Annotated in this window: 58 protein-coding genes, 1 tRNA gene and 1 pseudogene (2 of these 60 cut by a window edge); 20 read left to right on the top strand and 40 right to left on the bottom strand. The window is 61.6% G+C overall.

Translation table 11 applies throughout. The annotated features are described in order from the left end of the window. The 6 genes from HX786_RS18410 to HX786_RS18385 form a co-directional block, all read right to left on the bottom strand. Positions 1-1,546, bottom strand: the beginning of a protein-coding gene (locus HX786_RS18410) for a hypothetical protein (protein ID WP_256735310.1). Its footprint begins 1,841 nt before the window's first position; only the first 1,546 of its 3,387 coding nucleotides appear in the window; the start codon lies at positions 1,544-1,546; the stop codon falls past the left edge of the window. Between the two features lie 209 nt (positions 1,547-1,755). Next, positions 1,756-2,688, bottom strand: coding sequence for a D-2-hydroxyacid dehydrogenase (locus HX786_RS18405; protein WP_003210668.1), 933 nt, complete (start codon positions 2,686-2,688; stop codon positions 1,756-1,758). A gap of 116 nt (positions 2,689-2,804) precedes the next feature. Beyond that, the gene (locus HX786_RS18400; protein WP_178912432.1) at positions 2,805-3,098 is read right to left on the bottom strand and encodes a YcgL domain-containing protein; all 294 of its coding nucleotides are present in this window, start codon (positions 3,096-3,098) and stop codon (positions 2,805-2,807) included. Continuing rightward, positions 3,095-4,228: a ribonuclease D gene (rnd, locus tag HX786_RS18395; protein WP_178912431.1), complete on the bottom strand. Its 1,134-nt coding sequence runs from the start codon at positions 4,226-4,228 to the stop codon at positions 3,095-3,097. The genes HX786_RS18400 and rnd overlap by 4 nt, the downstream gene beginning before the upstream one ends. Before the next feature lie 122 nt (positions 4,229-4,350). Next, positions 4,351-5,001: a class I SAM-dependent methyltransferase gene (locus HX786_RS18390; RefSeq protein ID WP_003210665.1), complete on the bottom strand. Its 651-nt coding sequence runs from the start codon at positions 4,999-5,001 to the stop codon at positions 4,351-4,353. Between the two features lie 145 nt (positions 5,002-5,146). Further along, positions 5,147-6,520, bottom strand: a complete 1,374-nt coding sequence (locus tag HX786_RS18385) for a glutamine synthetase family protein (RefSeq protein WP_003210664.1) — start codon at positions 6,518-6,520, stop codon at positions 5,147-5,149. 387 nt (positions 6,521-6,907) lie between these two features. On the opposite strand from HX786_RS18385, the gene HX786_RS18380 reads away from it, so the two are divergent. Beyond that, on the top strand, positions 6,908-7,684 hold the full coding sequence (locus HX786_RS18380) for a transporter substrate-binding domain-containing protein (protein WP_008437921.1): 777 nt from the start codon (positions 6,908-6,910) through the stop codon (positions 7,682-7,684). Here the strand turns inward: HX786_RS18380 and cynR are convergent. Further along, positions 7,659-8,525, bottom strand: coding sequence for a transcriptional regulator CynR (gene cynR / locus HX786_RS18375; RefSeq protein WP_178912430.1), 867 nt, complete (start codon positions 8,523-8,525; stop codon positions 7,659-7,661). The two genes, HX786_RS18380 and cynR, sit on opposite strands and share 26 nt — an antisense overlap. Before the next feature lie 112 nt (positions 8,526-8,637). On the opposite strand from cynR, the gene HX786_RS18370 reads away from it, so the two are divergent. Genes HX786_RS18370 through HX786_RS18360 form a run of 3 tightly spaced genes read left to right on the top strand, consistent with a single transcriptional unit; the run spans position 8,638 to position 10,674 of the window. Beyond that, positions 8,638-9,279: a carbonic anhydrase gene (locus HX786_RS18370; RefSeq protein ID WP_177008933.1), complete on the top strand. Its 642-nt coding sequence runs from the start codon at positions 8,638-8,640 to the stop codon at positions 9,277-9,279. Positions 9,280-9,308: 29 nt separating this feature from the next. Continuing rightward, positions 9,309-9,779, top strand: a complete 471-nt coding sequence (gene cynS, locus HX786_RS18365) for a cyanase (protein WP_003210659.1) — start codon at positions 9,309-9,311, stop codon at positions 9,777-9,779. A gap of 55 nt (positions 9,780-9,834) precedes the next feature. Then, positions 9,835-10,674: a cache domain-containing protein gene (locus HX786_RS18360; protein WP_003210658.1), complete on the top strand. Its 840-nt coding sequence runs from the start codon at positions 9,835-9,837 to the stop codon at positions 10,672-10,674. 144 nt (positions 10,675-10,818) lie between these two features. Here the strand turns inward: HX786_RS18360 and HX786_RS18355 are convergent, their stop codons facing one another. Together HX786_RS18355 and pobA are read right to left on the bottom strand one after the other, a co-directional pair. Beyond that, entirely contained in the window at positions 10,819-12,330 is a 1,512-nt protein-coding gene (locus HX786_RS18355) for an MDR family MFS transporter (RefSeq protein WP_178912429.1), read from the bottom strand. 74 nt (positions 12,331-12,404) lie between these two features. Then, positions 12,405-13,589, bottom strand: a complete 1,185-nt coding sequence (gene pobA, locus HX786_RS18350; protein WP_177122690.1) for a 4-hydroxybenzoate 3-monooxygenase — start codon at positions 13,587-13,589, stop codon at positions 12,405-12,407. Positions 13,590-13,778: 189 nt separating this feature from the next. Here pobA and HX786_RS18345 point away from each other — a divergent pair, with 189 nt between their 5' ends. Beyond that, entirely contained in the window at positions 13,779-14,675 is an 897-nt protein-coding gene (locus HX786_RS18345; protein WP_003210655.1) for a helix-turn-helix domain-containing protein, read from the top strand. Here HX786_RS18345 and HX786_RS18340 read toward each other — a convergent pair. Continuing rightward, complete coding sequence (locus HX786_RS18340) at positions 14,659-14,835, bottom strand: hypothetical protein (RefSeq protein WP_162835184.1); 177 nt, start codon at positions 14,833-14,835, stop codon at positions 14,659-14,661. The two genes, HX786_RS18345 and HX786_RS18340, sit on opposite strands and share 17 nt — an antisense overlap. A gap of 100 nt (positions 14,836-14,935) precedes the next feature. Beyond that, complete coding sequence (locus tag HX786_RS18335; protein WP_003210653.1) at positions 14,936-15,841, bottom strand: LysR family transcriptional regulator; 906 nt, start codon at positions 15,839-15,841, stop codon at positions 14,936-14,938. A 104-nt stretch (positions 15,842-15,945) separates the two neighbouring features. Here HX786_RS18335 and HX786_RS18330 point away from each other — a divergent pair, with 104 nt between their 5' ends. After that, positions 15,946-16,818 carry an MBL fold metallo-hydrolase gene (locus HX786_RS18330; RefSeq protein ID WP_102368312.1) on the top strand — a complete coding sequence of 291 codons (873 nt, stop codon included), beginning with the start codon at positions 15,946-15,948 and terminating at the stop codon, positions 16,816-16,818. Between the two features lie 34 nt (positions 16,819-16,852). Next, complete coding sequence (locus HX786_RS18325) at positions 16,853-17,467, top strand: NAD(P)-dependent oxidoreductase (RefSeq protein ID WP_177035889.1); 615 nt, start codon at positions 16,853-16,855, stop codon at positions 17,465-17,467. A gap of 118 nt (positions 17,468-17,585) precedes the next feature. Here the strand turns inward: HX786_RS18325 and HX786_RS18320 are convergent, their stop codons facing one another. Continuing rightward, positions 17,586-18,464: a LysR substrate-binding domain-containing protein gene (locus tag HX786_RS18320; RefSeq protein ID WP_177028549.1), complete on the bottom strand. Its 879-nt coding sequence runs from the start codon at positions 18,462-18,464 to the stop codon at positions 17,586-17,588. Between the two features lie 111 nt (positions 18,465-18,575). Between HX786_RS18320 and HX786_RS18315 the strand changes: the two genes are divergently transcribed. The 4 genes from HX786_RS18315 (at position 18,576) to HX786_RS18300 (ending at position 24,132) form a co-directional block, all read left to right on the top strand. Continuing rightward, complete coding sequence (locus tag HX786_RS18315) at positions 18,576-20,201, top strand: 5-guanidino-2-oxopentanoate decarboxylase (protein ID WP_178912428.1); 1,626 nt, start codon at positions 18,576-18,578, stop codon at positions 20,199-20,201. Then, positions 20,198-21,640, top strand: a complete 1,443-nt coding sequence (locus tag HX786_RS18310) for an aldehyde dehydrogenase family protein (RefSeq protein WP_178912427.1) — start codon at positions 20,198-20,200, stop codon at positions 21,638-21,640. Before HX786_RS18315 ends, HX786_RS18310 begins: the two co-directional genes overlap by 4 nt. Before the next feature lie 231 nt (positions 21,641-21,871). Beyond that, positions 21,872-23,059: a cyanate transporter gene (locus HX786_RS18305; RefSeq protein WP_177008928.1), complete on the top strand. Its 1,188-nt coding sequence runs from the start codon at positions 21,872-21,874 to the stop codon at positions 23,057-23,059. Positions 23,060-23,196: 137 nt separating this feature from the next. Continuing rightward, positions 23,197-24,132, top strand: a complete 936-nt coding sequence (locus HX786_RS18300; protein ID WP_023659100.1) for a LysR family transcriptional regulator — start codon at positions 23,197-23,199, stop codon at positions 24,130-24,132. A 128-nt stretch (positions 24,133-24,260) separates the two neighbouring features. Here the strand turns inward: HX786_RS18300 and HX786_RS18295 are convergent, their stop codons facing one another. The 3 genes from HX786_RS18295 to HX786_RS18285 all read right to left on the bottom strand — a co-directional run bounded on the left by HX786_RS18295 (position 24,261) and on the right by HX786_RS18285 (position 26,843). After that, positions 24,261-24,623, bottom strand: coding sequence for a 5-carboxymethyl-2-hydroxymuconate Delta-isomerase (locus HX786_RS18295; RefSeq protein WP_003211892.1), 363 nt, complete (start codon positions 24,621-24,623; stop codon positions 24,261-24,263). A gap of 70 nt (positions 24,624-24,693) precedes the next feature. Next, a complete protein-coding gene (locus HX786_RS18290) occupies positions 24,694-25,881 on the bottom strand; it encodes a low temperature requirement protein A (protein ID WP_177040328.1) in 1,188 nt (395 codons plus the stop codon). 26 nt (positions 25,882-25,907) lie between these two features. Further along, a complete protein-coding gene (locus HX786_RS18285) occupies positions 25,908-26,843 on the bottom strand; it encodes a LysR substrate-binding domain-containing protein (protein ID WP_003211897.1) in 936 nt (311 codons plus the stop codon). A 61-nt stretch (positions 26,844-26,904) separates the two neighbouring features. Between HX786_RS18285 and HX786_RS18280 the strand changes: the two genes are divergently transcribed. After that, positions 26,905-27,150, top strand: a complete 246-nt coding sequence (locus HX786_RS18280; protein WP_023659101.1) for a hypothetical protein — start codon at positions 26,905-26,907, stop codon at positions 27,148-27,150. On the opposite strand, the gene HX786_RS18275 is transcribed toward HX786_RS18280, so the two are convergent. From HX786_RS18275 to HX786_RS18245, 7 genes are all read right to left on the bottom strand, one after another. Then, entirely contained in the window at positions 27,105-28,436 is a 1,332-nt protein-coding gene (locus HX786_RS18275; protein WP_087692587.1) for an MFS transporter, read from the bottom strand. The two genes, HX786_RS18280 and HX786_RS18275, sit on opposite strands and share 46 nt — an antisense overlap. 59 nt (positions 28,437-28,495) lie before the next feature. Further along, positions 28,496-29,818, bottom strand: coding sequence for an MFS transporter (locus HX786_RS18270; protein ID WP_003211904.1), 1,323 nt, complete (start codon positions 29,816-29,818; stop codon positions 28,496-28,498). 75 nt (positions 29,819-29,893) lie between these two features. Then, entirely contained in the window at positions 29,894-30,772 is an 879-nt protein-coding gene (locus HX786_RS18265) for an SMP-30/gluconolactonase/LRE family protein (RefSeq protein ID WP_003211906.1), read from the bottom strand. Between the two features lie 69 nt (positions 30,773-30,841). Continuing rightward, on the bottom strand, positions 30,842-31,774 hold the full coding sequence (locus tag HX786_RS18260) for a 3-keto-5-aminohexanoate cleavage protein (protein ID WP_008437904.1): 933 nt from the start codon (positions 31,772-31,774) through the stop codon (positions 30,842-30,844). Between the two features lie 82 nt (positions 31,775-31,856). Beyond that, on the bottom strand, positions 31,857-32,645 hold the full coding sequence (locus tag HX786_RS18255) for an SDR family oxidoreductase (RefSeq protein ID WP_178912426.1): 789 nt from the start codon (positions 32,643-32,645) through the stop codon (positions 31,857-31,859). After that, positions 32,642-33,364, bottom strand: coding sequence for a GntR family transcriptional regulator (locus HX786_RS18250; RefSeq protein WP_003211913.1), 723 nt, complete (start codon positions 33,362-33,364; stop codon positions 32,642-32,644). The genes HX786_RS18255 and HX786_RS18250 overlap by 4 nt, the downstream gene beginning before the upstream one ends. A 416-nt stretch (positions 33,365-33,780) precedes the next feature. Beyond that, positions 33,781-33,927 (bottom strand): hypothetical protein, encoded by a 147-nt coding sequence (locus HX786_RS18245; RefSeq protein WP_003211914.1) that lies wholly within the window; start codon positions 33,925-33,927, stop codon positions 33,781-33,783. A 198-nt stretch (positions 33,928-34,125) separates the two neighbouring features. Here HX786_RS18245 and HX786_RS18240 point away from each other — a divergent pair, with 198 nt between their 5' ends. Together HX786_RS18240 and HX786_RS18235 are read left to right on the top strand one after the other, a co-directional pair. After that, entirely contained in the window at positions 34,126-35,418 is a 1,293-nt protein-coding gene (locus HX786_RS18240; RefSeq protein ID WP_003211917.1) for an MFS transporter, read from the top strand. Positions 35,419-35,430: 12 nt separating this feature from the next. After that, positions 35,431-36,189 carry a substrate-binding domain-containing protein gene (locus tag HX786_RS18235; protein ID WP_087692592.1) on the top strand — a complete coding sequence of 253 codons (759 nt, stop codon included), beginning with the start codon at positions 35,431-35,433 and terminating at the stop codon, positions 36,187-36,189. On the opposite strand, the gene HX786_RS18230 is transcribed toward HX786_RS18235, so the two are convergent. Continuing rightward, positions 36,181-37,083, bottom strand: coding sequence for a LysR family transcriptional regulator (locus HX786_RS18230; RefSeq protein WP_008437881.1), 903 nt, complete (start codon positions 37,081-37,083; stop codon positions 36,181-36,183). The genes HX786_RS18235 and HX786_RS18230 overlap by 9 nt on opposite strands. A gap of 665 nt (positions 37,084-37,748) precedes the next feature. Between HX786_RS18230 and HX786_RS18225 the strand changes: the two genes are divergently transcribed. Continuing rightward, positions 37,749-38,600, top strand: coding sequence for a hypothetical protein (locus tag HX786_RS18225; protein WP_178912450.1), 852 nt, complete (start codon positions 37,749-37,751; stop codon positions 38,598-38,600). Here the strand turns inward: HX786_RS18225 and HX786_RS32330 are convergent. The 5 genes and pseudogenes from HX786_RS32330 to HX786_RS18205 form a co-directional block, all read right to left on the bottom strand. Next, complete coding sequence (locus HX786_RS32330; protein ID WP_371316412.1) at positions 38,569-39,378, bottom strand: methyl-accepting chemotaxis protein; 810 nt, start codon at positions 39,376-39,378, stop codon at positions 38,569-38,571. The genes HX786_RS18225 and HX786_RS32330 overlap by 32 nt on opposite strands. A 48-nt stretch (positions 39,379-39,426) precedes the next feature. Beyond that, positions 39,427-40,194 (bottom strand): annotated as a pseudogene (locus tag HX786_RS32325) (MCP four helix bundle domain-containing protein); the annotation flags it as partial. 179 nt (positions 40,195-40,373) lie between these two features. Continuing rightward, a complete protein-coding gene (locus tag HX786_RS18215; RefSeq protein WP_177035881.1) occupies positions 40,374-41,399 on the bottom strand; it encodes a histone deacetylase family protein in 1,026 nt (341 codons plus the stop codon). Positions 41,400-41,567: 168 nt separating this feature from the next. Continuing rightward, positions 41,568-42,797: a Zn-dependent hydrolase gene (locus HX786_RS18210; protein WP_178912424.1), complete on the bottom strand. Its 1,230-nt coding sequence runs from the start codon at positions 42,795-42,797 to the stop codon at positions 41,568-41,570. A 22-nt stretch (positions 42,798-42,819) separates the two neighbouring features. Then, positions 42,820-44,130, bottom strand: coding sequence for an MFS transporter (locus HX786_RS18205; protein ID WP_178912423.1), 1,311 nt, complete (start codon positions 44,128-44,130; stop codon positions 42,820-42,822). 159 nt (positions 44,131-44,289) lie between these two features. Between HX786_RS18205 and HX786_RS18200 the strand changes: the two genes are divergently transcribed. The 3 genes from HX786_RS18200 (at position 44,290) to HX786_RS18190 (ending at position 47,220) form a co-directional block, all read left to right on the top strand. Then, positions 44,290-45,231 (top strand): LysR family transcriptional regulator, encoded by a 942-nt coding sequence (locus HX786_RS18200; protein WP_003211934.1) that lies wholly within the window; start codon positions 44,290-44,292, stop codon positions 45,229-45,231. Positions 45,232-45,343: 112 nt separating this feature from the next. Beyond that, a complete protein-coding gene (locus HX786_RS18195) occupies positions 45,344-46,165 on the top strand; it encodes an SDR family NAD(P)-dependent oxidoreductase (protein WP_008437872.1) in 822 nt (273 codons plus the stop codon). A gap of 26 nt (positions 46,166-46,191) precedes the next feature. Then, positions 46,192-47,220, top strand: a complete 1,029-nt coding sequence (locus HX786_RS18190) for an AraC family transcriptional regulator (protein ID WP_178912422.1) — start codon at positions 46,192-46,194, stop codon at positions 47,218-47,220. A 2-nt stretch (positions 47,221-47,222) separates the two neighbouring features. Here HX786_RS18190 and HX786_RS18185 read toward each other — a convergent pair whose 3' ends face one another. From HX786_RS18185 to dapA, 11 genes are all read right to left on the bottom strand, one after another. After that, a complete protein-coding gene (locus HX786_RS18185) occupies positions 47,223-47,990 on the bottom strand; it encodes an anti-sigma factor (protein ID WP_178912421.1) in 768 nt (255 codons plus the stop codon). Beyond that, complete coding sequence (locus HX786_RS18180; RefSeq protein ID WP_003211943.1) at positions 47,987-48,484, bottom strand: RNA polymerase sigma factor; 498 nt, start codon at positions 48,482-48,484, stop codon at positions 47,987-47,989. Before HX786_RS18180 ends, HX786_RS18185 begins: the two co-directional genes overlap by 4 nt. Positions 48,485-48,543: 59 nt before the next feature. Next, positions 48,544-49,095 carry a tetratricopeptide repeat protein gene (locus tag HX786_RS18175; RefSeq protein WP_017479232.1) on the bottom strand — a complete coding sequence of 184 codons (552 nt, stop codon included), beginning with the start codon at positions 49,093-49,095 and terminating at the stop codon, positions 48,544-48,546. Positions 49,096-49,138: 43 nt separating this feature from the next. Further along, the gene (locus HX786_RS18170) at positions 49,139-49,696 is read right to left on the bottom strand and encodes a cytochrome b (RefSeq protein ID WP_178912420.1); all 558 of its coding nucleotides are present in this window, start codon (positions 49,694-49,696) and stop codon (positions 49,139-49,141) included. A gap of 75 nt (positions 49,697-49,771) precedes the next feature. Continuing rightward, positions 49,772-50,206 (bottom strand): DUF86 domain-containing protein, encoded by a 435-nt coding sequence (locus HX786_RS18165; RefSeq protein ID WP_003211948.1) that lies wholly within the window; start codon positions 50,204-50,206, stop codon positions 49,772-49,774. Further along, positions 50,196-50,591: a nucleotidyltransferase domain-containing protein gene (locus HX786_RS18160; RefSeq protein WP_087692601.1), complete on the bottom strand. Its 396-nt coding sequence runs from the start codon at positions 50,589-50,591 to the stop codon at positions 50,196-50,198. The genes HX786_RS18165 and HX786_RS18160 overlap by 11 nt, the downstream gene beginning before the upstream one ends. 121 nt (positions 50,592-50,712) lie before the next feature. Then, a tRNA-Ser gene (locus HX786_RS18155) sits at positions 50,713-50,802 on the bottom strand. 83 nt (positions 50,803-50,885) lie between these two features. Further along, positions 50,886-51,599 (bottom strand): phosphoribosylaminoimidazolesuccinocarboxamide synthase, encoded by a 714-nt coding sequence (purC, locus tag HX786_RS18150; RefSeq protein WP_003211975.1) that lies wholly within the window; start codon positions 51,597-51,599, stop codon positions 50,886-50,888. A 28-nt stretch (positions 51,600-51,627) separates the two neighbouring features. Next, complete coding sequence (locus tag HX786_RS18145; protein WP_003211977.1) at positions 51,628-52,386, bottom strand: MBL fold metallo-hydrolase; 759 nt, start codon at positions 52,384-52,386, stop codon at positions 51,628-51,630. Positions 52,387-52,390: 4 nt separating this feature from the next. Further along, complete coding sequence (gene bamC, locus HX786_RS18140; protein WP_177080177.1) at positions 52,391-53,506, bottom strand: outer membrane protein assembly factor BamC; 1,116 nt, start codon at positions 53,504-53,506, stop codon at positions 52,391-52,393. A 17-nt stretch (positions 53,507-53,523) separates the two neighbouring features. Beyond that, complete coding sequence (gene dapA, locus HX786_RS18135; protein ID WP_003211981.1) at positions 53,524-54,402, bottom strand: 4-hydroxy-tetrahydrodipicolinate synthase; 879 nt, start codon at positions 54,400-54,402, stop codon at positions 53,524-53,526. A 261-nt stretch (positions 54,403-54,663) separates the two neighbouring features. On the opposite strand from dapA, the gene HX786_RS18130 reads away from it, so the two are divergent. Further along, positions 54,664-55,224: a glycine cleavage system protein R gene (locus tag HX786_RS18130; protein ID WP_003172487.1), complete on the top strand. Its 561-nt coding sequence runs from the start codon at positions 54,664-54,666 to the stop codon at positions 55,222-55,224. Between the two features lie 10 nt (positions 55,225-55,234). Next, positions 55,235-55,708, top strand: a complete 474-nt coding sequence (locus HX786_RS18125) for a peroxiredoxin (protein ID WP_003211984.1) — start codon at positions 55,235-55,237, stop codon at positions 55,706-55,708. A gap of 132 nt (positions 55,709-55,840) precedes the next feature. Here HX786_RS18125 and HX786_RS18120 read toward each other — a convergent pair whose 3' ends face one another. After that, positions 55,841-56,156: the final stretch of an AI-2E family transporter gene (locus HX786_RS18120; RefSeq protein ID WP_003211986.1), read on the bottom strand. Its footprint extends 755 nt past the window's final position; only the last 316 of its 1,071 coding nucleotides appear in the window; the start codon falls outside the window, past its right edge; the stop codon is at positions 55,841-55,843.

Here is a 56,156-nt window from a genome sequence, read left to right as displayed (position 1 = left end):
CAAGGTGCCTGATGACGCTGCGAACCCCTTGCTGGCGAGAAGTGATTGCTTGTTCAAATTCTTCGTTGAAGATTTTGTTCACGCTGAAATCCAGGCTCTTGCCTTTGATTGCCTCGGCAATGCTCGGGTCCCTGGTTTCCCATGGGTATTGGCCAAGTCCGCTCATGGCGATGTCCAACAACGAGAAAAGCCCGCCGGGCGCCCGGTTCGGATCATAAAGTGGTTGGGCTGACGGTTGTTTCGAGTCAACGACCTTCAGTCGTTTCTCTTCAAAAGGTACGTGTTCGCCAAACCGCTCCTTCAAATGGGCCAACGCAATGTCTTTACGGCTTGGAATCTCCGCTTCCAACAAACCGGTAGCCGCAAGCGTCGACTTCAGTTGTGCGTTGAATGCCGTCCTTGCACGGTCTATCTCATCGTCGCTGTAACGATCACCTGGCTGGCATGTGACGATCCCGTTGACCACGGCCCAGTCCACCAATGCCGCCTTTTGTGCATGTTCGGCGGTGGCTCGATTCGTCAGGATCGCGTTTTCCGCGCTGGACATGACTTGGGCAAAGGTCATGTGCGCCACCTTTCCGGGGAACTGCGCCTCTATGGCCGCCGCTGCGACCGCGAGGCTTACCCAGGCCGGGCTGCCGTAGGTCACGCGGTCGGGGATGTCCTTGATCAAAAACTCGGGCGCCTTTCGTGCCAGTAACAAATAGGCGCCGGCCTTGGCCATCTCGGGACTGGTCTTGTGATTTTCGTGCAGGTAAGTGCTCAGGCGCTCGAGCACTGTCGAAGCCGGCTTGCCCCAATGGGCTTGTTGGGCGAGGTCGAAACCCGCCACGCGGTTACGGTGCGGCGCCGTGATGGACTCCGGGTCAAGCAGCAGATGGATCGCACTCAGTGCGTACTCGTTCACGCTGGTCTCGGAGGCGGCGCCCCCAAGCTGGTCCTGTATGGCTTGCCCCAGTGCCTGCCCGCGGGTGGAGCTGACGAGGGTTTCGAGTGCCTTGGCAGGATCAGCCAATGCCTCGCCCGACAACGGCTGGTTCGCGTTCAGATATTCCAGTACACCCACGCTTGCGCCGATGTGCGGTGCATTGGGGTTCTGGCTGCCATGGTCGGTAGCCGCCGCCAGTACCCTGCGTTGTTCAGCGGCGCTCATGGGAACAGGCCAGGACAACCCGCCGCCAAAATTGCCGAGCGGATGCTCCAGTGCCCTGTCACTCACAGCGTGGGCATGACCGGTCAGCTGAAAATGATTGGTGGGCAACCCCAAGCCGATACTTCTGAGAAAGGTCTCTACCGTCGCCGCTTTACCCGCCTGGGTCGGGTAGGACGAGTCGGGGTGTATTTGCATCGGTGTCGTTTGAAGCGCGGCCAGCACCGCTTGAGGGCTGGCATTCACGCCAAGACGGCTGGCGATTTCGTTGAGCTTCTGGCCGAGTGTCCGCAGATTCTCGCGGTCGCCCAACGCCGCGGTGAGACCGGATTGCCGGGGGACTGGGGCGAGGGCCTGCGTATCGCGATCGGCCGTAGCACCCAGAGCAGAGGGCAATAGAGGGAGCTCCGCCGGCTCGGTAGAAAGCAGGGAAAGTTGCGGAGTTACCCGTGGAGGGAGAGACACAGTGCCAGCATTCAACATGAGAATGTACCCATCTGGAGAGGGGTACGAGCCTCACATACGGCCTGCGAAACGAACATCTGATTAGTGTTTGCAGAAATTTGTAAGCGCCCGGCAACACGCGTTGCCGGGCCTTCGCGCTGTCAGTAACCGCGCTCGAAACTCACTTCGCCGCGCAACGTTTCCTGCGCCTGGTACGCGCGCAAATTCTCGACAAATAATTGCACCATCATCCCCGGCGAAGTCGGCGCCGAGCTGTGGCCGGTCAACAGCAAGCCCCAGGCAGTCCAGAACGGATGGCGCTGGGGCAATGGCTCCTGACGGCAAACGTCGATCACCGCGCCGGCCAGATGACCTTCCTTCAACGCTTCCACCAGGTCTGCATCGACCACCGCCACGCCGCGCCCGACGTTGATGAACAACCCGGTCGGCTTGAACTGCTTGAACAGCGCCGCATTGTACAAATCGTGGGTGTTCGGCGTGTTGGGCAGCAGGTTGACCACGTAGTCCACCTCACCCACCAGGCGCGGCAACGCGTCGAGCCCGGCAACTTCGACAAACGGCGCCTGCTCACGGGCCTCACTGGCAATGCCGTACAGCTCAACGCCAAACGGCTGCAGGAATTGCGCAACGCTGCGGCCGATATCACCGGTACCGACGATCAGCACTTTGCGCCCCGCCAGGCTCTGGCCCATGCGGTTATCCCACTTGCGCTCGACCTGGCTGACCAGCCGCGCCAGCACTTCACGCTCATGGCCAAGCATGTAAGTCAGCACGTATTCGGCCATCACCTGGCCAAAAATGCCCACGGCGCGGGTCAGGCGGTAATCCCGCGGCAGGCCGTCGGCCAGCAGCGGCGTAATGCCGGCCCAGGTGGATTGCAGCCATTGTGGCTGGTGCCCCTGGCGCAGCAAGGTGGCCAGAAGATCCGGCTGGCCCAGCCACACCGGGCAATCGGCCGCCAGGCGCGACAATTCGGCGGAGTCGCCGCTGGTCATGACCTCAAGGTCCGGCGCCGCTTCGCGCAGCAGCCGGGCGTACAGCGGGTGATCGTGTTCAGCAATCAGAACGCGCATGGTTCAAACCTTTCAAAAACACTGCAGGCGGCCGCCGGTCCAGTCACCGTACCGTGCGGCCGCCGCCAAAAATTGAATTCCATTGATGAATGTGCCCCGGACGGGGCACTGACCGATCACATCGGGTCATTGCGTCGCAGCAGCTCTTCGGGCAAGTGTTCGATGTACTCGTCCTCGGCCGGCGGCATTTGCAGGTGGTAACCCTGCTTTTCGAGGTTCTCCAGAACCTCGGTGATGTCCTCGCGGGACAGCTTGCGCTCCGGGCTCAGCACCAGGTCGAAGGCGTGGTGCGGCTTGCCGAAGGCGGCCAGCAGACTTTCCGGCACGCGCTCCAGTGCATCGCTTTTCAGCACGTAGAGGTACATCTCGTTTCGTTTGAGGCTGCGATAGATGGAGCAGATACGTTTCAAGGCTGTTCTCCGGCAGTGGCCAGGCTGTCCAGCAGCGCCTGGCCCATCAGTTCGCGGCGCCAGCCACGCAGCGAATCTGGCAATTGGTAAGGCCCCTCGGGATAGCCGCTCTTGATCAGGGCTTCAAGGGTTTTCTTGCGCAGCATCAGTTCCGGCGCCATGTCCAGGCGTTCGGCCTCGGCCTGGCCCAGGGCGCGCAGTTGCTTGATCAGCGTGGCGGCGTCCACCGGCAATGGCTCGGCAACCGCCGGTGGCCACTGGTCCATGGGCACGCTGCCGGCGCGCTTGATCAGGCCCAGCAGGAACTCGCCGTCCTGGCGCACGGTGCGCGGGTGCATGTCTTCGATCTTGCCCAGCGCGGCGAGGTTATCCGGCTGGGATTTGGCCAGGGGCCATAACGAGTGCTCACGGATGATCCGGTTGCGCGGCAGGTCACGGGCACGGGCTTGCTGTTCGCGCCAGGCGCACAGTTCGCGCAATACGGCGAGCTGGGCACGGGAGAGTTTCCAGGCGAGCTTGGCGTCGCGATAAACCTCGTACGGGTCCACTTCGCGGCGCAGGTTGGCCACCAGTTCGGCACCGTCTTCCAGGACCCAGGCGTATTTGTCGTCGGAAAGCTTCGGGCGCAGGCGTGTGTAGACTTCTGCCAGGTGCACCGCGTCTTCGGCGGCGTAGCTGATTTGCGTCTCGGACAATGGCCGCTGCAACCAGTCGGAGCGGGTCTCGCCCTTGGGCAACTCGATATCGAGGACGGCTTGCACCAACCGCGAATAGCCCATGGAGAAACCGAGGTTCAGGTAGGCCGCCGCCAGTTGCGTGTCGAACAACGGCACCGGCAGGCTGCCGGTCAGGCGCAGCAACACTTCCAGGTCTTCGCTGCACGCGTGTACCACCTTGATCACCGCCGGGTTCTCCAGCAAGGCGGCCAGGGGTTGCCAGTCGTCGATGGTCAGGGGGTCGATCAGGTAAGCGCGCACGCCATCACCGATCTGGATCAGCCCGGCAATGGGATAAAAAGTGTCGACCCGCATGAATTCGGTGTCGAGGGCGACGAATGGCAACTGCTGCCATTCGGCGCAGTGCTGGCCGAGGCTATCGTTGTCGCAGATCCAGTGAATATCGATGGCCACACGGCTCTCCCTTGAAGAATGGCGCGCAGTATATATCGCGAAAGGGAGTTGCGAGCATTCGCAGTACAGCATCCGCCATGAAAACTCTTATAGGAGCTGAAGAATAGTCCGACAGTCGGTACTTATCCTCTCTTACGCAGGACATACACCCGCCACATGGCTGAGCCGGGCATGAACTCCTGTTGACCGAGGACCTTGAAACCCGCCAGGCGAAACTCCGCCTCCACTTGCGCCCGGTGGCTGGCAACTGCCGCCGGGCCAGGCTGCAACGCCCGGTAGCCGCTGTCGCTGTTGACCGAAACAATTACCGTGTCGCGGCTTACCCGATGAAACTCACCGAGCAGGGCCAGGCGCCCTTCTGCCGTTGGCACATGGCGAAACAACTCCAGGCAAAAAATGCAGTCCACCGCGTTGGCCGAAAGGCCGATGGAAAATGCCGAGCCCTGAAAGGTCTTGATCCGCTTGAGCAAGCCCGGCGCGTGGTGGGTACGGGCGTGGTCGAGCATGTCCTGGGAATTGTCCGACGCCAGGATCACCCGGTTGCTGTGCTCGGCCAGCACCGGCCAAAAGCGCCCGGAGCCGCACGCCAGGTCGAGAATCAGCCCTGGCTCGCCGGCGATCTTCAGTGCACGGCGCACCAATTGCTCATCGCGCCACAACCCCAGGCGCCGCAACAGCCCCGGCGGACGCGTGTCGGCGCAGACCAGGGCATGCTGCTGGCCAGCGCGTTCGGCAAATTCAATCTCGATGGAAGACGGCGGTTGCGACGGCATCACACGACTCTGTTAATGGATCAGACATTCGCAGCTTAACCACCGTCTCGTGAAAAAAAGGTCGAAGGATTGTTCGCCGTTAATGCAGAACCAGTATCCAGCCCGCTGCCTGTCTGTTAACTGTCTGTGATCAGCGCCTTCATCTTCAGGCCTGGTGCAGATACCAGCGCCAATCCTGCTCGCCCACCTCGCCCATGAACTGACGGTATTCGGCCCGCTTGACCGCCAGGTACACGCCGAGGAATTCGCCGCCGAACGCCTCACGCGCCCAAACCGAGCCTTCAAGCGCACGCAAGGTGGTCAGCCAATCGGTGGGCAGCAACTCCTTGGCCTGGGCATAACCGTTGCCCTCCACCGGCGCGCCGGGGTCGCGCTGTTCGCGGATGCCCCGGTGGATACCGGCCAGAATCGCGGCCGCCGCGAGGTACGGGTTGGCGTCGGCGCCGCAGATACGGTGTTCGATATGCCGGGAAAACGCCGGCCCGCCGGGCACCCGCAGCGTGACGGTGCGGTTGTCCACGCCCCAGGTCGCGGCCAGCGGCGCGTAGCTGTTGGTCTGGAAGCGTCGATAGGAGTTGGCGTTGGGGCAGAACATCAGCAACGAGTCGAGCAAGGTGCTGAGCATGCCGCCCACCGCGTGGCGCAACAGCGGCGTGCCGTCGGGCGCTTCGCTGGCAAACAGGTTATTGCCGTCGCGGTCGGCCAGGCTGACGTGCATGTGCATGCCGGTGCCGGCCAGATCGTCAAACGGCTTGGCCATGAAACACGCGGTCATCCCGTGCTTGTGGGCTACGCCCTTGACCAGGCGCTTGTAACGCACCGCCTCGTCCATGGCTTGCAGGGCATCGCTGCGATGTTCCAGGGTGATTTCCACCTGGCCCGGGGCGTATTCGGAAATCGCCGTGCGCGCCGGGATACCCTGGAGTTTGCAGGCGCTGTAGAGGTCGGCGAGGAACGGTTCGATCTGCTCCAGCTCCCGCAGGCCGTAGACCTGGGTCGAGCGCGGGCGCCCGCCGTCGACATCCCGCGCCGGTTGCGGGCGGCCGTTGCTGTCGGGTTTCTGGTCGAGCAAATAGAACTCCAGCTCCGCCGCCATCACCGGGTAATAGCCGTCGGCCTTGAGGTCGTCAATCACCCTGGCCAGCAGGTGCCGGGGATCGGCCACGGTAGCGGGCATGCCTTCGGTGGGGTGCATGCTGACTTGCACTGCTGCCGTCGGGATCAGGCGCCACGGCATGCGCTGCAAACTGCCGCTGACCGGGTAGGCGCGGCAGTCGATATCACCGACTTCCCAGACCAGCCCGGAGTTCTCCACGTCGTCGCCATTGATGGTCAGGCCGAGGATGGTACTCGGCAGCGGCCGGCCACTTTCATAGACCGCCAGCAGTTCATCGCGGTGCAGCAGTTTGCCGCGAGGCACACCGTTGTTGTCGAGGATGAACAGCTCGAACATCTCGATATCCGGGTTCTGCTCAAGAAAGGACTGGGCTTCGTGCAGGGTGGCAAAGGGCGTGCTCATGGGCATTCTCATACGTTCGCGTCAGGCAGGCGCGCGGGCGCTGCCGGGCAGATGCGCGGGGCATCCATTCGGGCAAATCAACGTAGGAGAAAGGTGTCCGGTGGGCGCGCGTGGCGGCAGTGCCAGAGCGCCCAGAAGGCGAGTTCGGAAGGGAGGGCATCAGCGGTGACTCGACGACGATCCGGACGGCTGGACGCGGTGGCGCCTGGCGATGTCTCAGGGTGTGTGTCGGGGGAACCGTCCATGCGGGATTCACAGTAAAGAGATGCCGGGCAGCCTCACACGCGAGGTTAAGCCGTTAAATCCAGTCTTGATGGAGTTTGGTTGTGCCGTGGCTAAACATTTGCAAATAATGGCGGCCCTGCCCATGCCCAAGGACCCGACCGCATGAAAGCATTGCTGACCCTTTCCCTGCTGGCCGGCCTGTCTGCCCAGGCTCTGGCCGACAGCCCTGCGTCGCGCCTGGATGAAGTGCTCCAGCGCGGCGAAATGAGCGTCTGTACCACCGGCGACTACAAGCCCTACAGCTATTTACGCCCGGACGGCAGCTACGAAGGCATCGACATTTCGATGGCCCAGTCCCTGGCCAAGAGCCTTGGGGTGCAGGTGAAGTGGGTGCCGACCACCTGGAAAACCCTGATGCCGGACTTCCTGGCCCAGCGCTGTGATATTGCGGTGGGTGGTATTTCAGTGTCCCTGGAGCGGCAGAAAAAGGCGTTTTTCAGCCAACCATTGGGCGTCGACGGCAAGATCCCGCTGGTGCGTTGCGCCGATGTGCAGCGCTATCAGACGGTGGAGCAGATCAACCAGCCGCAGGTACGCGTGATCGAGCCTGCGGGCGGCACCAATGAAGTATTTGCGCGGGCGCATTTGGGCAAGGCACAACTGACGCTGTTCCCGGATAACGTGACGATTTTCGAGGAACTGCTGGCGAACAAGGCGGACGTGATGATCACCGACGCCAGCGAGGCGCGGTATCAGCAGAAGCTCAAGCCGGGACTGTGCGCGGTGAATCCCGAGCGGTACATGCAGTACAGCGAAAAAGCGTTCCTGCTGCCCCGCGATGATGTCGCATGGAAGAGTTATGTGGACCAGTGGCTGCACTTGAGCACGGTGACCGGCGTGTACGACGGCATCATCAATCAGTGGCTGGCTGCGCCCTGACCAGCTCGACAAACGCCTTGCACGCCGCACTGCGATAGCCTCCCCTGCGGCTGAGCAACGCCGCCGTGCGTTGCGGCAACGGCGGGCTCAGCGGCACCGCCTGCAACCCCGGCTGCACCTGGGCAATCGCGCTGGGCAGGATGGTCGCCAACTGCGTATTTCGTACGATTTCGATAATCGCGCTGATGGAATTGGCCTCCATGGTAATCAGCGGTTTCACCGCCTGGCTGCGAAAATACTCATCGATATAGCGACGCGTGGCGAAGCCGGCATTCAGCAGCACCAACGGCTGCTGGAGCCACGACTGTCGATCAATGCCGGGATGACCGGCGCTCACCACTACGCTCAACGCCTCGACAAACACCCCTTCACACTCGATATCCGGCAAATGCTCGCCGGTAAAACCGATGCCGATATCCAGCAAATCCTCCGTCAGTGCCGCCTCCATGCGGTCCTGGGTCAGCTCCTCGACACTCACTGTAATCCCCGGATACAGCCCGTTAAATCGCGCCAGCAGCGGCCCGATCAGGTAGGCGGTAAATGTCGGCGTCATCGCCAGGCGCAAGCTGCCACGGCTCAGGTCCTGCACGTCATGCATGGCGCGGGTGCCGGCCTGCAGATCCTGCAAGGCCAGGCGCGCAAACCGCACATAGGCCTCGCCTGCATCGGTCAGGCTGACGCTTCTGCCGGAACGGTCCAGCAGTAGCGCACCGAGAGTGTCTTCCAGTTGCCGGATCTGCTGCGACAAGGTCGGCTGCGACACATGCAGCGCCTCCGCCGCCCGGGTGAAATTACGGTGCTCGGCAACGGCCAGCAGGTAGCGGATATGACGCAGCAACATGGAAGGCGCTCCAACTATAGGCATGACTTATAGAAACCATAATAATCCGGTCTTGGACGCTATAGCTGAAAACTTCCATCCTTGCCCCATCAGCGACGCAAGGAGAACCACCATGCAAGATCTCATCGACGGCTTTCGCAAGTTCCAGGGTGAAGCCTTCACCCAACGCAGCGACCTGTTCAAACACCTGGCTACCACGCAAAACCCCGGCACGTTGTTCGTGTCTTGTTCCGACAGCCGCGTAGTCCCGGAACTGCTGACCCAGCAGGAACCCGGTGACCTGTTTGTGATCCGTAACGCCGGCAACATCGTCCCGTCCTACGGGCCGGAGCCTGGCGGCGTGTCGGCCACCGTCGAATACGCAGTGGCCGTTCTCGGCGTCAGCGACATCGTGATCTGCGGCCACTCCGACTGCGGTGCCATGACCGCGATCTCCACCTGCAAATGCCTCGACCACTTACCCGCCGTGGCCAACTGGCTGCGCCACGCCGAGTCGGCCAAGGTGATCAATGCCGCCCGCACTCACGCATCGGATGCCGACCGGCTGAACTCGCTGGTACGGGAAAACGTGGTCGCCCAACTGGCCAACCTCAAGACCCACCCTTCCGTGGCCCTGGCCCTGGAACAAGGCCGGCTGAGCCTGCACGGCTGGGTCTACGACATCGAAAGCGGCGCCATCGACGCCCTGGATGGCCGCAACGGGCGCTTCATGTCGCTGCTCGACCACCCGGCCACCCGTGCCCACGCCGCCTGAACCTTATTCAAACCCAAGAGGACATCACCATGCTGCAATCCCAATTCGCCCAATCCCCACGCCTGGCCCTGGCCGACACCGTCATCGACATCAAGGCGCGCAAGAACCTGTCATGGCAGGACCTCACCGACGGCACCGGCCTGAGCCTGGCGTTCGTTACCGCCGCCCTGCTCGGCCAGCATCCGCTGCCCAAGGACGCTGCTGATGTGGTCTGCGACAAGCTTGGCCTCGACCAGGACGCCAGCCGCCTGCTGCAAACCGTGCCCCTGCGCGGCAGCTTTCCGGGCGGCGTGCCGACGGACCCGACCATGTACCGTTTCTATGAAATGCTGCAGGTCTACGGTTCGACCCTCAAGGCCCTGGTGCACGAACAATTTGGCGACGGCATCATCAGCGCGATCAACTTCAAGCTGGACATCAAGAAGGTCGAAGACCCGGACGGCGGCTCCCGCGCGGTGATCACCCTGGATGGCAAATACCTGCCGACCAAACCGTTCTGATTTGCCGGCAAACCGTCTACGCTCTTGGCACACCAACAAGATCGAGGGACGGGTAATGAAGGCAATGCTCCGAGCCACCTGGCTGCTGCTGTTATGTGTTGGCCAGGTGCACGCCGCCACCGCTGAGGAGGCGGATGCCCAAGCCGCCAAGGCCTTGCTGGAAAAGGCCTTGGCGTATTACCAGACGAATGGTGACAAGGCTTTTGCGGCGTTCAGCCGCCAGGGTGAATTCGTCGACCAGGACCGTTATGTGTTCGTGGTCAACACCAAGGGCGTGCTGCTGGCGAGTGGCGGGCCCTCTTCCGCGTTGATCGGGCGCAATGTTTCCGAGGTACTGGGGCCGGATCTGAACAAATCGTTCAAGGAGGCGTTGGCGGTGCCGGAAGGCAGTGGCATCCAGCAGGCCGATTACCGGTGGCAGAACTGGAATGACGGCAAGGTGGAGCGCAAGCATGTGTATTACCAGCGCGTCGGGCAGCGGATTTTGGCCGTTGGCTACTACCTGCCGCGGGCGACGCCGGAACATGCCAGAGCGCTGCGAAACAAAGCCGTCAAGGCGCTGGAGAAAGACCCGGTTGGAACGCTCAAGGCGATCAACGCCATGCAGGGTGGTTTTCTACAGGACGATTTGTATGTGTTTGTGGTTGACCTCGACACCCAGCGCTACGTGGCCCATGGCACGACTCCGCGGTTGGTGAATACGGATTTCAGCAAGATCAAGGATCCCGACGGGAAGCCGGTGGGTGAGCCGATCCTGGCGGTCATGGCCGAGCAGGATCAGGGGGAATACAAGTACCGCTGGAAAAATCCGGTGACCGGAAAGGTTGAGAACAAGCATGCGTATTTGCGCAAAACCGGACATTTCATGGTGGCTGTGGGGTATTACAGCCCGTGAAGGTCAGCTATTTAAATGCTGGAACGCAATCGAATGTGGGAGCGGGCTTGCTCGCGAATGCGGTGTATCAGCCAACCTATTTATCAACTGACAGACCGCATTCGCGATCAAGCCCGCTCCCACATTTAATCTTCATTGTTCCAACTATTTGGCCTTGTCTTCCCGACCCCGCAACACGCGATCAGGCATGGCAATCGCCGCCGCCAACCCCAACAACGACACCCCGGCACTGACCATCAGCAAATGCCTGAAGGTAATCAACAACTCCCCCCGCAAGACATCCTGCGCCGGCCCAGGCGCAGCATTCAAGCCATCCAGCAGCACATTCCCCGAACTCCCTTCCGCGACCAGCGCCCCACTGGCCAGGTGCGCAAAACTGGAGTCCTGCAACAACGCCAGCAACAGCGCCGACATGCATGCCACCCCAACCGCACCGCCCAGGGAACGGAACAGGTTGGTGGTGCTGGTCGCCACCCCGATATCCCGCTGCTCCACCGAGTTCTGCGTACCCACCAGGGAAGTCGGAAACTGCATCCCGGCGGCAATCCCGCACAGCAACATAAACAGACTGGTGACCGCCACCGCCTGAGGCGCACTCAACGCCATGCCGAAAATCGCGATCGGGCTCAGGAAGGCGCCAATCAGGATCATCGGTTTATAACGCCCGGTCACCGAGGTCATGCGCCCGGCAAAATACGCCCCCATCGGCAAACCCATCGCCAGCGGCAGCAAATGCAAGGCGGCACTGTCGGCACCGGAACCGGTGACGGTCTGGTAGCGCAGCGGCATCAGCACTGTCAGGGAAATCGCCTGGAAACTGGTAAAGAAAATCGTGCACCAGCACAACACCGCGCTGCGGTTGGCAAACAGGTGCATCGGCAACAAGGGCTCCCGCGCCCGACGCTCGTGCCACACAAACACCGTCAACGCCACCACGGCACAGACCAACAGCCCCAGCACTTCATCGTCGCGCCAATGATGGCCCTGGCCGATTTCGGTGATACCCAGCAACAGCGCCGTCAAACCGACGATCATCAGCACAGTGCCGAGGTAGTCGATCACCGGCTTGCGTTGCGGCACCGGCAGCCCCACCAGCGTGCGATGGGCCACCCACCAGGCGCCCGCGCCCAGCGGCAGGTTGATCAGGAACACCCAGCGCCACGACAGGTACTCGGTCATGTAGCCGCCCAACACCGGGCCGGCCACGCTCGCCACCGCGTACATGCTGCTGAAGTAACCCTGGTAGCGCCCGCGCTCACGGGGCGGAATAATGTCGCCGATAATCGCCTGGCTGACCGAAATCATCCCGCCAGCACCGATGCCCTGGAGGATCCGCGCCAGCACCAGTTGCTCCATGCTCTGGGCCATGCCGCAGAACAGCGAAGCAAGGGTGAACAGGCCCATGCCGATCAGCATCATCGGCCGGCGCCCGTACAGGTCGCCGAGCTTGCCGTAGATCGGCACGGCCACGGTCATTGCCACCATGTAGCCGGAGATCACCCAGGCCAGCAGGTTGACGTCATGGAACTGGGCGGAAATCGCCGGCATGGAGACGGCGACGATGGTCTGGTCCAAAGCCCCGAGAAAGATCGCCATCATCAAGGCGACAAGGACACTGCGCACGGCGGGTGTGGCGGGCTGATTGAGGTTGGTCACGGCAGAACCTGCGAGCAAGGGCCCGCGGGAAAAGGAGGCCCACGGGAATGCTCGTCAGTGTACTAGATAGCTGACTATTCGATAGCCTCGTAAGGAAGTCCGACGTAATTTTCTGCAATGGTTTTACGACCGGCTTCGGAGTCGACGAAGTATTCCAGTTCGCTCTGGGCGATGCGCTGGCTGAAGCCGTCCGCCTCAGGGAATTGGTGCAACATCGAGGTCATCCACCAGGAAAACCGTTCGGCCTTCCAGATCCGCCGCAGGCAAATCTGCGAGTACTTCTCCAGCAATTCCACTCGGCCCTCGCGATACACCTTGAGCAGGATATTGAACAAGGTGCTGACATCGCTGGCCGCCAAGTTCAGGCCCTTGGCGCCGGTGGGCGGCACAATGTGGGCGGCGTCGCCGAGCAGGAACAGGCGGCCGTACTGCATCGGCTCCACCACAAAACTGCGCAGTGGCGCGATGCTCTTTTCGATGGACGGGCCGGTCACCAGTTGCTCGGTGAGTGAGCTGGGCAAACGGGCTTTCAGTTCATCCCAGAAGCGCTCATCGGACCAGTCGTCCACCGACTCATCGGCCGGCACCTGCAGGTAATAACGGCTGCGGGTCGGTGAACGCATGCTGCACAGCGCAAAACCGCGTTCGTGCTTGGCGTACACCAGTTCATCGTGGATCGGCGGGGTGTCGGCGAGGATGCCCAGCCAGCCAAACGGATAGACCCGTTCAAAGACTTTCAATGCCTCGGTGGGAATCGACTGGCGCGCCACACCGTGAAAACCATCGCAGCCAGCGATGTAGTCGCAGTCCAGCCGGTAATGCTCGCCTTTATGTTCGAAGCTCAGCCACGGCTCCGGGCTTTTCAGATCATGGGGCTGCACGTTGCCGGCTTCATACAACGTTGTCGCGCCGCTGGCCTGGCGCGCGGCCATCAGGTCGCGGGTGACTTCGGTTTGCCCGTAGATCATCACCGTCTTGCCGCCGGTCAGCGTCTTGAGGTCGATATGGGTCAGTTGCCCATTCAGCGCCAGCTCAAAGCCCTCATGCACCAGGCCTTCGGCATCCATCCGCGCACTCACGCCGGCCTGGCGCAGCAGGTCGACCATGCCTTGTTCCAGCACCCCGGCACGGATGCGCCCTTGCACGTAATCCGGCGTCTGGCGCTCAAGAATCAGGGTTTCGATCCCGGCGTTGTGCAACAGTTGCCCGAGCAGCAGCCCCGAGGGACCGGCGCCGATGATGGCGACTTGGGTTTTCAGCGTTTTCATTATTTTTATGGCCCGCAAGCTTCATCCGAACGTATCCGGTGAAAGAGTTGTCATTGAAGGTGTTGCTGGCATTTTTCACTTGAGTGCCCGGCATAAGAAGGTGAAAACTGAGCCCAAAGCTGCGCTTTTCGCCAATTGGGGCGATTACCGCACAACTCTCCCGAAGTATCGGATGAAGCCATGACCAAAACTGCCAGTGCCGCGATTCCAGTGTTCAAACTCTACGGTGAGAGCCAGCAATGGCCGACCCCGGATTTGTTGCACTGTGAAACCATCTCCCGGCGCAGCCGTGAGTACCAGTGGGAAATCCAGCCCCACCGGCATGCGGACCTGTGCCAGTTGCTTTACGTGCACAAAGGCCAGGCACAACTGGAGATCGAGGGGCAGCGCAGCACCCTGAATGAATCGACGCTGCAGGTGCTGCCGCCGTTATGCGTGCATGGCTTTCGCTTTTCCGAAGACGTCGAGGGGTTTGTGGTCACGCTGGCCGCGCCGCTGATGGCGCATTTGCAGGGGCAGCTGGGGGCTGCGCTGGATGGCCTGAACGCCTTGGGCAGCTACCCTGCCGGTAACGACAGTGACTACCTCAACAGCCTGTTTGCGCGCCTGCAGGAGGAGTACGCCAGCGACCAACCGGCGCGAGACATGATGATGCACGCCCTGGTCAGCGTGCTGCTGGTGTGGATCAGCCGCCAGGCCATCCAGCGCCGCCATCCACGGGCACCGCGGGGCCGCGAATACTTCCGCCGGTTCACCCAGCTGGTAGAGCAACATTATCGCGAGCACCCGAAAATCGAAGACCTGGCCCACAAGCTCGGGATCTCGGTCTCACACCTGAACGGTACGTGTCGGGAGTTGGGCGGGCAGCCCGCGTTGCAGATCATGCACGACCGCCAGTTGCTGGAAGCCAAGCGCCTGCTGACCTACACCAGCATGACCATCAATGAAATGTCGGAGGTGTTGGGCTTTTCCGACCCGACCAACTTCTCACGGCTGTTTCGCCGACGCGTCGGGTTCTCCCCGAAGGCGTTTCGGGAGCAGTTGAAAGCCGACCAGGACGCTAGCGAAGCGAACTGAAGGCAGCCATGTGGCCAACGCATTGACCGTGATTGCAGCTGGAGGCGAACCCCGGCTGCATGCGGGTCTGTTCGACGCGGTAGGCGGCAGTGCCATAGAGCGCGGTGGCGGCGGCGCACAGGGTGAAAATCATCAGGTACTTTCTTGTTTTGATCGACATGATGCTGACCTCTGATCCGATCAAGAAGGTGCTTTGATAAGCATAGGTCAGCTGGGGCAAGTCGCCATTATCGGGCGACATTCAACCTGTTTATGTCGGCTTAGAGACCGACGTCCCACACCGGCTCTTCCGGAAACCTCAATACCAGGAAATCCAGCAGGCTGCGCAGCGCCGCCGGCATATGCTTGCGCGAGGCGTACACCGCGTAGATGTTCATCTGCTGCGGCTCGGCCTCGGGCAACAAGCGGATCAACTCGCCACTGCGGATGTAGTCGCCCGCCTGATAACTCGGCAGCCGCGACACCCCTGCTCCCGCCAGCGTCACCCGCAATAAGGTACTGGCCTCGTTGGCGCTGATATTGCCCTGCACCGGCACCGACACCGGCTCGCCGTTCTCCATGAAGTGCCACAGGCTTTTGCCGAAGTAGGAGTGGGTCAGGCAATTGTGCCGGGCCAGGTCCTGTACCTGCCGCGGCTGCGGATGCTCCAGCAGGTAAGCGGGCGATGCGCAGATCACCGAACGGCACAGCGTGAGGCGGCGGGCGATCAGGTTGGGGTCCAGCTCGAAGCTGGTGCGGATCGCCAGGTCGATGCGCTCATCCACCAGGTTCACCGTGCGATCAAGCATCTGCATATCGATGTTGACCAGCGGATAGCGCTTGACGTATTCGGCCATGGCATCGGCCAGCTGTGCCTGGCCGAACGAGGTGCTGACACTCAGGCGCAGCAGGCCTCGAGGCGCTTCGTCGGGTTCGCTGACGGCGGCCTGCATGTCGCTGCACAACTCCAGCATCTGTCGGCAACGGGGCAGGGTTTCGCTGCCGGCGGCGGTCAGGCTGAGCTTGCGGGTGGTGCGGTGCATCAGGCGCGCGCCGACCCAGTCTTCCAGCTCCGCCAGGTAGCGCGACACCACCGGGCGCGACAGGTCCAGATGGTCGGCTGCCGCCGACTGGCTGCCCAAGTCCACCACCGCGACAAACACCCGCATTGCTTGAAGACGATCCATGATTTGCCCGCTTTTAGAAACAAACTATGTCCAAGCATCGCATTTTTTGTAGCGTTTGGTGCAACTAAGCTCTGTCCACACCTTACCGATGACTGGAGCTGCACATGTTTGGATTCTCCCCGCTCAAGCGCGTGGCCCTGGCCGCCGCCTCCCTGGCCTTCGCCGCGCACGCCATGGCGGCCGACCTGACCCTGGACGCCTACAACCCGGGCGAAACCGCGATGATGCCGGTCACCTCGGTACTGGTCAGCGGCGACAAAGATGCGATCCTGGTGGACGCCCAATTCGGCAAGACCCAGGCCGAGCAACTGGTGCAAAAAATCCGCGCCAGCGGCAAGCGCCTGACTACCATCTACATCAGCCACGGCGACCCGGACTACTACTTCGGCCTCGATACCCTGACCGCCGCCTTCCCCCAGGCCAAAGTCCTGGCACCGCAGCCGGTGGTGGACCATATCAAGGCCACCGTTGAACACAAACTGGCGTTCTGGGGCCCGAAACTGGGCGCGGACAAGCCTGGCAAAGCCGTCATTCCCCAGGTGCTTGAGGGCCACAGCCTGACCCTCGAAGGCAAGCAGTTGGAGGTGATCGGCCTCGACGGCGCACAACCGGACCGCACCTTTGTGTGGATCCCGTCGATCAAGGCGGTGGTCGGTGGTGTAGTCGTCGCGGAAAACATTCATGTGTGGATGGCCGATACGCAGACCGCGAAGTCCCACACCGATTGGCTGGCCACCCTGCAACGTATCCAGGACTTGAAACCGCGCACCGTGATTCCGGGTCACTACCTGGGCACGCCGTCGCTCAAATCCGTGGCGTTCACCGCCGACTACATCAAGGCCTTTGACGAAGAAACCGCCAAGGCCAAGGACTCCGCCGCCCTGATTGCGGCGATGCAAAAGCGTTACCCGAACCTGGGTGACGAGAGCACCCTGGAACTGGGCGCCAAAGTCGCCAAGGGCGAAATGCAGTGGTGAGTTGATTCAACCCTTAACCGTACTGGAGAACGTCATGAGCAAGATCGCAATCATTGGTGCCACCGGTCGTGCCGGTAGCCAACTGCTGGAAGAAGCGCTGCGTCGCGGGCACACCGTCACGGCCATCGCACGTAATACCGACAAGATCGGGGCGCGCCCTGGCGTCACCGCCAAGCAAGTCGATGCGCTGGATGCCCAGGCGCTGGAACAGGCCATCCGCGGCAACGACGTGGTGATCAGTGCGGCGCACTTCGCCACCCTGCCTGCGGAAGCAGTGATCGACCCGGTGAAAAAAGCCGGCGTGAAGCGCCTGCTGGTGGTCGGCGGTGCCGGTTCGCTGTTGTTGCCGGGCGGCAGCCGAGTGATCGACAGCCCGGGCTTCCCCGAGGAATACAAAGCCGAAGCCAGCGCCGGCAGTGTTTTCCTCGATACCCTGCGCCAGGAAAAAGACCTGGACTGGACCTTCCTGTCGCCTTCGGCGGAGTTCGTCGAGACCGCACGCACCGGCACATTCCGCCTGGGCCAGGATGAATTGCTGGTGAGCAGTGAAGGCCGCAGCTGGATCAGCTTTGCCGACTTTGCGATTGCGCTGATTGATGAAGTGGAAACACCGAAGCATTCACGCCAGCGGTTTACCGTCGGCTACTAAGGCTGACGCGCACTAAAAATGTGGGAGCGGGCTTGCTCGCGAATGCGGTGTGTCAGTCAACAGATGTATTGGCTGACCCGGCGCCTTCGCGAGCAAGCCCCCTCCCACATTTTGATCTTCATTGTGACGGCGACTGTGCCTGGCTCACCAGCCAATCCATAAGCTGCTCCAACCCCGCCGAGGGCTCAGTGCCCGGCGGGTACACCAGGTAATACCCCATCCCCGTCGGCACCCGTAGTTCAAACGGCGTGGCCAACCGCCCCGCCTTCAGGTCCTCGCCAATCAGCGCGCTGTCGCCAATCGCCACGCCCGAGCCTTGGGACGCCACCGTCATCGCCAGGTCCAGGGTTTCAAAATGATGCCCCTGGGCCAGATTGCTCAAGCGTGTATTCGCCGCTTTCAACCACAACGCCCAATCGCGCTCATCCCGCGTAGGGTGCAACAACACCTGTTGCTGCAAATCGGCGGGCGTGTGCAAGTCACCGAGCAAGGCCGGCGCGCACACCGGTGTCAGGCGCTCATCGAACAGATGCCGGGCCTGGGCCGACTGCTCGGCAATCGGCGCGTAGATCACCGCGGCATCGAACTGCTCGCGGCGAAAGTCGACGGTATAGGCCACGGTGGTGGTCAACTCCACCGGCACATCCGGGCGTTCCTGCTGCCACTGCATCAGGCGCGGCAACAGCCAGCGCATCACGCAGGTGGAGGCCTTGAGCTGCAAGGTCTCGCGGCGGGTGCCGATCTGCTCCACCGCCTCGCCGATCAGGCCGAACACCTGCTGCGCCCGCAGTGACCATTCGCGGCCCTCTTCGGTGAGGCTCAAGCCACGAGCCTGGCGCTGGAACAGCGCATAGCCCAGATGACTTTCCAGCCCGGCGATCTGCCGACTCACCGCGCCCTGGGTGATGTGCAATTGCTCGGCGGCTCGGGTGAAGTTGCAGCACTGGGCCGTGACCCAAAAGGTGTGCAGGGCCGGCAGCGGCGGAAGACGTTTCATAAGGGCGCAGCCATGACGTGAGGACATGGCTAGTATGACTTTTTATCGATTGTTGCCGCTACGGGCCAGCCGTTCCAATACGGGCCTTTATCAACAATAAGAGCGACGACAATGGCGACCTGCGGCGAAGTATTGGTCAACCTGCTGGAAGGCTACGGCGTGGACCAGGTGTTTGGCATCCCCGGCGTGCACACCGTGGAACTCTACCGGGGCCTGGCGCGCTCGAGCATCCGCCACGTCACCCCGCGCCACGAACAGGGCGCCGGCTTCATGGCCGACGGCTATGCGCGCACCAGCGGCAAGCCCGGCGTGTGCTTCATCATCACCGGCCCCGGCATGACCAACATCACCACCGCCATGGGCCAGGCCTACGCCGACTCGATCCCGATGCTGGTGATCTCCAGCGTGCAGTCCCGCAGCCAGCTGGGCGGCGGGCGCGGCAAGCTGCACGAGCTGCCGAACCAGAACGCGATGATCGCGGGCGTGGCGGCGTTCTCCCATACCTTGATGTCGGCGGCCGAGTTGCCCGGTGTACTGGCCCGGGCATTTGCGCTGTTCCAGGCCGGACGACCGCGCCCGGTGCATATCGAAATCCCGCTGGACGTGCTGGTGGAAAACGCCGACGCGTTGCTCGGCAGCGAACCGGTCAGCGTTTCCCGCGCTGGCGCTGCGCCGTCGGCGGTCAAGCAGATGAGCCAGTTGCTCGCAGCGGCGAAACGTCCGCTGATCCTCGCCGGTGGCGGTGCCATCGACGCGGCCGCCGAGTTGACGCAGCTGGCCGAAGCCCTCGGCGCGCCGGTGGCGCTGACCATCAACGCCAAGGGCATGCTGGCCGCCAACCACCCGCTGCTGATCGGCTCGACCCAAACCCTGGTCGCCACCCGCGCGCTGGTGGCCGAGGCAGATGTGGTGCTGGCGATCGGCACCGAGCTGGCGGAAACCGACTACGACGTGACCTTCGCCGGCGGCTTCGACATTCCCGGCGCCCTGCTGCGCATCGACATCGATTCCGACCAGACCGTGCGCAATTACCCGCCGCAAGTCGCGCTGGTAGCCGACGCGCAAATCGCTGCGCAGGCACTGCTTGCCGAGCTGGGCAACAAACCCCTGGCCGCCCGCGACAGCAACTGGGGCGCCCACCGCGTCGCCCGCCTGTGGAGCGAACTGGAACCCACCTGGGACGCCGCCACCCGCGCGCAAACCCTGTTCCTCAACACCGTCCTGGACGAACTGCCCGACGCCGTACTGGTGGGCGACTCCACCCAACCGGTGTACACCGGCAACCTGACCCTGAACCTCGACCAACCGCGCCGCTGGTTCAACTCCTCCACCGGCTACGGCACCCTCGGCTACGCCTTGCCGGCGGCCATCGGTGCGTGGCTGGGGCGCGGCAACGGTGCGCCGGTGGTGTGCCTGATCGGCGACGGCGGCCTGCAATTCACCCTGCCGGAACTGGCCAGCGCCGTGGAAGCGCGCACGCCGGTGATCGTGCTGCTGTGGAATAACCAGGGCTATGAGGAGATCAAGAAATACATGGTCAACCGCGCCATCGAACCGGTGGGCGTGGACATCTACACCCCGGACTTTATCGGCGTGGCCAAGGCCCTCGGCGCTGCTGCCCAGCGCGTCCAGGGTGTTGAGGAATTACGCAGCGCCTTGCGTGCCGCGACTGATCGCCAGGGCCCGACGCTGATTGAAATCGACCAGGGGCTTTGGATGAAGGAGGTGGCGGTATGAGCGCGGTATTGAATGGGCTGTTTATCAATGGCGCGTGGCGTGCCGGCCATGACGTGCTGGACGTGATCAACCCGGCCACCGAGGCCACCCTGGCCCAAGTGAGCGTGGGTGATGCAGGCGCGGTGACTGAGGCCATCGGCGCCGCCAGCGCGGCCTTCCCGGACTGGTCGAAAAGCACCGGCCGCGACCGCGCCGCGCTGTTGCGCAAGATCGCCGAGGGTGTGAGCGCAGAGCGTGAACACCTGATGCAACTGCAATCGAGCAACAACGGCAAGCCGCTGTTTGAAGCCGGCATCGATGTGGATGACGTGATCGCCACCTTTGCCTATTACGCGAACCTGGCCGACGAAATGGACGCCACCCAGGACCGTCCGGTGGTACTGCCCACTGAGGATTTCAGCGCCCGTGTACGCCGTGAACCCTGCGGCGTGGTGGGCCTGATCGTGCCGTGGAATTTCCCGATGGTGACCACCGCCTGGAAACTCGCCCCCGCGCTGGCGGCCGGTTGCTGCGTGGTGCTCAAGCCTTCGGAAGTGACGCCGCTGGCAGAGCTGGAACTGGCCCGGATCATCGCTTCGGTGGGCTTGCCTGTCGGTGTGTTCAACCTGGTCTGCGGCACTGGCCTGGCGGTGGGCGCGCCGATGGCGGCTGACCCACGGATCGCGAAAATCTCCTTCACCGGCAGCAATGCCGTGGGCGTGCAGGTGATGCAGCGCGCCGCCGAAACGGTCAAGGGTGTGAGCCTGGAACTGGGCGGCAAATCCGCGTTGCTGGTGCTGGCGGACGCCGACCTCGACCTGGCCGTGGAACTGGCCTGCGGCGGTGGTTTCTTCAACGCCGGGCAGATGTGTTCCGCCACCAGCCGGGTGTTGGTGGCCGACGAACTGGCGGACGAGTTTCTCACCCGCTTGCAGGCCAGGGCCGAGAGCATTCGCGTGGCGGACCCGTTTGCCGAAGACGTGGAAATGGGCGCATTGGTCAACCGTGCGCAGTACCAGCGGGTGCTGGGGCATATCGAACGTGGCGTGCAAGCCGGCGCGAAGCTGCTGTGTGGCGGCGGGCGCCCGGCGGATTTGCCTCATGGGTATTTCATTCGCCCGACGGTCTTCACTGAAGTGCCGTTGGACAGCGCGTTGTGGAACGAGGAGATCTTCGGCCCGGTGCTGTGCGTGCGCAGTTTTGCCAATGAGGCCGAGGCGGTGGCGCTGGCTAATGACAGTGAGTTTGGTTTGGTGGCCAGCGTGCTGAGTGGCAACCTGGAAGCGGCTGAGCGAGTGGCCAATGCTTTGCAGGTGGGTTTGGTGTGGATCAATGCGCCGCAGGTGATCTTCCCGCAAACGGCGTGGGGTGGTTACAAGCAGAGCAGCATTGGCCGGGAACTGGGGCCGTGGGGGTTGCAGGCGTTTCAGGAGATCAAGCATGTGATCCGGGCGGTGTAGAAACACTCAAGAGCACCACTGTTCCCTGTGGAAGCTGGCTTGCCTGCGATTGCGGTCTATCAGACACAGATGTGTTGCCTGACCCACCGCTATCGCAGGCAAGCCAGCTCCTACCTGTTGATTTGTGCCGTGTCAGCAGATGCATTTTTTCAATAGCGCCAACGACTTTCTCATTTGCCGCCCTCCCCCACGCCCGGCCTAATACTGCCCTTGTCAGTTCAAGGCCTGCCCATGGAAAACGTCCGCGCAAAACCCGCCACCGCCGTTTGGCTGATGATCAGCGTTGTGCTGGTCGCCCTCAACCTGCGCCCGTCGATGGCCGCCGTCGGCCCGTTGTTGTCGTCGATTCGCGCCGATGTGGCCCTGAGTTTCAGCACGGCCTCCCTGCTGACCATGCTGCCGGTCATGGCCATGGGCCTGGCGATGTTTTTTGGCATGGCCGTGGCCAAACGCTTCGGCGAGCATCGCAGCATTGTGCTGTCGCTGGTGGTGATCGGCCTGGCCACCGTCTCCCGGTTGTTCCTGGATTCGGCGGTTGAGCTGATCCTCAGCGCCATTGCCGCCGGCGTAGGCATCGCGATGATCCAGGCGTTGATGCCCGCCTTGATCAAGTCGCGCTTCAGCGACAACGTTTCCCTGTTCATGGGCCTGTACGTCACCGCGATCATGGGCGGCGCGGCCCTCGCCGCTTCGTTCTCGCCGTTTATCCAGGTGCAAACCGGCAGCTGGCGCATCGGCCTGGCCATCTGGGCGGTTCTCGCGGTATTGGCGCTGGTGTTCTGGTACGCCCAACGCTCGGTGCTGCCGCCGCTGCCGCAAGCCGGCGCAGGCCCGCAGGCGTCATTCTTCGGCAATCGCAGGGCCTGGTTGCTGGCGATTTTCTTCGGCCTCGGTACCGCGTCCTACACCTGCGTGCTGGCCTGGCTGGCGCCGTACTACGTGGAACAAGGCTGGAGTGAACAGAACGCCGGCCTGTTGCTGGGCTTTTTGACGGCCATGGAAGTGGTCTCCGGCCTGATTACCCCGGCCATCGCCAACCGCCGGAGGGACAAGCGGGGTGTGGTCGCGGTGCTGCTGGTGCTGATCATCGCCGGCTTCTGCGGGCTGATCCTGAGCCCGCAATACCTGAGCCTGCTGTGGCCGTGTTTGCTCGGCCTGGGGATTGGCGGCTTGTTTCCGATGAGCCTGATCCTGTCCCTCGACCACCTCGACAACCCGCGCCGCGCCGGTGGCCTGACGGCCTTTGTGCAGGGCATCGGCTACCTGATCGCCGGTTTGTCGCCGCTGATTGCCGGGATGATCCGCGACCAACTGGGCAGCTTCGAGTGGGCCTGGTGGTCACTGACGGCCGTGGTGGTGGTGATGCTGCTGATCGTACTGCGCTTCGATCCCCGGCATTACGCGCGGCATATTCGCTGAGGTCGTGTTGTAAACATTATTTGTCCCACCTCAAACAGAGAAAGGTCCGACAGAGCTTTCTATTGGTACGAGCGTTCCGTTAACATTTTGTATTGTCTTGTACCGAGTTCGGTACAAAGCGCTTGCGGACGGAACGGATGCTAAACAGCAACTTGCTTAGAAAGCTCGATATGCAGGACCTGATGGTGTTTGTCGCTGTTTACGACCAAAGCAGCGTCACCGAGGTTTCCGAAACCCTGTTCGTCAGCCAGTCCACCGTGAGCTACAGCCTGAAGAAGCTGCGCACCAGCTTCGAAGACGAGTTGTTTATCAACACCCGGGCGGGCATGCGTCCTACGTACAAAGCCGCCACCATGTACGGGCATGTGCAGAAAATCCTCGAAAGCATCAACCTGTGCCATGCCGGCAGCCAAACGTTCGACCCCACCCAGAAGGCTGTGACCTTCAACGTCTGCGCCCCCGAATACTTCGAACAGTTGATCCTGCCGCGCCTGCTGAAAAACTTCGACCGCGCCGACCTGCCGGTGATCGTCAACGTGCAGAAGCTCGAAACCGAGGTCCCGGCCGACGCCTTGCGCGACGGGCGTCTGGACCTGGTGATTTGCTTCGGGCCGCACTTTCATCGCGAGCACAAGGACATCAAGACCCAGATGCTGCTGGAGGACGACCTGGTGTGCGTGTTCGACAAACACTCGGCGCCCCGGGAACCGGCGTTCAGCCTGCAATCCTTCGTCGCCCGGCGCCATGTGTTTCCGACGCCCTGGAGTTCCGACACCAACATGATCGACGGCTGGCTGGCGCGCCAGTCCCACAAACGCCAGGTGATCGCCCGCGCCAACAGCTACAGCGCGGCGCTGAAGATGATCACCGGCACTGACTTTATCGTCACCTTGCCCCGTCGAGTGCTGAAGCTGCTGGCAGACACGACCGTGTTCGGCCATTGCGAAGCGCCGAACGGTTTGCCGGGGTTTACCCTGGATATGCAGTGGAATGAACACAGCGCGCAGGACAGCGCCAACACGTGGTTCAGGGAGCAGGTGGTGAAGGTGTGTGCGGATCAGGGGTTATTATGACCCCCTGTGGCGAGGGAGCTTGCTCCCGCTGGGCTGCGTAGCGGCCCCAAGAATTTTGGGAGCGCTTCGCACTGGAGCGCCAGCCCGGTCCAGCGGGAGCAAGCTCCCTCGCCTCAGAGTATTGCCCGTCAGCCGATGGTGACTTTGCTGTAGGACTCGCGATCCATATCGACCAGCAAGACACTGAGCTGCACCTGCAGGTCTGCAGGCCAATCGCCCAGGTCCTGCAGCGCCGCCAACAGGCTTTCCGACAATTGCTTCTTGACCTGCGGTGAACGCCCGCTGAGCAGCGACAGCTTGACCGCGATAAAAGCGCGCGGGCTGATGGACGTCCCAACCTGGAATGTCTCCACCTTCAGCGCGCGGCTTTTGATGTCGAACTCGGAACCGAACTGCCCGGACGCCATCAGCACGTTGTTGAGCCGCAACAAGGTTTTCTCAACGGCCAGCCCTGTGAGGTTGGCGGTGTATTCCAGATGCAGATGCGGCATGAAGGCTCCGAGCTTGTTGTAGGAAAAGAGTCATACATATAGCACGGGGCCGGGCGGAATCAGACCGCTTTCAGTGTGAAACTTCGGTCAGGCTGTGCAGCGAGCGATTTTCCCAGATCGCCACGATCACCAACACCGCCGACGTCAACGCCCCCAGTACCAACGCCGAAAACACCTGCTGCAATCCCAGCGGCAGCAACACCAGCAGCATCAGCAAGCCGCCCAGGTGCGAAAACGGTGGCAACGGCCGGTCGCTCATCACCCACTTGAACAGCGCACTGCCCAGCAGGAACAACCACGGGCCGGCGATGATCGCCACCACGCCTGCCTGGCTGGCATGCCCCGGATGCACCAGCACCAGTTCGTCGGCCACGGCGCTGACGATAATCCCGGCGACGATCAATACATGCAGGTAGGTGTAGGCGATCCGCGCCTGACGGCCCGGGTCGGCAGAGCTGGCAATGCGATGGTGGGCGCGCTCGGCGCCGCTGTCGAAATAGATCCACCACAGGGCGATGCTGCCCACCACTGCCGCCAGGAATGCCGCCAGCCCGTCCACGCTCCAGGGCAGCTCGGCGAAGGTCGCGCCGGTCACCAGCAACGACTCACCCAAGGCGATGATCACAAACAGGCCGCAGCGTTCGGCCATGTGGTTGCCTTCCACATTCCAGTCCGCAAGCGTCGAGGGCCCAAGCCCGGGCACCCAGAAATACACCGACGGGGAAATCAACTCGATCAACAGCGCCAGGGCCCAGAAGGCCAGGCGCTGCTCGCCTTCGAGCAGCGCACCGGTGATCCAGAACACCCCGGAAAACAGCATCCACGCCAGGATCCGCTGAAAATTGCGGGTCATGTTCAGCGACTCGCCGCGCACCGCCCACAACGCAAACAGCGTGCGTCCTACCTGCATGAACACATAGGCGCCGGCGAACAACAGCCCGCGATCGGTAAACGCCTTGGGGATCGACGAGGACAGCAACAGGCCCGCCACCATCAAACCGAACAGGCCGATGCGGATCGGGATTTTTTCCGGGTCCAGCCAGTTGGTGACCCACGAAGTGAAGATCCACACCCACCACACCGCGACCATCATCAACGCCACCTGCACGGCACCGCCGATGGACAAGTGGGCGAGCAGCGAATGGGACAACTGGGTCACGGCAAACACGAACACCAGGTCGAAAAACAGCTCGACCATGCCAACCTTGCCGCTGTCATGACTGCCGCGCCCACGCAGCAAGGAACGGGATGGGGCCATGCCTGGATCTCCCTGAAGGTTTTATCTCAAGATTTGGGTGCGACCACCGGCAGCATGTCCCGCTCGCTCATGAACGCCTCCAGCCGCGAACGCATCCAGCGCTCCGCCGGATCGGTGTCAACGTGGCTGAGCCAGACCATCGACAAGTCCAGGGTCGGGGTTTCGAACGGGAACGGTTCACAGAACAGATTGCCTCCGGCGGCCATGGCCTGGGCGGTGTAGTCCGGCAGGCTGGCGATCATGTCGGTGCCGGCGAGCAGCGCCGGCAATGCGCTGTATTGCGGCACCGAGAGCACCACGTGGCGCTTGCGACCGATTTCCGCCAGCCACTCATCGGCAAACCCGGACACGTTGGCGGTGTGGGACACCAGCACATGGGGCCGTGCGCAATATTCGTCGAGGGTCAGGGGTTTGTCCGAGGCGTCCGCCCGCAGCAGGCACGGGCGGATATGCCGCAATAATTTGCGCTTGGCATTGGCCGGCAGGCCGCGGGTCTGGGTGATGCCGACGGTGATATCCCCGGAACCCAGCAGGTCCGGGATGCGCCAGTAATCCACATGCTGCACCACGAACACCACCTGCGGCGCTTCCTGGCGCAAGGCGCGCAGCAGCGGCGGCAGCAGGCCGAACTCGACGTCATCGGACAGGCCGATGCGAAAGGTCATGGTGCTGATGGACGGGTCGAAATCGTGGGTCAGGCTCAGGGCCGACGACAAGGAGTCGAGGGCCGGCGACAGGTGCTTGATGATTTCCTCGGCCCGCGCGGTAGGTTCCATCCGATGGCCGACACGAATGAACAGCGGGTCATTGAACAACGTACGCAGGCGGTTGAGGGCCGAACTGATGGTGGGTTGCCCGAGAAACAGCTTCTCCGCCACCCGGGTCACGTTGCGTTCGAGCATCAAGGTTTCAAAGACCACCATCAAATTGATGTCGGCCTTGCGTAATTCATTGCGATTCATCGGCGACCGCCCCACTGCCCTGGATAAGTCGCAGTTTAGAAACACCCGGGGCCCTGCGTCTATGCGCACACTGTTCAACACGGGCCTTTGGGACTATAAAGCAGCTTCCAAGGCTTGCGAGAACACCATCGTGCTGGTCATTTCTGCCTTGAGCGTCCTGGTTGCCGGGATTTTGCTCTGGGCCATCAAATTCATCGCTCATCCCACCGCCAGGACACTGTTACGGGTATTTGTCGGTTTGTGCCTGGCGGCAGTCGTGGCTTACCTGGTGCTGGCTTCGGGGTTCCCTACCTCGTTGCTGGTGTGACCGGGCTCCTGCTCCTGCCCCTGACGCAAACGCAAGGCGGCCAACGCGGCCACCACCAGCACCACGGCAATCACTTTCAAGCCATTCGTGGCATTGCCGGTGCTCATCTCGATCGCGCCCATCACCGACGGCCCGACAAACCCGCCGAGCAATCCGCAGGCATTGACGAAGCCCAGCCCGCCCGCCAGCGCCACGCCCTTGAGGCGCGAGGCCGGGTAGAGAAAGATGATCGACTGCACCACAAAGAACATCACCGCCGACACACAAAAGCCCAGCAGGCTGAACACCGGCCCCGACACCGAGGCAATCCCCAGCCCCAACGCCATGGTCAGCAAACCGGTAATCAACAGCCGCCGGGCACGGGTGGGCGTGGTCGCAAAGCGCGGCAGCAACACAGCGCCGGCCGCTGCGGCAATCCACGGCAATGAGGTCAGCAAGCCGACGCTCATGGTGCTCAATTCACCGTATTTGCTGATGATGCTCGGCAGGAAAAAGATCACGGTGTAGATGGTGATCTGATGGCAAAAATACACAAAGATCGCCAGCAGGATCTGCGGTGTCAGCCAGTTCTTCAGGGAATGCCCGCCCTCGCCTGCGCCCTCTTCGGTCTCCATCGCGATGCGCTGTTCAATCCCGCGCGCCTCTGCGGCCGAGAGCCATGGCGCCTTGCTCGGACGGTCCGGCAACTTGCACCACACCACCCAGGCAAACGCGACCGCCGGCAGCCCTTCGAGCAGGAACATCCACTGCCAGCCGTGCCAGCCGAGCAGCCCGTCCATGCGCATCAACGCCGCGCCCACCGGGCCACCGATGATGTTGGCAAAACACACGCCGAGCAGGAAATACCCGGTAGCCCGCGCCCGTTGCTCGCGGTTGAACCAGTAGGTGAGGTACAGCATCACCCCGGGAAACAGGCCGGCTTCGGCAATGCCCAGCAGCAGGCGCAGGATATAGAACGAGGTCTCACCCTGGACGAACGCCATGGCCGCCGAAATCAGGCCCCAGGTCACCATGATCCGGGCTATCCAGAACCGCGCGCCGACCTTGTGCATGATCAGGTTGCTGGGGATTTCCGACAGCGCATAGGTCAGGAAAAACAGCCCGGCGCCCAGGCCATAGGCCGCTGCTGAAATCCCCAGGTCAACGTCCAGGTGGTGCTTGGCCAAGGCGATGTTGGTGCGGTCCAGGAAGCTCAGCACGTAGGCGATGATCAGCAAGGGCATCAGCTTGACGAACATCAGTTTGTTCAACTCCCGTGGTTCACGGGCGGTGTTGGCAGTCTTCATCGGGCAATTCCTCTTGGCGCCCCGCCAGCGCAACGGCTGGGGGACGCATCGGTGTTGTTCTAGGGTTCGAGTTGCGCAACCAGCGCCGGCGGGCGATGGGAAAACAGTTGCAGCAGCGCCCCGCCCAGGGCACAGCCGGCCATCACGAAGAAGCACACCGTGTAGCCGTGCAAGGTGGTCCAGCCGCCGCCCATGGCAATCAGGCTGCCCATCAGCACCGGCGCCAGGCCGCCACCGATAAACATCGCGGTGGTGATGATGCCGTTGGCGGTGGAGGTCGCCGACGGCTCGGCCGAGTCGCAGGCCACCGCGTAGTAGATCGGCCACACTGCGTTGGCCACCAGGCCGAACAGCAGTTGCACGACGATGATCAGGGTCAGGGTGTTGGCGAAGTAGAACGCACCGACACTGGCGGCCATCCACACCCCGCAGATGATCAGGGTGACGCGCCGGCCAATGATGTCCGACAGCGACGGCCACACCAGTTGCCCGAGAATCCCGGTCAAGGTGAACACCACGCTCATCCCCGCCGACTCGGCCAGGGACAGCCCGGCGATGTTGTACAGGTAGGCCGGCAGCACGATGTTGACGCCCATGTACACCACTTGGGTCAGCATCGTATTACCCGCCGTCAGGGCGATATTGCGGTTGCGCAACGTGGCGATAAAGGTGCGCCAGGCGTGGCCCTTCACTTGGCTGGCCGGTGCGTTGTCCGGCGGGGTCATGCCCTTGGCGGCGATGTCGACGTACAGCGCGGTGATGCGTTCGGCGGTGGAATACCGCGCCCAGAAAATCATCAGCGGCAACGCCACCACGAACGCGAAGAAGAACACGTAGCGCCAGTTGTCTTCACCGAAGGTGCTGATGACAAAGCTGGCGACGATGCCACTGAGCATGGCGCCGATCGGGTAACCGGTGTGGTGCGCGCCAAGGGCAAAACCACGACGCTCCACCGGCCACCATTCGGCGGTGTTGCTCACGCCCACCGGCTCGCCCCAGCCTGCGCCGAGGTTGACGCCGACCCGCAGCGCGATAAAGGTCGCGAGGTTGCCGCTCAGGGCCTTGAACCCGGAGAGGAACGAAATAGCCGTGTAGCCCAGCACCAGCGGCACCTGGAACCGCGCACGTTTCCAGCCACCGCCGTAGCGGTCACTCCACATCGAGCCGGGAATATCCAGCAGGGCCAGGGCCAGCATGATCACCGTGGCCATGGTGCCCCACTGGTCGGCCGACAAATCGAAATGCTTGGAGATGGTCGGCCCCAGGCGCAGCACGATCTCACGGTCGTAGGCGTTGAGGATCCAGATCATCCAGCACACCAGCAGCGACACCCAGGAGTGCCGGTGAATACTGCGCAGCGAGGCTTTTTTCAAGGTTGCCATGGGTTTCTCCAGGCGCGCGAGGGCGCGCACTGACACAAGGTTGCGAAAGGAAAGTGCCTTGTTGAAAAAAACGCGCTAGCTGGCGAACCGTCGCTCGGCTATTCCTTGCACGCCCAGCCCGGTGATCGCAAAAAGCGCCCCGCGCTGCTGACCGTCGGCCGGGAAACGCGGCAACGGTGGCTTGGCCATGGAGGTGACAAACAGGGTGTCCAGGTTTGGCCCGCCAAAGGTCAGGCTGGTGACCTTTTTCACCGGCATCTGGATGATCCGGTCGACCTGGCCGTCGGGCGTGTAGCGCACCAGTTTTCCGGCATAGACCAGCGCCTGCCACAGGCAGCCTTCGGCATCCACGGTGCAGCCGTCGGCAGCGCCACCGCCGCTGGTATCGACCTTGGCGAAGGTGCGTCGATTGCTCACCGCGCCGCTGGCTGGGTCGTAGTCATAGGCCCAGATCTCGCCGGACCAGGTGTCGCAAAAGTAGAACGTATCGCCCGCCGGGCTCCAGCACGGACCGTTGGACACGATGATGCCTTCGTCCAGGGTGTGCAGGCTCAGGTCCGCGTCGAGGCGGTAGAGTTTGGCGCTGGCGCTGTCTTCGAGGGTGTCCATGGAGCCGAAGACAAAGCGCCCCTGGCGGTCGACCTTGCCGTCATTGAGGCGGTTGTTGGGTAGTGCGGGTTCCGGGTCGATCACCAGGGCCAGTTCGCCGCTGTTGAGGTCCAGGAGGTGCACGCCGTTTTGCAGGGCGACGATGGCTTGCTCGCCGCTATGGCGCAGGGCCATGGAGCCGATTTTCTGGCCCACATCCCAGGCGCGCAATTCGCGCCCATCCTCGGTGCAGCGCAGGATCCGGCCGTCGGCGCTGTCGATCCAGTACAACCGTTGTTGTTCGACGTCCCACACCGGGCCTTCGCCCAGGGTGGTCTTCACGTCCACAAGCACTTCGATACGCATGGTGTTATCCCCTTTTTTGTTGTTGTGCGGGATGGGCATGGCCGCGCCGTGACGCGGCCGGTTTATCACTTAGAAATTGACCTGGTCACGCCCCTTGAGCCCGAGGATTTCCCGCGCTTCATCCGGCGTGGCGACCTGATGGCCGAGGGCTTCGATCACTGTGCGAATGCGCCGTACCTGGTCGGCGTTGGACGCGGCCAGTTTGCCCGGGCCATCCCACAGCGAATCCTCCAGGCCGACCCGGGCGTTGCTGCCCATGGACAGGCCCATGGTGGCCAGCGGAATCTGCCCACGGCCGGCGCCGAGGATCGACCACACGTAGTCGTCGCCAAACAGGCGGTCGGCGGTGCGGCGCATATGGGCCAGGTCTTCCGGGTGCCCGCCGATGCCACCGCGCAAACCGAATACCGACTGGATAAACAACGGTGGTTTCAGCAGGCCGCGCTCCAGGAAATGGGCGGCGGTGTACAGGTGGCCGATGTCGTAGCACTCGATTTCAAAACGGGTGCGGTTCTCGGCGCAGGAATTGAGGATGTGGGTAATGTCGCGGAAGGTATTGCGAAAGATCCGGTCGTCGCTTTCTTCCAGGTACGGACGCTCCCAGTCATGCTTGAACTCGGTGAAGCGGTTGAGCATTTCGTACAGGCCGAAGTTCATCGAGCCCATGTTCAGCGAGGCCAGTTCCGGCTTGAACTGCATCACCGGTTGCAGGCGCTCTTCGACGCCCATGGTCGGTGCGCCGCCGGTGGTGATGTTGATCACCACATCGCTGGCGGCCTTTATGTGCGGCAGGAATTCGGCGAACAGCGCGGGGTCCTGGCTGGGACGGCCATCGATGGGATCACGGGCATGCAGGTGGACAATGGCGGCGCCGGCTTCGGCGGCACCGATGGCGGCGTCGGCAATTTCCTGCGCGGTGATCGGCAAATGCGGCGACATCGACGGCGTATGGATGGCACCGGTGACGGCGCAGGTGATGATCACAGGACGATTTTTGGACATGACGATTCTCCGACTTTTATTCTTATGAAAAAAATCCCGGGTGTAACTTGTGTGTTCTTCCCTGGCTAAACGCTGACGCGGCCTACAGGTACTCGACGTTACCGTCGACACTGATCGCCTGGCCGGTGACATTGCGGGCGGCGGGCGAGCAGAGAAACAAGGCCATGGCCGCGATGTCTTCGGCGGTGACCATGCGTTTGAGGGAGATCTTGTTCAGGTATTCCTGGCGCATCTCGGCTTCCGGCACACCGACCTGTTCGGCACGGGCGCGGATCACGCCGTCCATGCGCGGGCCTTCAACGATGCCGGGCAGCAAGGCGTTGACGCGGATGTCGCTTTCGCCCAGCTCCGAGGCCAGGGATTTCATCAGGCCGACGATGGCCCATTTGGTCGCCGCATATGGCGTGCGCCAGGCGTAGCCGAGGCGCCCGGCGACCGAGGCGATATGCAGCAGATGGCCGTGGGACGATTCCTTGAGCATCGGCACCGCGTGGTGGGCAAAGCGGTATTGCGCCGTCAGGTTGATATTGATCGTGGCTTGCCACTCGGCATCGCTGATGGCGTCGATGCCGCCGGTGGGCCCGGCAATCCCGGCGTTGTTGACCAGCACGTCCAGCCCGCCGAATTGCTCGCGCTGCACCTGGAACACCGCCTCGATCTGCGCGGCATCGCTCACGTCGGCACGGGTGGCGACAGTGCCCGAGTACTTGTCGCGAAACGCCGCCAGGGCCGCTTCGCTGACATCACACACATGCACCTTGGCACCCGCCTCCAGATAGGCCGCCGCCAACACTTCACCGATGCCGGCAGCCCCGCCGGAAATCAACACACGTAACCCAGGATAAGGCTGCAGCCGCTGTAGGATACTCATGCACGTTTACCTCCTGAAACAGACGACCGCGAACGGTCGTTCTTGACGAGCAGGCGCGCCAGGGAATCGGCGGCCTGCATGATGTCATCGGTCACGGCCGCGCGGGCACCGGCGCCATCGCGGGCGGCCAGGGCTTCGACGATGCGCGTATGCGCCTCCATCGAGCGTTGCAAGTGAGCTTTATCGGGGGCGACCAGGGCAAAACACGGGCCCATGTGCAGCCAGAAGTTTTCCACGGCGGCCATGGTCAATTCGGCCTGGGCGACGGCATAGATCCGACGGTGAAAGGCGAAGTTGGTCCACAGGTAGCGGGAAACGTCGACTTCGTCGGCGGCCTGTTGCATCTGTTGGCAGAGGTCGGAGATTTCGTCGAGGTCGGCTTTTTCCAGGAGCAATACGGCCTTTTCTGCCAGCAAACCTTCCAGGGCGACCCGCGCATCGCGGATTTCCCGCAGGCGTTCGACCGTCATCATGCGTACCCGCAGACGAGAGGTTTCGGTGACTTCAAAGGCGTTTTCGGCGCTGAGGCGCTGGAGGGCTTCGCGCACTGGCATGGGGCTGGAGCCGAGGGCTTCGGCGAGGCCGCGGATGGTGAGTTTCTGGCCGGGCTGGAAACGACCACTCATCAAGGCTTCGCGGATCTGGCGATAGACCTGGTCTTGCAAGGTATCGCGGGACACCTGGCGCAAGGTGGGAAGGAGAAGCGGGCCATCTGTCATGAGTCAAAACCTGTGTTGTCGTTCTTATGGCTCCAATATGTGATCACAAATCAAATATGTCAAATAGTTTCCCGTTGACGGTATGGCTTCAGTCGCCGTCGACTGTATTAATCAGGGATCTATGGCGAGCGGGATACCGGCGACACCACCCTCTGCTTCGCAGGGCGGGATGAACTTCAAGGGCGGCGTGGGGAGGCGCAAAGGTTGTTTCTAGTGTGCGGTGCCCAGATGGCACGCTGGTGGAGTTGGGAATGCCGATTCAGTAAATCGTAATGTGGCGAGGGAGCTTGCTCCCGCTGGACCGGGCTGGCGCTCCAGTGCGAAGCGCTCCCAAAAATCTTGGGGCCGCTTCGCAGCCCAGCGGGAGCAAGCTCCCTCGCCACAGCAAGCTCCCTCGCCACAGTGAATTGCCTGCATCAAGGCCTGAGCGGGCGCTCCTGATCGCGCTCCGACAGCTCGGTGCCATCGTCCGGATGCTTCCAGGTCTGCGGCTTTTCTTCCTCGCGAAGCTTCCTCGCCCGCTCCTGCTCCAACTCTTCGCGCTGCTTCTGTTCGTTGCTCATACCCACCTCCCATCCGTAAGAATTGGACACACTGGGCAAGCATAGATGAGGGAGCGGTTTTGTGTGCATCCGGCAATTGATAACCACGACGCATCAATACATGTAAACAACTCACTTATCATTTCCAAATGTGTCAGCCACTATCCGCGGTCTTAAGCGAAACAAGCACTTTAAAAAGAACGCTGGAGACACAAGAAAATGCAAAACCCTTCACGGCCTGACTCTGCCCGCTCCAAAGTCGGCGCGGTCTTTCGCGTCACCTCCGGCAACTTTCTCGAACAGTTCGACTTCTTTCTGTTCGGTTTCTATGCCACCTATATCGCCGCCGCCTTCTTCCCTGCCGCTAATGAATTTGCGTCATTAATGATGACCTTCGCCGTGTTCGGCGCGGGCTTTTTGATGCGTCCGCTGGGGGCTATCATCCTCGGCGCGTACATCGATGATGTGGGCCGTCGCAAAGGCTTGATCGTGACCCTGGCGATCATGGCCAGTGGCACCCTGCTGATCGTGCTGGTGCCCGGCTATCACACCATTGGTTTGTGGGCACCGCTGCTGGTGCTGATGGGCCGGCTGTTGCAAGGTTTCTCGGCCGGTGCCGAACTGGGCGGCGTGTCGGTGTACCTGGCCGAAATGGCCACCCCGGGCCGCAAGGGTTTCTATACCAGTTGGCAATCGGGTAGCCAGCAGATCTCCATCGTGGTCGCGGCCGCCCTGGGTTATGGCCTGAACCAGTGGATGGAACCAGCCGTGGTTGCCGATTGGGGCTGGCGCATTCCGTTCGCCATCGGCTGCGTGATCATCCCGTTCATCTTCGTCCTGCGCCGCAACCTGCAGGAAACCGAAGAGTTCGCCAACCGCAAGCATCGCCCGACCATGCGCGAAGTGCTGGCCACCCTGGTGAAGAACTGGACCATCGTGATCGGCGGCATGATGATGGTGGCGATGACCACCACGGCCTTCTACCTGATCACCGTGTACGCACCCACCTTCGGCAAAACCGTACTCAACCTGACCACCGCCGACGCCCTGCTGGTGACCTTGCTGGTGGCCGTGTCGAACTTCATCTGGCTGCCCATCGGTGGCACCCTCAGTGACCGTTTTGGCCGCAAGCCGGTGCTGATCGCCATGACTGCTTTGACCGTGCTGACCGCTTACCCGGCACTTTCCTACGTGGTCAATGCGCCAAGCTTCGCGCACATGCTGGAAACCCTGCTGTGGTTCTCCTTCCTCTACGGCATGTACAACGGTGCCATGATCCCGGCCCTGACCGAGATCATGCCGGTGGAAGTGCGTGTGGCGGGCTTCTCCCTGGCCTATAGCCTGGCGACCGCGATCTTCGGCGGTTTTACCCCGGCGATTTCCACCTGGTTTATCCACGAGACGGGCGACAAGGCATCGCCCGCCTACTGGCTGATGTTCGCCGCGCTGTGCGCCCTGTGCGCGACGTTCGCACTGTATCGCCGCGCCAGCGCCCGTCTGCAAGTTGCCTGAGGAGTCGCACTGATGAACCCCATGCTGAAAACACTGGCGGTACTGGCGATCGGTTCCCTGGCGATGGTCGCCCACGCCGAAGAGCTGAAAGTCATGACCTCCGGCGGCTTCACCGCTGCCTACAAGGTGCTGGGTGCGCAATACGCCACCCAGAGCGGCGACACCCTCGACACCATCCTCGGCCCGTCGATGGGCAAGGCGCCGGAAGCGATTCCCAACCGCCTGGCCCGTGGCGAACACGCCGACGTGGTGATCATGGTCGGCTACGCATTGGATGAGCTGATCAAGCAAGGCAAGGTCGACAAGGCGTCCCGGGTTGAACTGGCGGACTCGCGCATCGGCCTGGTGGTCAAGGAAGGCGCGGCCAAGCCCTCGATTGCCACCGATGCCGAACTGAAGACGGTACTGACCAACGCCAAATCCGTCGCGTACTCGGACAGCGCCAGCGGCGTCTACGTCGAAAAGGAACTGTTCAAGAAGCTCGGCATGCCGTCCAAGGGCACCATGATCGAACGCATCCCGGTGGCCTCACAGGTGGCCAAGGGTGATTACGAAGTGGGCTTGCAACAGGTGTCCGAACTGCTGCCGATTCCAGGCGTGACCTACGTCGGAAAGATCCCCGAAGACGTGCAGTCCGTCACCCGTTTTGCCGCCGGCATTCCGGTAAATGCGCAGCACCCGGCGCAGGCGAAAAAGCTCCTGCAATTCCTCGCCTCGCCCCAGGCGCAACCGGTGGTGCAATCCACCGGCCTGGATTCGGTCTCACACTGACCGGAACGGCATCTCCCGCGTCAACCGCTCCAGTTCCAGTGCCGCCGGCGTCAACGTACGCCCGCGGCGCTTGATCAACCCCACGTTGCGCACCACCTCCGGCTCCACCAACGGCACGCTCGTCAGAATCGGATGTTCGCCGCCCGGCATCGCAATCGACGGCACCATCGCCACCCCAAGCCCCGCCTCCACCAGCCCGATCATGGTCGTCACGTGATGGGTTTCGCAGATGCTTGGTTTCTTCACCCGCACGCCGCGCAGGGCCTGGTCCAGCAGGAAGCGGTTGCCTGAGGTCTTGTCCACGGTGATGTAGTCGTGCTCGTACGCCTCGGCCCACGTCACACTGGCGCGGTCCGCCAGCGGATGCTCCCGGCGACAGGCCAGTACATAACGCTCCTGCAACAGCAGCTCGAACTCCACCCCGTCTGCCAGGCTGCCGCTGAAACTCACACCGAAATCCGCCTCGCCACTTTCCACCGCCGCACACACCTCGCCCGCACTCGCGTCCAGGACCCGCAGGCGAATCTTCGGATAGAGCTTGTGGAATTCGGAGATCACGTGGGGCATGAAGTAGTACGCGGTGGACGGCACACAGGCGATGGTGACATTGCCCATGCGGGTCGAGGCGACGTTGCTGATGCCCATCAGGGCGATGTCCAGGTCATCGAGCATGCGCTCGACTTGCGGCAGGAACGCGCGGCCGACCATAGTCAGGCTGACCCGGCGCGTGGTGCGTTCGAAGAGTTTGACGTCGAGGGCGGATTCGAGCTTCTCGATACGCCGGCTGAGGGCCGGCTGGGAGATACGGATGGCTTCGGCCGCCGCACGGAAACTGCCCTTATCTACGACGGCGCGGAAGGCCTGGAGGTCGTTGAGGTCGAAGTTGATGATCACGGGGGCAGCCATTGGTTGAGCAGATGTGGCGGGCATTATCGTATGGAGGCTGGCGGGATGCTATTGGCGCGGGCCACAGAATCGGGATCAGCCAATAACCCTACGGAAAATATGCGGTCATACATATCAGCAGGGAATTTGCGTGGGTTGGAAACGAGACTTCTGAAAAGCGTCAATACTGACAGCTCTTAGGTACCACCTCACAGGTCTAACATGGGAAAAATAGTTGTCAGCACAACACTGCTGATTTGTCTTACTGGATGCGTAGGGATCCATCTAGCCCTTCCCGATGATAAAGATGCTCACACCAACACCCGACCACAACCTACCAAACGTGAATGGTGCGGAATGACTGTATGGGCTGTAGTTCCACTCCCACTGAAATTGCCTATGTGCAACTCGCCTCCTGCCAAATCCCCGCTGTATGCCTGCGGTCCCTTTATGTTTCTCGCACCACTCATGCATGGGTATAAAGGAAATTCTTTATGCGGGAAAATTCCTGCTTAGAGCCTCTTGCAGGATGACGACGACAATCAACCGCAGCGGCAATCTTTTCCACTCACGAATACAGACTGGTAACGCAATCAATGGATGAAACAATAAAAAGGACTTCCAGCCCTGCGCCTCTCTATCGAGCGCTTCGAGCGGGGTTGTGGCTCCTGGGTTTGCTCTGCCTTGCAGCTTTGGGCTTCTTCGCCTGGCAAAGCTTCTACCCGGTCAGTGCAGCCGAAGACTGGAGTGTTCATGTCGTCCACCGAGACGTAGCAAAGGCCGCATCACTGATGCCGATGCCCGACGGTTCGCTGATGGTGAGCCAGGAATTGAGCGATGGGCTTGGCAGTATCGTACGCATCTTGCCCGACGGAAAACGCGAGCTGGTTGTAGGAAAACTATCCAAGCCCGATGGCATGGTCGCCACTCAGGGCGGTTGGGTGTTCAGCCAGGAAGTGGACGGCGCGCCGGTCAGTTTCCTCAAGGACGGCGTCGTTACCGAGCTGTTCAAGGGCGACAGCGTGCAAGGGCTGTGGGACGACGGCGAGTTCCTTTACGCCATCGAAGACCGCAAGGTAGCTGCCCGCATACTGCGCTATCGCTGGAGCGACAAGACCTTGAGCGTCGTGCGTGACCAACTCAGCGAAGGCGAGTCGATCGTTCGCTGTACCGATGGGCGCATGCTCTACACGGAAAAGAAGAAGGGTGTGGTCCGCGAATTAACCGAGGACGGTAGCGATCCAGTGGTACTGAGCCAATTGAACAAACCCACCTTCCTGATGTGCGATGAACGCGGGTTATGGATCAACGAGGATTCCACCCACCGCGCGCGTTTGTTGTTGATCGACAAGCAAGGACGCCAGCAGACGATTCTGTCTTTCCTGAAGGCGCCACAGTCGATTGTGCGTACGACGAAGGGAACGTACCTGGTGGCCGAAGGGGGTCGTGACCGGATCCTGGAGCTGGTGCCATCCGTGGCACGACTAGACCCGGTTACAGCTGAAACCGCGCCACCGCCTCATTGAGCGACACGGCCAAGCGCGCCAGCTCTTGGCTCGACCCGTTGATCTGCCCTGCTCCCGAAGATGATTGCGCGGACAGGTCACGAATGTTGACGATGTTGCGATCCACTTCCTTGGCCACCTGCGCCTGCTCCTCGGCGGCGCTGGCAATGACCAGGTTGCGCTGGTGAATCTGGTCGATGGAGTCGGTGATCTGGCTCAAGGCTCCACCGGCGCCTTCGGCCAGGATCAAGGTTTCGCTGGCCCGCTGGGTGCTCGATTGCATTGAGGTCAGTGCCTCGCTGGAGCCACTGCGCATCGCGGTGACCATCTGGTCGATTTCCAGGGTCGATTGCTGGGTGCGATGGGCCAGCGCACGCACTTCGTCGGCCACCACGGCAAAGCCACGCCCGGACTCACCGGCACGCGCCGCCTCGATGGCGGCGTTCAGGGCCAACAGGTTGGTCTGCTCGGCAATGGAGCGAATCACATCGAGCACCTTGCCGATGTCCCGCGATTGATCGGCGAGGTTTTGCACCAGGCTCGAGGTTTCACCGATGTTGGTACTCAACGCCTGAATCGCACTGACGGTTTCGCCGACGCGCTGCTGGCCGTCACGGGCCGTTTCATTGGAGAGCCGGGTGGATTCGGAAGTGGAGACCGCATTACGTGCCACCTCATCGGCGGCCGAGGTCATCTCGTTGACCGCGGTGGCGGCTTGCTCGATTTCAGCGGTCTGCTTTTGCAGGCTGCGGCTGCTCTGGTCGGTGATGCCGTTGAGGTCGGTGGCCGATGCGGCCATCTGCCCGGCCGACTGGCGAATCAGCTGCAAGGTACTGCGCAGGCTGCCTTGCATGCTCTGCAGTGCCACCAGCAGGCGGGTCACTTCGTCATCGCCGGTGACTTCAACGGTCTGGGTCAGGTCGCCTTGAGCGACGTTTTCGGCGGCACGCACCGCGTGGCTGAGCGGGCCGACAATGCTACGCGTCAGCAACCAGGCCAAGGCCACGGTGCTCAACGCCGCCAGCAGCACGAAGCCGAAGACCATCGTGCGCGAGCGGCTGTACTGCAACTCGGCCGTCTGGCCCTGCAGGTTTATCTGGGCGTTGTAATAGTCGGCCAGGGCATTGAGCTGATTGCCGGAACCGTCGACCACGGTCTTCATGTCCACCAGCAGCAACTTGTTCAGCTCGGCGGTCTGCTGCTTGTCGGCAAGGATGAACGACTGTGTGAGGCCTTGCTGGTATTGCCGCAGGGAGACCTGAAACTGGTCGTAGAGATTGCGTACCTCAGGTGTATCAAGCACCGCACTCAGGTCGGCCAGTTTCTTTGCCAGATCCTGGCTGCGGGTGTCCATCTGGCTGCGGTATTGCGAGAGGCTCGCGGGATTGGGATCAAGGGCCATGCGCAGGGAAATAGTGCGGATGCGCAGCATGATTTCGCGAATGTCCGAGACCAGGCGCATTTTCGGCACCAGGCCACTTTCAACCTGCACGGCGCTTTCGCGGATGCTTGCCATGTTCGAGAGCGCAAAGAACCCCAACAGCGCCACGAGCAAGGCAATCAAGGCAAAACCGAGACCCGCACGGCGGGCGATGGACAGGCTGCGGAGCGACATGGCGATTGTTCTCATTATGGGCATACGACATCGTATGACAGAGTTTCGGCCAGTCAGGGCGGGACTTTAGGGGTGTCGACCAGAAGTTAAGAGATATAAATTATCGACGTAAAAGGCCCACGGGTCGGACGCGCCTTGAATGTATTTCCAAGGCAGTCCGGGGCGCTTTATTCAGCGGGTTACATTGACCACGCCTGCGCACTTGCAAAAAACGCCTGAGCATTACTGTCCAGCGTTTCCAGGTGATACCCGCCCTCCTGCACGATCACACACGGCAACCCCAATCCACGAATGCACTCCCCCAGCCGCGCAAATCCTTCCCGCGTCACTGCCACTTTGCTCTGTGGGTCCAGCTCGTAGATATCGAACCCCAGCGACAACACCAGCACGTCCGCCGAGAAGTCCTTCACTGCCTTCAATGCCAGTTCCAGCTTTTGGAAAAACACCGCCTCACTCGCGCCATGCGCCATCGGCAGGTTGAGGTTGAAGCCTTCCCCCTTGGCTGCGCCGCGCTCCTCCGCAAAGCCTGCAACCCCCGGATAGAAGTTGGTCGGGTCGCCATGAATCGACACGTACAGCACGTCATCACGCTCGTAGAAAATCTCCTGGATGCCTTGCCCATGGTGCATGTCGGTGTCGAGCACGGCGACGCGCTCGAAGCCAGCGCGCAACGCCTGCGCCGCAACCGCCGCGTTGTTGATATAGCAGAACCCACCGGCTGCATCAAAACGCGCGTGGTGGCCTGGCGGGCGGCACAGCGCGTAGGCCGCGGGTGCGCCGTCGAGGATGTCCCGGGCGGCAGCGACGGCGCTTTGGGCGGACCAATAGGCCGAGCGCCAGGTGAGTTCGCCAATCGGGCAACTGCCGTCGGCGAGGTAGCGCGCCGCCTGGGCAAGGATGCCGCGCAGGGCGTTGGGCTCGCGCACGAAGATGTTGGACATGACTTCGTCGCCCCAGTCTTCGGGGATTTCTTTCCAGCGCTGGTGGGCTTCCTGGAGGAAGGCCAGGTAGGCCGCACCGTGCACAGCCAGCAGTGGATCAAGGCCGTGGTCGTGGGGTTGCTGGATGTCGAAGCCCAGGTTTTGCGCGGCCAGCAGCAGATTGCGGGCGCGCTCCGGGACTTCCTGCGGGGTACGCATCTGGCCACGGGAGTAGTAGCTGCGAGGATGGTGCAGGAGTTGTTCGGGGTGGAAATAAGTACGCATGGGATTTCTCCTGATGGGCACACATCTGCGGTTGAACACCGGACCTGTAGGAGCTGGCTTGCCTGCGATTGCGGTGGCTCAGATACAAATTTGTTGCCTGAACCACCGCTATCGCAGGCAAGCCAGCTCCTACATTTTGATCGTGTTCAACCTTGCAGAAATGTTTCGTTAATTAGCCTGGCCGGCACGTTTCAACACGGCATTGAGCAATACATCGGTACCCTGGCGAACGTCCTCGGGCAGCACATCTTCGGCTTCGTTATGACTCAAGCCTCCCACGCACGGAATGAACACCATCGCCGTGGGGCAGAACCGCGCCAGGTGGATGGCGTCATGGCCAGCACCGCTGACAATCGATTGCTGGGCATAACCCAACGCATCCACGGCGGACTGCACACAGGCGACACACTCGGCATCAAACGGTGTCGCCGGGCTGATCCAGTGCGGGCTGACGGTGACGCTCAGACCACGTTGGGCAGCGATATCCTGCAAGCGGGTGCGCACCTGTTGCTCCATGGCTTCTATGTCGGCGTCGCGGTGATGGCGCAGGTCGACGGTAAAATTCAGCAAGCCGGGAATGGTGTTGCGCGACGACTTGGCGATGCTCAATTCACCCACGGTCGTGAGGCCCTCAGGCGCAAAATCAGCCGCCAGGCTTTCCAGTGACTGGATCATCTGCGCGGCGCCGTACAAGGCGTCCTTGCGCAGTGGCATCGGCGTGGTCCCGGCATGGGCGGCCATGCCTTCCACGCGCACGTCGAGCCAGCGAATCGCCTGCCCACCGGTGACCACGCCAATGCTCTTGGCATTGTCTTCCAGAATAGGACCTTGCTCGATGTGCGCTTCAAAATACGCATCCACCGCGCCACCCAAGGGGCGCTCGCCGTTGTAGCCGGTGCTGCGCAACGCATCCGCCACGCTGACACCGGCGACATCCCGGGTGGCCAGCGCGTTATCCAACGCCAAGGTGCCGGTGAACACGGCCGAGCCGAGCATGGCCGGGGTAAACCGGGCGCCCTCCTCGTTGGTCCATACCGCGATTTCCAGTGGTTTGCGGGTCTTGATGCCGTGGTCGTCGAGGCTGCGGATCACTTCCAGTCCGGCCAGCACACCATAGACGCCATCAAAACGCCCGCCTTCCGGCTGGGTGTCGAGGTGGCTGCCCATCATCACCGGCGCAGCTTCAGGGTCGGTGCCAGCCCGGCGGGCGAACAGGTTGCCGATGGCATCGACGCTCAGGGTCAGCCCGGCATCTTCACACCAGCGGCTGAACAGTGAGCGGCCCGCCTGGTCTTCGGCGCTCAACGCCAGGCGGCAACTGCCACCGCGGGCCGTGGCGCCGATTTCGGCCATGGCCATCAGGCTGGCCCACAGGCGCTCGCCATCAATCTTCAACATACACATTCTCCGATCAAACGCTTCAAGCCATTTCAAGACGCTGGGCGGTGGCGTGACGCCGGGACAACGCAAGTACGCACAGCAGCGAAACCGCCGCGATCGCGCTGTAGAACACAGCCATCGGCCACCACTGGCCCTGGTATTCATGGGCCAGCCAGGTGCCGATCAACGGCGTGAGGCCACCGGCCAGCGCGCCGCACACTTGATAGGCCAGGGAGATGGCGGTGTAGCGCACGCGGGTTTCGAACAAGCCGCTGACGAAGCCTGCAATCACCGCATAAAACGAGGCCATGCACACCACGGCCAGGGCGATGCCGAGGATGATCAATGGCGCCTGGCCGCTGCTGACAAGCACGAACATCGGATAAGGCGAGGCCATCGCAAGCACGCTCATCGCACACAGAAAGCGTGTGGCACCGACCTTCTCCGCCACCCAGGCCGCCAGCGGCTGGACACAGAACTGGATGATGGCCACGACAAACAGGCATTCCAGAATCAACGAGCGCGGCAGGTTAAGTTGCTGGGTGGTGTAGGCAATCATGAAGGTGTTGGTGAAATACACCCCGGCAATCCCCAGGGTGTTGGCGCCGATGCACAGCAGCAGCGGGCGCCAGGCCGTTTTCAGCACTTCGATCACCGGGGCCTGATCCTGGGTGATGGTCCGGGCCTTTTCGGCCTTGGCTTTGTCTTCCAGGAACTCAGGCGATTCGTTGACGCCCAGGCGGATTGCCAGACCGACGATCAACAACAAGGCACTGGCCAGGAACGGCACGCGCCAGCCCCAACTGAGCAGGTCGGCTTCAGGCAAACGGGTTACCGCACTGAAGGCCAGCAACGACAGGATCAAACCCGCCGGGCTGCCCAACTGTGCAAAGGAGGCAAAGAAATTGCGACGGCCTTTGGGTGCATGTTCGCCGGCCATCAGCACCGCCCCGCCCCACTCGCCGCCAACGGCGATGCCCTGCACGATGCGCAGCAGCACCAGCAACACCGGCGCCGCGACGCCGATCTGCGCATAGGTCGGCAACAGGCCGATACATACGGTGACCACGCCCATCATCACCAGCGTGATCACCAGGGATTTCTTGCGACCGATACGGTCACCGATATGCCCAAACACAATGCCGCCCAATGGCCGGGCGAAAAAGCCCACGGCAAAGGTGCCGAACGCGGCCATGGTGCTGAACAGTTTGTCGTCGGAAGGGAAGAACAATTGACCGAACACCAGCGCGGCGGCGGTGGCGTAGATGTAAAAGTCGTACCACTCGATCATGGTGCCGATGAAAGCGGCGGCCGCGGCACGGCGCGGCTGCGGCGAAGCGGAAGGCTTCATGGGGCTGGCTCCTTTGGTTATTTTTTTGGCAGGAGAAAGGTCTGGCGCACGCGCTCTGATGGCGCTGGTTGAGGGTGATTTTTCGTCTCGGCCCTATGATTAGTCAATTTTCTATTTATTATTCCGATTATAAATCCTGCTTATTATCGAGCTGTCGACATGCCTGAAAATCGCCGCGATGTTCATCCGCTGCTCAATGACCGCCTGGACTGGAACCTGTTGCGCACCTTCCGGGTGATCGGCCAGGAGTTGAGCATCAGTCGCGCCGCCGCCCGCCTGCACCTCACCCAGCCGGCCATCAGCCAGGCGCTCAAGCGCCTGGAAGAACAGCTCGACTGCCAGTTGATCGCCCGGCGCGGCCCGCGCTTCGTGCTGACCGAAGCCGGCGAGCAGATTTTCGCGATCGCCGGCGAGATGTATGGCCAGGTCTCGCAGATGAGCAACGCCCTGCAAAAGCCTGGCGACGAGGTGCTTGGCAAAGTGCGGTTGCTGATGATCAGCCGGATCAGTTCGGACACCTTTGATGACTTCCTGGCGGACTTCCATCGCCAGCATCCCCGGGTCGACCTGGACGTTGAGGTGATGCGCAGCTCTGACATCGTCGCCGCCCTGCTGGAGAAAACCGCGACGCTGGGCCTGAGCCTCAATCGCCGGCCGCAACCACGGCTGGAGCAGCACCTGTTCCTGCGTCAGCGTTATGCATTTTTTTGCGGGCGGCATCACCCGTTGTTCGGACGCACCGGGCTGGCGGAGGGAGATTTGCAGTCGGAGAACTTCGTGAGTTTTACCAGCGACCAGATCGGCGGGATGCTCTCGCCGTTGACGATCTTTCGCGACCAGCAGGGCTTCAGCGGGCGCATCGTGGCGTCGTCCTCCAGCCTGGAGGAAGTGCGGCGGTTGGTGATTGCCGGGTTTGGCCTGGGCTGCCTGCCGATTCATGTGGTGGCCGAGGATGTGAAGCATGGGTTGCTCTGGCGCTTGCCGCCAGACGAAGGGATTACCGACGTGGATATCCACCTGCTGTGGAACCGTGAGCAGAAGATGAGCCGGGCGGAGACGGTGTTTATCGAAAGCCTGTCGGCACGGTTGGCCGCAGAATAAATGGCGTGATATGCAAGTCACTTGGCGGCCTCTTGCTAGTGTATGAGAGAGGCCCGTCGACCATCATTCGTTCACAAGTTACTCCCGCAGTCTCAAACGAAGAGGTGTTCGAATGTCCAGGATATGGTTTATCACCGGCAGTTCCCGCGGCCTCGGCCGCTCGATTACCGTAGCCGCCCTGCGCGCCGGTGATCGTGTGGTTGCCACCGCGCGCAATCCCAAGCAGTTGGATGACTTGGTGGCCGAATACGGCGAGGCGATTTATCCGGTCACGCTGGACGTGACCAATAACCAGCAGGTGCTGGAAGCGGTGGATGCCGCGGTGAAACATTTTGGTCGCCTGGATGTGGTGGTCAATAACGCCGGCTACGGTGACCTGGCGTCGGTGGAAGATGTGACGCTGGAGGATTTTTCCGCGCAGATCAGCACCAACTTCTATGGTGTGGTGCACGTGAGCAAGGCGGTGGTGCCGGTGCTGCGCGCCCAGGGCCGTGGGCATATCTTCCAGGTATCGTCGTTGGGTGGCCGCATCGGCATGGCCGGCCTGGCCGCGTATCAGAGTGCGAAATGGGCAGTCGGTGGATTTTCCACAGTACTGGCACAGGAAGTCACACCACTGGGCATCCAGGTGACCGTGCTGGAGCCGGGCGGCATGCGCACGGACTGGTCGGGCAGTTCCATGACGATTCCGGCCATCAGTGAGCCCTACCAACAAACGGTCGGCGCCCTGGTTGAATTGCTCAACTCCCCCGGCATCCTGCCGACGGGTCCGGACCGGGTTGCCGAAATCGTGCTGGAGCTGGCACTGAACAAAGACGCCCCGCTACGCTTGCTGATCGGCAGCGATGCCGTGCAATACGCCGCCCGGGCAGCAGCAGACTTGGCCGAGTCGGATAAAAAGTGGCATGACCTCAGCGTGTCGGCCTCGGATTAATCTCACGCTTTTGAAAAAGGTGCCGCATGCCTGACGTGACCCAACCCCGTTTCAACATACCGGATGTGTTCTGGCTGGCGCTGCAGAGCGTCGGGCTGGAGCCGTCGGTGGTGTTGCGTCAGGCACGCTTGCCCATGACCCTGCATATCCGCGAGCGGCGAGACCGGCGGCAGGTGACGACGCTGGAATTCTTTCGCTTGTGGGAGGCGGTGCGCACACTTAATCCTGATCCGGCTGTCGGGATATTACTGGTGACGCGGCTGGATATCACTGCGCTTCCACCCTCCAGCTTTGCCGCTTTTATCGCCCGGGATTATCGCGATGGCCTGCACCGCCTCGCCCGCTTCAAGCAATTGTGCACACCCGAGCGCCTGCTGGTTTGCGAGGATGGCCGTGCCTGTACGGTGACCATCGACTGGTTGCACACGCCAGAATTACCGCCTGCGCTGCTGGTGGATGCGGCGTTTGCGACGTTTGTTGAATTGGGGCGACGGGGAGCACGGACGCAGATCACTCCCCTGCAGGTCGAACTGGTTCGCCCGGACGATGGCAGCCGTGCACTGGCCGAGTTTTTCGGTTGCTCCGTGCGTTTTGGTGCCGGGCGCAACGCGCTGATACTGGACGCCGCCGATCTGGACCGACCTTTTCCGGGGTACAACCCGCAAATGCTCGAAATGCTGAACCCGGGCCTGGTGGCAGCGCTTGCGGAGGCCTCGACACCGGCCAGCATCAGCCATCAGGTCAAGATCACCCTCAAGCGCTTCCTGGCCAGTGGCCGCCCCGAGATGGTCGAGGTAGCGCGGGAGCTGGGCATGAGCGAACGCACGTTGCAACGGCGCATTACCGAGGCCGGCACCAGTTTCAGGCAACTGATGCTGGAAACCCGCCAGGAAGTGGTGCGGCATCTGCTCACCGAGCCGTCGATTGAGATAGACGAGATCGCGTGCCTGGTGGGCTATGAAGATACCAACTCGTTTTATCGTGCGTTTCGTGCCTGGGAGGGGACGACGCCGGCTCGGTGGCGGGCGTTGCAGACGCCCTCATCGTCTCATTGAAGCTATGCCGACAAAGCCTTCTCGGCACTGCGCGCCATGATCTGCAAATCCTCGAACGGGTTTCTGCCAATCAACATGAACGCATGGGACGGGCTGGACCAAAACACCACGTTCATGCCCCGGCGCTGCTCGGTGGCCATGGCCACCGCACCTTTTTTCGCCGCCGTAATGCACAGCGCCAGCGGGCCGTGGCGCGCGTCGAGGTAAGTCAGTTGGCCGATCAGTACGCCGTCATAATCGAGGATTTGTGCGCGGCGAAATTCGGCGCCAGGCAGGTGTACTGCATCCGGGTTCAACGACAGGCCGAGCTGGGTCCCGACCGAACTCAGCTGGGCGATATGGGAGTCGGGATCGGCGCTGAGGTTTTCCAGGGTCTGGGGCGTATACAGCGCCATGTATTCGGCAACCGAGGCACGCCAGCCCGAACCGGGCTCAGGCCGGGGCCAGATCATGAACAATCGATCAGCGACCACACCGGCCACCGCAAAGCTTGCTGCTACCGCGAGAAATTTGCGTCGACTCAGGGTGGGTGTTTGTGCCGGCGGCAAGGCATCGAGCATCACCTGCAAACGCTCTGTAGGGGCTTGATCGAGAACCGAATCGAAGGCTGATTTGAACGGCAAGTGGCCGCGCTTGAGCAGCTCCAAGCGGGCCGTCACGGCAGGATCGATCCCCAGCAGGTTATCGATAACCTGACGCTGCTGAGGGTCTAACTCACCGTCCAGGTAAGCCACCAGCAGTTCATCCGACGGTGGTGTATTTTGAGTCATCGTCGTTCTCCGCTCGATTTATCCAACAAGCCGCTTGAGTGCGCAGTTTCAGCCAGCTTCATGCGTGCAGCGGCCAACCGGCTCATCACCGTTCCTACGGGAATATGCAGGACTTCGGCAATTTCCTTGTATGAGAGGCCTTCGACGTAGGCCAGAAAAACAGTCTCCCGCTGCGCTTCGGGTAATGCATTGACGCGCTTGATCACCTGTGCGGCCAGGACCTGGTCCTGAGCCAGGGCTTCACCGTCGAACGACAACGCCTGCTCGGCGTCGACAAACCCCTGCCCTTGCCGTACTCGCTGGGCGCGCAATTCGTTAAGCCAGATCGAATGCATGATCGTCAGCAACCAGCGATCCAGCCGCGTGCCAGCCACGAACTGGCCTGCACGCTCCAACGCCCGCACGCAGGTGGCTTGCACCAGGTCATCAGCCACATGCTTTTGTCGCGACAGCACCAGCCCGTATCGCCATAAACGTGGCAACAGCTGGCTCAACTCTCGGCGCAACTCAGCGTCTGTGGTGATGGCGCTCTCCCGGCTGTTCGCTCACAGCTTCAAGCCTGAGGCGCGGCGGCGATGGCTTCAGCCAGGTCTTCGTACTCTTCGCAGGTGGTGCTGCACAACGCCTTGATCTTCACCAGTTGCTCCTGGGCCAGGTCCACACGGCCCTTGATGACGTAGGCCTCCCCCAGGTACTCACGGACTTGTGCGTAGTTGGGGTCCAGTGCCACGGACTTCAGGTAGTAGCTGATGCCTTCATCGGTGCGCCCCAGTTTGCGGGTGGCGTAGCCGCGGTAGTTCAGGGCCTTGGCGGTGTTCGGGTTTTGCAGGGTGTCGAGCAGTGACAGGGCTTCTTCGTAACGCCCGTCCTTGGCCAGGCGGTAGGCGTAGTCGGTGCGGTCGGCGTCCGACGTGGCCTTGCTGGTTTGCAGCACGCACTTGCCAGTCTTGGTATCCCAGACCTGGCCTTTGGGGCAGTTGGGCTTGGGCGGCGCCGATTCGTCACCGGAGGCATGGGCCTGGCCGGCCAATAACGCGGCGGCCATACAGGCGCCGAAGAACAAAGCGGTGCGGTAACCAACGGCGTGCTCGGGACGATTCTTCATGGCATTCATGCTCCGTAACGATAGGGAAAGTACAGCAGCAAACTCAGTAGGGAAGATCGCCACGAGGGGCCGGCAGCATGCGGCGCAACGTGCTGTCGCGCTGGATGTAGTGATGCCACAGCGCGGCGCAGGCATGCAGCCCGGCGAGTACGATGATCGCCCAGGCGACATTGTTGTGCAGGCCACCCAGGGTGCCTCGCAATTCGTGATCGATCACAAAAGGCGCTGGCACCGGGAACAGTCCGAAAAAGTTGAAGGGCTCGCCCTGGGCCCAGCGGAACAGGAAGCCCAGGACCACCTGCGTCAGTAACAACAGGTATAAACAGCCGTGGGCGATTTTGGCGGCCACGTTAAGCGCAGGGTGATTGTCGGCCTTTGGGTGATTGCCGCCGAACACACGCCAGAGGATACGTGCAGCGATCAGCACCGCCATGGCGATGCCCAGGGAGATATGGACCGATTGCAGGCCCTTGCGCAGTGGCGTGCCTTTTTCCAGGTTTTCCCAGACGTGGGCGCTGGCGAACATGAAGATCACCAGGGCGGCGGTCAGCCAGTGGAAGGTGCGGGTCAGGCGGTCGTAGCGGTCGGCGGGATTGTTCATGGGCGTTTCCTGAGTGGTCTGTGTGGTGAACACCGCAGCAGGAAAACTTATTCAGAGGGATGGAAAATTTACAGATTAGACTTGTTTATTTTCCAACCCCGCATCCTTGGTCAAAATATGCGAACTAAATGCTAGAAACTCATCCAGGTGTTTTGTAATGATCGCTACAGTAATCGGCAATTGAAGCGTCTGGTACTCGTGAACAGCAATGTTACGGAACCCGACCATGTTCTTCAGGTTGGTCAGCAACGCAGGATTGACCCAACCGCCCTGACATAACAACTCAAACACGTCACGAGCTCCTTGTGGAACACCCAGGCGCTCACGACGAATCAAGTGCTGGCCCATGTCCAGCGCTGCCTCACAGGCCCGCTGAATATTCAAAATCGCCGCATCCTGGCGCGTGAAATCGGTGGTGAAGCTGGTGGGATCCTTATCGTATTCCTGACGGGCGCGCGCAACGCAACGCTCAATACTGGCTGCTTTATTGATGAGAACATCATCGACCATAAACTTTCCCTTCCTTCTGGATATCCGCCAACAACTCAGCCCTTGCCGTGTCCAGCGCGGTTTTTTCGCTCAGGACGTAGCTCTCGAATAGACCCGCCTGGACGTTCCCGGACCAGAGCCGACGCCCAGTGGTCAATACTTGGTATTGCATTACCGTTGAGGCTGCGCGCAAATCAAGCAAGTCGACGGGAACTCCAACGATATCGGCCAACTCCCCGGAAAGCTGCCATAGCAATAAAGGCTCGACCACTCCCGCAGAAAGGACCGCAACATCCAGATCACTCTCACTACCTGCCTCACCCGTCACTTGGCTACCGAACACATACACAGCCAATAGCTCGGGAACTTCAGCCTGCAAATGCGCCAGTACTTTTTTAAAATTCATGACCGATGTCCGAAGCGCCAATTAACGAAGACCGTAGCAGAATTCATTATGCAGTTTCTGACTGAAAGCAAAAAACCCCCGACAACATTGAAGTTATCGGGGGTTTTTCATTTTTCAATAATGGCGGAGAGATAGGGATTCGAACCCTAGGTACCGGTGAAGGTACAACGGATTTCGAATCCGTCCCATTCGGCCACTCTGGCATCTCTCCAACGGCGCGCATCATAACAGCCTGTTTCCTGGAAGCAAAGCGCCAAAGCGATTTTTTTCCGTGCTATCAGATGCTTGCGTCGGTTACAGCGGTACGCCGAGACGATTGGCGACTTCTTCGTAGGCTTCGATGACATCACCGAGGCCCTGGCGGAAGCGGTCTTTATCCATCTTCTTGCGAGTGTCTTTGTCCCACAGGCGGCAGCCGTCCGGGCTGAATTCGTCGCCCAGGACGATGGAGCCGTCGTGGAACACGCCGAATTCGAGTTTGAAGTCCACCAGCAGCAGGCCGGCGTCGTCGAACAGTTTGCTCAGGACGTCGTTGACCTTCAGCGACAGCTCCTTCATGCGAGCCAGTTGCTCAGCGGTGCCCCAACCAAATGCCACCACGTGGGATTCGTTGATGAACGGGTCACCCTTGGCGTCGTCTTTCAGGAACAGCTCGAAGGTGTAGGGGTTGAGCTTGAGGCCCTCCTCCACGCCCAAACGCTTCACCAGGCTGCCGGCCGCATAGTTACGCACGACGCACTCGACCGGGATCATGTCGAGTTTTTTCACCAGGCATTCGTTGTCGCCCAGCAGTTTGTCGAATTGGGTCGGAATGCCGGCCGCTTCGAGTTTCTGCATGATGAAGGCGTTGAACTTGTTGTTCACCATGCCTTTGCGGTCGAGCTGTTCGATGCGCTTGCCGTCGAACGCCGAGGTGTCGTTGCGAAACAGCAGGATCAAGCGGTTGGCGTCGTCGGTCTTGTAAACCGATTTGGCTTTGCCGCGGTAGAGTTCTTCACGTTTTTCCATGATGGGCTCCGCTTGCTAAGTAGGTGGGCTAGGCGATGTGTCGCCAGTCGAGCCCTGAATCTTGATCGGCCAGTTGCAGCCAGTCCGGGTCGCACCCAAGGGTGTCGACAAAACATTGCCGGGCCAGCTGCGGCAGGTTGTTCTTGCTGCTCAGGTGGGCCAGGACCAGGTGTTGCAGGTCTTGCCAGCCCAACTCATACACCAGGTACGCCGCCTGGTGGTTGTTCAAATGTCCAAACTGCCCGCCGACCCGCTGCTTGAGAAAGGCCGGGTAGTGGCCACGCGCAAGCAGGTCACGGCAGTGGTTGGACTCGATCATCAATGCGTCGAGGTCCCGGTAACCGTCCAGCACCTTGGCGCAGTACGAACCCAGGTCGGTGAGCAGGCCGAAGCGCCGCTCACCGTCACTGAATACGTATTGCGTCGGTTCCTGGGCATCGTGGGCCACTTCAATCACATCGATGCTCAAGGCACCGATCTGCAATTGCTCACCACCGGCCAGCAAACCTGCAGGTTCGATCGGTTTGCGCATCCCGCGCAAGGTACCGCGACTCAGGTACACCGGAAGATTGTAGCGCCGAGACAGCAAACCCACGCCATGCACGTGGTCGGCATGTTCGTGGGTCACCAGAATCGCGCTCAGCTGCGCGGGGTGAACCCCCAGGCGCAGCAGGCGCCGCTCGGTTTCCCGCAGGGAGAAACCACAATCCACCAGGACGTACGTGTCGTCGTGGGCTACAAGCGTGCCGTTCCCTTGGCTACCGCTGCCGAGAACGGCAAAACGCATCGGATCAGCCCAGGTTGTCCTGAATCACGCCCAACACTTTGCGTGCCACTTCTGCCGGCGCCACGGTGTTGATGTTTTTCTCGACGGTGACTTGCACGCTTTCGCCTACCTTGCTCAAACGAACCTGGTAACGCTCGGCGCGGGTCTCGATCTCTTCCTTGGTCGGCTTGCTGCCGAACAACTTGCTGAAGAAACCTGGCTCGTCGTCTTTCTTCTCGGCTTTTTCGGCCAGGTTGATGTAGTACAGGCCCAGGCTGCGGTTGATGTCTTCAACGCGCCATTCGCCGTGCTCCAGCGCGCGGCCGACACTCGACCAGGCGCGGTCCAGGTCTTCACCCAGGTTGAGCACCACGTTGCCGCTGCCGTCTTCGCTGAGGCTGACGCGGCTAGGTGTGTCAAAGCTACCGGCGGCGAGCAGGGAGACGGAACCGCCCTTCTCGGAAATACGGCTCATGCTGGCGAGCATTTCGTCGACCAGGGCAGCGTCCACGCCGGTGTTGACCGAACGTGGGGTGAAGTCGACGTTGGCGGTGCTGCCGGCAGGACGCTCGGCGCTGACTACGTAGACTTCACTGGTGTTGCGTTGCACGCCCGGCTCGATACGCACGCGGATGCGGGCTTCGCTGTCATTGGCTACACCACCGGCCTGCAGGCGCTTGGCCATGGATGCCGACAGTTCGCTGGTGTGCTGCCACGCGGTGGTGAATTCACCGGTCTGCGGGCGTTGTTCGTCAAGGCGGAAACCGTTGTCCTGGAAGAACTGCACGGCCACCGGCCAGACTTCGGCAGGTGGGCGCTGGGCCATGACCCAACGGGTGTCGCCGCTCTTCTGCAGGCTGTAGTCGCTGGCATCGGCCACGGCCGACAACGGCTGTGGACGCGGCACTTCGTATTCACCCTTGACGGTGTCGTCGGCCACGTTGCGCGGAATCGGCAGCAACGGGTCAAGGCGCTTGGCGACATTGACGTCCGGCGGCAATTTCATCGGGGCGGTTTGTTGGGCTTCCAGGTAATCGCTACCGCGGTCGCGGAAGTAGCCTTCCGGGCCCCAGATCCAACCGCAGCCACTGGTGCTGGAGATAATCAAGGCAAGTGCGGAAAGTCCGGCCAATCGCTTCATGCGTAGTGCTTCCTCAATTAAACCAGGACGCCGGACTGGCGCAGGGCCTGTCGCAGCGGTTCGTGACAGGCTTCGCTGAGCCAGGTGAGCGGCAGACGGATACCGTCCGGCATCAGGCCCATCTCATGCAGCGCCCATTTCACGGGGATAGGGTTGGATTCGATAAACAGGGTTTTGTTGAGCGGTGCCAATTGTTCGTGGATCGCCCGGGCCTTGACCGCATCACCGGCGATGGCCGCGGCACACAGCTCGCTCATGGCGCGCGGTGCAACGTTGGCAGTCACCGAGATGTTGCCTTTGCCGCCCAGCAGGATCAGCTCGACCGCCGTGGCGTCATCACCGGAGTACACCAGGAAGTCGCTGCTGACGCCGGCCAGGATGTCCTTGGCGCGCTGCAAGTCACCGGTGGCTTCCTTGATACCGATGATGTTCGGTACGGTGGACAGGCGGATCACGGTCTCGGCCTTCATGTCGCAGGCGGTGCGACCGGGTACGTTGTAGAGGATCTGCGGGATATCGACCGCTTCGGCAACGGCGCGGAAGTGCAGGTACAGGCCTTCCTGGGTCGGCTTGTTGTAGTACGGCGTCACCAGCAGGCAGGCATCGGCGCCGGCTTTCTTGGCGTTGCTGGTCAATTCGATCGCTTCGCGGGTCGAATTGGCGCCCGTGCCGGCGATGACAGCAATGCGCCCTGCAACGCGCTTGACCACGAACTCGATCACTTCGATGTGTTCTTCCACATCCAGTGTGGCCGATTCACCTGTGGTGCCGACCGCCACGATGGCGTTGGTGCCCTCTTGCAGGTGGAAGTCCACCAGTTTGCCCAGGCTGTCCCAGTCGAGATTACCTTGTGCATCCATGGGTGTGACCAGTGCCACCATACTGCCCGCAATCATGCAACCGCTCCTGCCGGAAAAAGAGAGCGGTAATGGTACTGGCGCCAAGATGCTTGTACAAGCGAAGTACCGCCTGAGGATGCGTTCTGGATCAACTTAGTTCGCGGCAGCGCCATCATTCTGCCAAAGCGGGGTTTGATGAAGCTGATTACGTAATGAAAACGCCACCTCCTAGCCCTTGGCGATGGTTTTCGCTACCCTTCATCCTTTGATTGATACCGCTTGCATCGTATCGACCGCTCATCGCTTTAGGAAGGCTGCATGTCCACCCCCACAGTCCGCGAACAATTCCTTGTCATCAGTGCCCTCGGCGCCAACCCCATGGAGCTGACTAACGTCCTGTGCCGCGCCAGCCATGAAAACCGCTGCGCCGTCGTGACCTCCCGCCTGACCCGCCATGGCGAGTGCAGTGCGCTGGTCCTGCAGATTTCCGGGACCTGGGATGCCCTGGCCCGCCTTGAAACCGGTTTACCGGGTTTGGCGAAGAAGCATGACTTCACGGTCAACGTGGTGCGCAGCGCCGCACTGGAAAACCGTCCGCAGGCCCTGCCCTACGTGGCCTATGTCAGTTCGGCCTACCGCTCGGACATCGTCAACGAGCTGTGCCAGTTCTTTATCGACCACAACGTCGAGCTGGAAAACCTGACCTGCGACACCTATCAGGCTCCGCAGACCGGCGGCACCATGCTCAACGCCACCTTTACCGTGACCTTGCCGGCCGGCGTGCAGATCAGTTGGCTGCGCGACCAGTTCCTGGATTTCGCCGATGCCCTGAACCTCGACGCACTGATCGAGCCTTGGCGCCCACAGAACCCTATGTAAGGAAGTCTTCATGTCTGTAGTGATCGACCAACCGGTAGCCGACTTCGAAGCCCAGGCCACCAGCGGGCAAACCTTCAGCCTCGCCGGGCTCAAGGGCAAGCAAGTGGTGATCTACTTCTACCCGAAAGACAGCACCCCGGGCTGCACCACTGAAGGCCAGGGCTTCCGTGACCAGCATGCTGCGTTCAAGGCGGCCAACACCGAGGTGTTTGGCGTGTCCCGGGACAGCGTGAAGTCCCACGAGAACTTCAAGGCAAAGCAGGAATTCCCCTTTGAGCTGATCAGCGACAAGGACGAAGCGGTTTGCCAGCTGTTTGATGTGATCAAGCTGAAGAAGCTGTATGGCAAGGAATACCTGGGTGTTGATCGCAGCACCTTCCTGATCGACAAGAATGGCGTACTGCGCCAGGAATGGCGCGGTGTGAAAGTGCCAGGCCATGTGGATGCAGTGCTCGAAGCGGCACAGGCGCTGAACCAGGCTTGATTCACCTGCTGGCTTTGAAATAGCTATCGCAGCCAAGCCAGCTCCCACCTGTGATCATTGTTCGACAGGACAACTCAGTCAATGTGGGAGCCGGGCTTGCCCGCGATGAGGCCTGCACCGGCACCACAAATATCAGAGTAACGGCGCCACCACCGGCTCCTGCCGAGGCCAGGCATCCAGCACCGCCTTGAACAGCGTCGCCAGGGGAATCGCAAAGAACACCCCCCAGAAGCCCCACAACCCGCCAAACAACAACACCGCACAGATGATCGCCACCGGATGCAGGTTCACCGCCTCGGAGAACAGCAGCGGCACCAGCACGTTGCCGTCCAGCACCTGGATGATGCCGTACACCGCCATCAGGTAGATGAACTGATCACTCCAGCCCCACTGGAACAGCGCGATCAACATCACCGGCACCGTCACCACCACCGCGCCAACGTATGGC

The organism is Pseudomonas sp. 21615526 (assembly GCF_013386245.1).
In the GTDB taxonomy this organism is placed as follows: Bacteria; Pseudomonadota; Gammaproteobacteria; order Pseudomonadales; family Pseudomonadaceae; genus Aquipseudomonas.
This window is presented reverse-complemented; position numbering and strand designations above follow the sequence as displayed.

Coding starts and splice junctions, on each gene's coding strand:
- HX786_RS18405 (WP_003210668.1), bottom strand. CDS start 2,688: ATGCGCGTTCTGATTGCTGAACACGATCACCCGCTGTACGCCCGGCTG.
- HX786_RS18390 (WP_003210665.1), bottom strand. CDS start 5,001: ATGCCGTCGCAACCGCCGTCTTCCATCGAGATTGAATTTGCCGAACGC.
- HX786_RS18385 (WP_003210664.1), bottom strand. CDS start 6,520: ATGAGCACGCCCTTTGCCACCCTGCACGAAGCCCAGTCCTTTCTTGAG.
- HX786_RS18380 (WP_008437921.1), top strand. CDS start 6,908: ATGAAAGCATTGCTGACCCTTTCCCTGCTGGCCGGCCTGTCTGCCCAG.
- cynR (WP_178912430.1), bottom strand. CDS start 8,525: ATGTTGCTGCGTCATATCCGCTACCTGCTGGCCGTTGCCGAGCACCGT.
- HX786_RS18370 (WP_177008933.1), top strand. CDS start 8,638: ATGCAAGATCTCATCGACGGCTTTCGCAAGTTCCAGGGTGAAGCCTTC.
- cynS (WP_003210659.1), top strand. CDS start 9,309: ATGCTGCAATCCCAATTCGCCCAATCCCCACGCCTGGCCCTGGCCGAC.
- HX786_RS18360 (WP_003210658.1), top strand. CDS start 9,835: ATGAAGGCAATGCTCCGAGCCACCTGGCTGCTGCTGTTATGTGTTGGC.
- HX786_RS18345 (WP_003210655.1), top strand. CDS start 13,779: ATGACCAAAACTGCCAGTGCCGCGATTCCAGTGTTCAAACTCTACGGT.
- HX786_RS18340 (WP_162835184.1), bottom strand. CDS start 14,835: ATGTCGATCAAAACAAGAAAGTACCTGATGATTTTCACCCTGTGCGCC.
- HX786_RS18335 (WP_003210653.1), bottom strand. CDS start 15,841: ATGGATCGTCTTCAAGCAATGCGGGTGTTTGTCGCGGTGGTGGACTTG.
- HX786_RS18330 (WP_102368312.1), top strand. CDS start 15,946: ATGTTTGGATTCTCCCCGCTCAAGCGCGTGGCCCTGGCCGCCGCCTCC.
- HX786_RS18325 (WP_177035889.1), top strand. CDS start 16,853: ATGAGCAAGATCGCAATCATTGGTGCCACCGGTCGTGCCGGTAGCCAA.
- HX786_RS18320 (WP_177028549.1), bottom strand. CDS start 18,464: ATGAAACGTCTTCCGCCGCTGCCGGCCCTGCACACCTTTTGGGTCACG.
- HX786_RS18315 (WP_178912428.1), top strand. CDS start 18,576: ATGGCGACCTGCGGCGAAGTATTGGTCAACCTGCTGGAAGGCTACGGC.
- HX786_RS18310 (WP_178912427.1), top strand. CDS start 20,198: ATGAGCGCGGTATTGAATGGGCTGTTTATCAATGGCGCGTGGCGTGCC.
- HX786_RS18305 (WP_177008928.1), top strand. CDS start 21,872: ATGGAAAACGTCCGCGCAAAACCCGCCACCGCCGTTTGGCTGATGATC.
- HX786_RS18300 (WP_023659100.1), top strand. CDS start 23,197: ATGCTAAACAGCAACTTGCTTAGAAAGCTCGATATGCAGGACCTGATG.
- HX786_RS18295 (WP_003211892.1), bottom strand. CDS start 24,623: ATGCCGCATCTGCATCTGGAATACACCGCCAACCTCACAGGGCTGGCC.
- HX786_RS18290 (WP_177040328.1), bottom strand. CDS start 25,881: ATGGCCCCATCCCGTTCCTTGCTGCGTGGGCGCGGCAGTCATGACAGC.
- HX786_RS18285 (WP_003211897.1), bottom strand. CDS start 26,843: ATGAATCGCAATGAATTACGCAAGGCCGACATCAATTTGATGGTGGTC.
- HX786_RS18280 (WP_023659101.1), top strand. CDS start 26,905: ATGCGCACACTGTTCAACACGGGCCTTTGGGACTATAAAGCAGCTTCC.
- HX786_RS18275 (WP_087692587.1), bottom strand. CDS start 28,436: ATGAAGACTGCCAACACCGCCCGTGAACCACGGGAGTTGAACAAACTG.
- HX786_RS18270 (WP_003211904.1), bottom strand. CDS start 29,818: ATGGCAACCTTGAAAAAAGCCTCGCTGCGCAGTATTCACCGGCACTCC.
- HX786_RS18265 (WP_003211906.1), bottom strand. CDS start 30,772: ATGCGTATCGAAGTGCTTGTGGACGTGAAGACCACCCTGGGCGAAGGC.
- HX786_RS18260 (WP_008437904.1), bottom strand. CDS start 31,774: ATGTCCAAAAATCGTCCTGTGATCATCACCTGCGCCGTCACCGGTGCC.
- HX786_RS18255 (WP_178912426.1), bottom strand. CDS start 32,645: ATGAGTATCCTACAGCGGCTGCAGCCTTATCCTGGGTTACGTGTGTTG.
- HX786_RS18250 (WP_003211913.1), bottom strand. CDS start 33,364: ATGACAGATGGCCCGCTTCTCCTTCCCACCTTGCGCCAGGTGTCCCGC.
- HX786_RS18245 (WP_003211914.1), bottom strand. CDS start 33,927: ATGAGCAACGAACAGAAGCAGCGCGAAGAGTTGGAGCAGGAGCGGGCG.
- HX786_RS18240 (WP_003211917.1), top strand. CDS start 34,126: ATGCAAAACCCTTCACGGCCTGACTCTGCCCGCTCCAAAGTCGGCGCG.
- HX786_RS18235 (WP_087692592.1), top strand. CDS start 35,431: ATGAACCCCATGCTGAAAACACTGGCGGTACTGGCGATCGGTTCCCTG.
- HX786_RS32330 (WP_371316412.1), bottom strand. CDS start 39,378: ATGGCCGCATCGGCCACCGACCTCAACGGCATCACCGACCAGAGCAGC.
- HX786_RS18215 (WP_177035881.1), bottom strand. CDS start 41,399: ATGCGTACTTATTTCCACCCCGAACAACTCCTGCACCATCCTCGCAGC.
- HX786_RS18210 (WP_178912424.1), bottom strand. CDS start 42,797: ATGTTGAAGATTGATGGCGAGCGCCTGTGGGCCAGCCTGATGGCCATG.
- HX786_RS18205 (WP_178912423.1), bottom strand. CDS start 44,130: ATGAAGCCTTCCGCTTCGCCGCAGCCGCGCCGTGCCGCGGCCGCCGCT.
- HX786_RS18200 (WP_003211934.1), top strand. CDS start 44,290: ATGCCTGAAAATCGCCGCGATGTTCATCCGCTGCTCAATGACCGCCTG.
- HX786_RS18195 (WP_008437872.1), top strand. CDS start 45,344: ATGTCCAGGATATGGTTTATCACCGGCAGTTCCCGCGGCCTCGGCCGC.
- HX786_RS18190 (WP_178912422.1), top strand. CDS start 46,192: ATGCCTGACGTGACCCAACCCCGTTTCAACATACCGGATGTGTTCTGG.
- HX786_RS18185 (WP_178912421.1), bottom strand. CDS start 47,990: ATGACTCAAAATACACCACCGTCGGATGAACTGCTGGTGGCTTACCTG.
- HX786_RS18175 (WP_017479232.1), bottom strand. CDS start 49,095: ATGAAGAATCGTCCCGAGCACGCCGTTGGTTACCGCACCGCTTTGTTC.
- HX786_RS18170 (WP_178912420.1), bottom strand. CDS start 49,696: ATGAACAATCCCGCCGACCGCTACGACCGCCTGACCCGCACCTTCCAC.
- HX786_RS18165 (WP_003211948.1), bottom strand. CDS start 50,206: ATGGTCGATGATGTTCTCATCAATAAAGCAGCCAGTATTGAGCGTTGC.
- HX786_RS18160 (WP_087692601.1), bottom strand. CDS start 50,591: ATGAATTTTAAAAAAGTACTGGCGCATTTGCAGGCTGAAGTTCCCGAG.
- purC (WP_003211975.1), bottom strand. CDS start 51,599: ATGGAAAAACGTGAAGAACTCTACCGCGGCAAAGCCAAATCGGTTTAC.
- HX786_RS18145 (WP_003211977.1), bottom strand. CDS start 52,386: ATGCGTTTTGCCGTTCTCGGCAGCGGTAGCCAAGGGAACGGCACGCTT.
- bamC (WP_177080177.1), bottom strand. CDS start 53,506: ATGAAGCGATTGGCCGGACTTTCCGCACTTGCCTTGATTATCTCCAGC.
- dapA (WP_003211981.1), bottom strand. CDS start 54,402: ATGATTGCGGGCAGTATGGTGGCACTGGTCACACCCATGGATGCACAA.
- HX786_RS18130 (WP_003172487.1), top strand. CDS start 54,664: ATGTCCACCCCCACAGTCCGCGAACAATTCCTTGTCATCAGTGCCCTC.
- HX786_RS18125 (WP_003211984.1), top strand. CDS start 55,235: ATGTCTGTAGTGATCGACCAACCGGTAGCCGACTTCGAAGCCCAGGCC.